The following is a 56,665-nucleotide window of genomic DNA, read 5'->3' as shown; positions in this document are numbered from 1 at the left end:
CAATATCGTCTTCGGTGAAGCGCCAGCCCAGTTCCTGGTTCCAGCTCAGCTCGGGCTTGAGGCTTACCGAGTCGCCCTTGTTGTACAGCACGTAGTTCGGCGGCGTGCGCATGTTGCGGGTGACGTTGTAGAACGCCTGGTTGCTCTCGTCGACCTGGTACTTGGCGCTGAAGTTCGGCAGAAACTGGTGGTAACGGGTGTTACGTTTTTCCGGTTTGTCGTACAGGCTGCCCAGGTTGTTGCCGTCGCGCTCGACGTACTGGTAGGCCACGCCGCCGACAAAACTCAGGTCTGGCGTGGCTTGCCAGCTGTCTTGCACCCAGAGCTTTTGCGACGGTGTGATGGTGTAGTAATGACGGCCTTGAACCGTCGCGCCGTTCTTGTCGACCACCTGGCCGCCACCGTTGTAGTCGCCCCACACATCATCGGGTGCGCCTTCACCGTTGATGCCGATAAACGGCTGGCTCTGGCGCTGGCGTGCGCGCTCATACCAGTAGCCGTAGTCCAGGCTGTGTGCTTCGTTGATGTCCCACTTCATTTTGGCGGTGACGCCCGGGCGCCAGGTTTCGGTCCACGAAGGGCGGTAGTAGTTGAGCGACTTGAGGTTGCTCAGGTCATAGTTGCCGGCCTTGTCGGACTTCGGCCCCAGGTTCGACGCGGTCTGGCCGCTGAAGCTGCCACCGTTGGCCCAGTAGTAATAAGGCGTGACCGTCAGCGCCAGGTTGTCCTGCAGCTGCCAGCGCTGGGTGAGCGTGGCGTTGACGCTTTCGAAGGGGTTGCGGTTGAGCTTGTAGGAAGACGACAGCAAACCGGACTTGTACACCGGGGTTTCCGAGTAATCCTTGCGCCGCCCGTCGGTGTCGAACTGCGACTTGCTCAAGGAGTTGTAGTTGTAGTTTTCCTGGTTGTTGTACTTGATCGTGGCCAGTGTGGAGTTGCCGCTGCCGTCTTCAAACAGGCTGCTCCACTCGACCTTGTCGCTGCGCAGCGTGCCTTTGCCGCGCCACTTGTCGCCTTCCAGGTGCGAGGCCGAGACCCAGGTCTTGAGGCCGCCAAAATCACCGGTATTGACCCGCACGAAAGTCTTGCGCAAGTCGTTGGCGCCGACGATCTGCTTGGCAAACACCCCGGCTTCTTTGGTCGGCCGAAGGGTGATCATGCCGATGTTGCCACCGCTGGAGCCGATGTGCGGGCCGTCGGCTTCCGAAGAGCCTTGGGTGGCAAACACTTCCGCGAGGTTTTCCGGGTCGCCCAATTGGTTGGAATAGACGCTGTAGTTGCCCGAATCGTTGATCGGCACGCCATCGACGGAAACCCCGATCTGGTCGGAGTTCATGCCGCGCATGGTGAAGTTGGTGCCGCTGGTGCCACTGGCGTCATCACTGGAAACGTTGATGCCCGGCGTGTATTTGAGCTTGTCGATGGCGTTGGCGGTCGACGACATCTGGTCCATGGCTTCCTTGGTCACCGTCGACCGCGCCTTGGCACTTTCTTCGCGGATCATGTGGCCGTTGCCCAGGGTCTGTTTGCCGGCGATGTCCACCGAGCCGACGTCCTGCGTGGTGTCTGCCAAAACCAATGGCGCAAAGCTACCTAGGCCCGATGCAAAAAGCAGGGCAGAGAGTGTGTTGATCTTCACAAGTAGATCCCTTACGTGCATCTATCTGTTGTTATGGAGGGCGGTACTGGCTGTCAGAACCGGGTGAACGGCGATGCCAGTCTTCCTGACCATCTGCTCAGGAATCCGAGGATGATCCTTGGCGCGTGTAACGGTTTGGTGACAGGTTTTGGCAATTAGGATGAAGGTTAAGTGAAGGATCTACAGGCAGCGTGATACCTGGCCTGTAACTGCCGGCAGGAAATGATCGCGAGGAAAATAGTTGTAAAAGAAGGTGGCCAGCAAACCGCTCGTGTCTAGCGCAACACAATCATGCGGCCCAAAAGTGAGTGCTGTTCAAACCCCAGCACCGCCTGCAGGGCATTCAAAACCGCCACTGGGTCCTTGCTCGGAAAACTGCCGCTGACACGCTTGGCGCCCATCTCATCGTTCAGCAACAGAATGCGCCCCGGATAGTAACGGCTCAGGTCCTTGACCACGTCAGCCAACGGCGCCTTGTAGTAATTGAGCCAACCGTCACGCCAGGCCAGGCGGGATTCACTGTCGACCGCGTGCATCGCTTCGGCCACACCGTCGGCGTAAGCCACTTGCTGGCCTGCGGTCAGAATTTGCTGTTGGCCCTGCCTGGATGGCGTCACGCCAACCCGACCGGACAACACCGTCACCTGCGCGCCAGCCGGTTGCAGGCGCACTTCGAACTGTGTGCCCAACACCCGTGCTTCGCCGCTGCCGGCCTCGACCACAAAGGACTGGCCGGTGTGGGTCACGCTGAAAAAACCGGCACCGCGACGCAGCCGGATATGCCGCTCACCATGGCGGAAATCCACGGCGATGGCGCTGTCGGCATCCAGGGTCACTTGGGACTGGTCGGCCAGGGTCACGGTCTTCACCTCACCCGGCGCGGTCACGTAATCGGCGCCGAAATCATCCACCCAACGCGACGGCTGCCAACCGGCGCCCATCGACACCATCACCAGCAGGCACGCGGCCATGGCCAAGGCGCCAGACCAGCGCAGGGTGCGCGAACGTTTGGAGCTGTTCATCGCGTTGAGGTAGCCCTGCAAGGCCACGGCGTCTTCGCCCGCCAGTGTGCGCGCCGGTACTTCACTTAACTCCCACAACACCTGGGCCTGGGAATAGGCCTCGACGTGGGCAGGATCTGCCCGCAACCAGCGGCTGAACGTGGCCTGGTCGCCACTGCTGGGCTGGTCGTGCAACAGGCTCAGCCAGTCGAGCGCGGCCTGTTCCTGGGCGGGCGTGGGGGTGACGTTCACGGTGCTTTCCCTGGCGTGCGTGGGGGCAGTGGTTCGCGAAGGCTGGCCTTGCAGGCTTCGAGGGCACGCATCATATGTTTTTCCACGGCGCTTTGGGACAAGCCCATGGCCCTGGCGATTTCTGCGTACTTGCGGCCATGGATGCGGTTAAGCAAAAAAATCTGCCGTGTGCGCTCCGGCAGGCTGCGCAAGGCGGCTTCGACATGGCGCAGATCATTGCCCGCTTCGAGCGCCGCCTGGGGTTCGCAGCCCTGATGGTCGTGCTGCTCCGGCAGCCAGCCTTCGCTGCTGCGCACGCGGGCGCCTTCGCTGCGCAAGTGGTCAATGGCGATGTTGCCGGCGCAGCGCAGCAAGTAAGTGCTGAGCTCTTCGACCTGCACCAGCGGGCGGCGCCAGAAGCGCAGGAATAGATCCTGTACCAAATCAGCCGCCGTGGCGCGACACCCCACTCGGCGACTGACCAGGGCTTCCATTTGCGAACGCTGGGACAAAAACACCTGCAAAAAATGCGCACGCCCACCGGCCGCATCGGTGTGCGGGCTGTCCTGGGATTCGGGTGGCGTGCTGATCATCATCACAGGCTCAAAATAAGGCGAAGGCCGCGACAGGGCTGGCCAGGAGGCCGGCGCCCGCCAGGATCAAGGCCAGCCTTGGCCGATACGGCAACAGCAACACCAGCAGCAGCGCGCTGAGCATCAACACCGCGCACCATTCCACCAACCCTTGGGCCCAGCCTGAAACGGCGACGGCGGGCCAGATCGACACGCTCAGCAACAACCAACCGGCCATGCGCAGGCTTGAACGCCGCGCGGGCGACGGCTTGCTGTGCAGCAACTCGCCGTGATGGCGGTCGGTGGCCAGGCACAACGCGGTAAACCCGGCGTAACACATCAACAGCGCGAGCAGCATTCAGTGCGCCTCCTGCTTTAGCGCCATTGCGCGCACGCGTTCGGCCTTGGGTTGCGTGCGGTGTTGCATTTTCCACGCCGCCCAGGTGAGGAACAGGCCACTGGCCAGGCAGGTCAGGTCGAAGCCGGCCATGGCCCAGTCACCCTTGGCCAATGACGTGCCCAAGTGCTGTGAGGTGGTCAGCGCGTTGAGCAGTGGAATCACCACAAACAGCAGCGCAGCGAAGCTCAGTTGCTCGACCCAAGCCTGGCGACCACGGCGCAATACGGCGTGCAGCAGGCTCAGGCCCCAGACGATAAAGAAGGTTTGTATTTCCCAATCGGAACGTTCGGCGAAGCTCACCGGCAACAGTCGGTTGGCCCAGAAAAACGCCGCGATGGCGATCATCAAGCCAGACATGCTGGCAATGTTGAGCACTTCCACCAGCCGCAGTTCAAACGGCATTAGGCCGGTTTTAGCGTGCTTGAGCTGGCGCTTGCCCAGCCAGATCACCAGGCCGGTGCCGATCATCGCCGTGCCCGCCAGGCCGCAGATAAAGTACAGCCAGCGCAGCACCGGGCCGGCGAAATGGCCCATGTGCAGGCCATAGAAACTGCCGCCAATCGCCGCCGGCAGCGATTGTTCGCCACTGACCCGCAGCAACTCGCCGGTGGTGCCGTTGAATGACACGCTGCTGCCAAAGTCATGCACCACGCGGTCGGAGCCGGCGCGCACCACATTGACCGAGGCGTTCACATCGCCAGGGTTGTTGACCACCAAACGGCCCACATGCCCACCGTCCCATTGCGTGCGCGCCTGCTCATACATCGGCCATAACGCCAGCAACTTGCCCGGCTGGCCGAGCGCCGGTGCATTGTCAGTATTGGGGAACACTTCATTAAAGAACGCGCGGCTGTCGTTGCCGTACGAGGCGAGGATCGGCGCGGGCATCACCATACTCATGAAGATCACCAGGCTGCTGTAGGTGATCATCAGGTGAAACGGCAGCACCAGCACACCCACCGCGTTATGCCCGTCGAGCCAGGAGCGCTGGCCCTTGCGCGGGCGGAAGGTGAAGAAGTCCTTGAAGATTTTCTTGTGGGTGATGATCCCCGTGATCAGCGCGACGAACATCACCATGGCGGCGATGGTCGACAGCCAGCGGCCCCACGGGTAAGGCATTTGCAGCTGGAAGTGGAAGCGGTAGAAAAAATCGCCGCCCATGCTTTCTCGGGCCTGGACGGGCTCAGCAGTGACGGGATCGAGGACTTTCTGGATGAAGTTGCCGCGTTTGCCGGGGTCGATCTTGTCTTGCCACATCACCGACAGGCCAGGGTCACGGCTGTTGGGCAGGGTGATAAACCAGCGCGCGGCGTTGGGCGCCTGTTGCTGCAAATAGGTTTGCGCAGCAGCAAGGCTGCGCGCTTCGTCCAAGGGATATGCCTGCACTTCGGGCTGCATCCAGTGGGTAATTTCGTCCTTGAAATAGGCCAGGGTACCGGTCAGGAATATCGCAAACAGCAGCCAGCCGAAGATCAAGCCGGCCCAGGTGTGCAACCAGGCCATCGCCTGGCGAAAGCCCTCTTTCATGTGCGTGCCATCCAAAAACCTACGCCCGCCAGGGTGGCAAACAACGCGCTGGGCAGCATCACGCCAAACCAGGCGCGCGAGGCTGTGCGGCAAGCGAAGCACCAGATAACGGCCAGCAGATAGAACACAAACGAACTCATCATCCCGGTGATCACCGCATCGGCGCGCGAGGTAGGCATCCACAGCGCCAGGCACACGGCGGCCAGGGACGCCATCAGATAGCCGCCGACCACGGCAGCCAGCGCACGCGAAGTGACGGCGAGGCGGTAGGTGACGGGCAGTGAGGGTTTGCTGTTCATGCGGGAGACGCCAGATTCATCAGCGCGCAATATTAATGATAAATATTCTCATAAGCAAAAGAGAACGGATGAATCACCTGCCCGCATGGATTGCCGAATGCGTATCACGCCCCTTACAATGCGAACAATTCTTGTTCTCTAAAGTACATTGATACTTTCGGAGTGAACGCGTTGCAGCCGTCCAACACCGTCGAAGTCCTGTACCACGACCATCACCTCTGGCTTACCGGCTGGTTGCGACGCAAGCTCGGCTGCCCGCAAAGCGCGGCGGACCTGGCGCAAGACACCTTCATCCGTGTGCTCACCGCCCGCGAAGCCCCCACGCTGATCGAACCGCGTGCCTTCCTCACCACCATAGCCAAGCGCGTGCTGTGCAACTTCTACCGCCGCCAGGACCTGGAACGCGCTTACCTCGACGCCCTAGCGCAGATGCCCGAACACGTGGCGCCCTCGGAAGAAGAGCGCGCCATCATCCTGCAAACCCTGGTGGAGCTGGACCAACTGCTCGACGGCCTGGGCGTGCAGGTCAAGCGCGCCTTCCTGCTGGCCCAGCTCGACGGCCTGACCTACGCACAAATCGGCGCCGAACTGGGCATCTCCATCGCCACGGTCAAGCGCCACCTGAATAAAGCAGCCATGCGCTGCTACTTCGCCCTATGAACTTTTCCACGCAAGTGGCCGAACAGGCCGTGCACTGGCTGATGGAAATGCAGCAAGGCGCGCTTACCCCACGTCAGCAAGCGGCGTGGCAGCACTGGCTGAATGCCCACAGTGAACATCAGCGCGCGTGGGACCATATACAGCGTGTCAACCAGCGCCTGCGGGGCATGCCCTCGCCTCTCGCTCACGCGACGCTGAACGCGCCGCAATCGAGCAGCCGCCGCCAGGCCCTGAAGCTGTTGCTGATTCTGGGCGTGGGTTCGGCGGCCGCCTGGGGTTTGCGCCAACAGCATATTTTGCCGCCACTGAGCGCCGACTACCGCAGCCCTATCGGCGAGCGTCGCAAGGTGCAACTGGCCGATGGCAGCCGGTTGCAGCTCAATACCGGCAGTGCGGTGGATGTGCATTTTGATCGGCAGCAGCGCCTGATTCGCGTGCTCGAAGGCGAGATCCTGTTGACTGCACGCGCAGGCGATACGCCGCTGCGCGTACTCACCGGCCAGGGTTTGCTCAGCAGCCAGGCCGCCCGGCTGAACGTGCGTCAGTTCAACGACCACACCCAACTGGCGGTGTTCGACGGCCACGTCGAGGTGATGCCCAACAGCTACAGCGGTTTGCCGTTGACGGTCGAGGCCGCGCGCCAGGTCAATTTTACCCGCAAAGGTTGGGACACACCGCGCCCGACCGACGCCAACAGCGGCGCGTGGGCCGACGGCATGCTGGTGGCGGCGCATATGCGCCTGGAAGATTTCCTTACCGAGCTGGGCCGTTATCGTCGCGGCCAACTCAACTGCGACCCGCAAGTGGCGAACCTGCTGTTGTCCGGCAGTTATCCGCTGGCCGACAGCGAGCGCATTCTCGACCTGCTGGAAGTCAGCCTGCCGGTCAAAGTGCGGCGTTTTACCCGTTACTGGGTGACGGTCCAGGCACGCGCCTGAAATTTTTTTCGATAACAGTGAGCCGTTTTCCACACCTCGCGTGACAGAAAAGGAAAGCCACCTTGATCCTTCCTTCTCAGGACCGCACGTCATGCCCCAGCAGCCGACCCTTCTCGCCCGCACCTTGCGCCATCTGTTACTCGGCGCCAGCCTCAGTTTCACCGTACTGCCTCAGGTGATGGCGGCCGAGGCCAAGCCGTATCACATCGCACCGGCCTCGCTGGAAGCGGCGCTGAATCAATTTGGTCGCGAAGCCGGCGTGCTGATTTCGTTCGGTTCCCAAGTCACGGCCGGCCTGCAGAGCCGTGGTTTGTCGGGCAATTACAGCGCCGACGAAGGCCTGCAAAAACTGCTGGAAGGCACCGGCCTGCAAGCCCGCGCCGAGGGCGACAAGGCCTACAGCCTGCAACCGGCCGGTGCGCCTGCGACCGTGGAGCTGCAAACCTCCAGCGTGGTCGGCGACTGGCTTGGCGACGCGGCGCAAACCAATGTGTTCGAGCACCCCGGCGCCCGTGACGTGATCCGCCGCGAAGAATTCGAACGCCAAGGCGCCACTCAGGCCCGCGATGTGCTCAACCGCATCCCCGGCGTCAACGCCCCGGAAAACAACGGCACCGGCAGCCATGACATGGCGCTGAACTTTGGTATTCGTGGCCTCAACCCGCGCCTGGCCTCGCGCTCCACCGTGTTGATGGACGGCATTCCGGTGCCTTTCGCGCCCTATGGCCAGCCGCAGCTGTCCTTCGCGCCGATCAGCATGGGCAACATGGACGCAGTCGACGTGGTTCGCGGCGGCGGTGCCGTGCGCTACGGCCCGCAGAACGTCGGCGGCATCGTCAACTTCGTGACCCGCGCAATCCCGGATGCACCGACCGTCAAAGGCGGTTTGCAGACCGAGACCAGCCCGTCCTCCAGCCATGACGGCTTCAAGACCACCGGCAACCTGCTGGCTGGCGGCACTGCCGACAACGGCCTGGGTGGCGCAATCCTGTACTCCGGCACCCGTGGCGGCGACTGGCGCGAAAACAGCAACACGCGCATCGACGACCTGATCCTCAAGGGCAAGTACCAGTTGGACGAGGCCAACAGCTTCAACGCCATGGCGCAGTACTACGAAGGCCAGGCCGATATGCCCGGCGGCTTGAACGTCAAGGACTATAAGGCTGACCCGTACCAGTCCACCCGTCCTTACGACAAGTTCTGGGGCCGCCGCACCATGTTCAACGCCGGCTACCGCTACCAGGAAGATCGCCGCGAATTTACCGCCAACACTTTCTTCACCACCACCTTGCGTAATGGCTACCTGGACCAGGGCAACTTCCTGTCGTTGTCCCCGCGCGAATACTGGGTACGCGGCCTGGAAACACGCTTCGCCCAAGGTTTCGACCTCGGCCCCACCAGCCATGAAGTGGGCGTCGGCTACCGCTATATCAGCGAAGCCGGCCACGAGATGCGCTACCGCACGCCGATCAGCGCCAACCAGCAACTGCCCGACACCAACAGCCGCAACGACCGCGACACCCGTGGCGCCACCGAAGCCAACGCGTTCTTCATCGATGACCGTATTGATATCGGCAAGTGGACCATCACGCCGGGCGTGCGCTACGAGATGATCGAATCCCAGCAGACCAACAACCTGAGCAACGTCAAATACAAAGGCGACTACAACACCGCGCTGCCGGCGTTGAACGTGCTCTATCACCTCACCGAAGACTGGAACCTCTACGCCAACACCGAAGGTTCATTCGGCAGCGTGCAATACAGCCAGATGCCCAACCGCGTGAGCAGCGGCGAAGTGAAACCGGAAAAAGCCCGCACCTGGGAACTCGGCACGCGCTACGACAACGGCAACCTGCGTGCGGAAATCGGCGCGTTCCTGATCAACTTCGACAACCAGTACGACAGCAACCAGACCAACGACACCGTGATCGCCCGTGGCGAAACGCGCCACCAGGGTATCGAGTCGAGCATCAACTACGCCCTCGACGGCTTGAGCCCGGCGCTTGCGGGCTTTGACGTCTACGCCACCTACGCCTATGTGGACGCGACCATCCGCGAAGACGGCCCAAACAAAGGCAACCGTGTGCCCTTCTCGTCCAAGCACAAAGGCACCCTGGGCGTGGGTTACACCGAAGGCCGCTGGAAGCTCAACCTCGACAGCAGCTACCAGAGCAGCCAGTTCGCCGACAACGCCAACACCCAGGCGGAAACCGCCGACGGCGCCAACGGGCGTATCCCAGGCTACATGCTGTTCAGCAGCCGCGCGGCGTATGACTTCGGCCCGCAACTGCAAGACTTGAATGTGGCGGTCGGGGTGAAAAACATCTTCAACAAGCAGTACTTCACCCGCTCGTTCGACGACAACAACAAAGGCAAATACGTGGGGGAACCGCGCACGGTGTACGTGCAGACCTCCATCGCGTTTTAGGTACCGGCGAGGCTGCGAAGGCGGCGGCACAGGCGAGATATAAGTTGCCTGACCCACCGCTTTCGCAGCCTCGCTGGGGCTAGACAGCTCCCACAGGGGATCGGCTTTGTCGTTTAGATCTACGTGGGCCGGCTCTAACTGCCTGCCAGGCAACTCGGGGTGCCGGCCACCAAGGCGTCGATGGCACAGCGCGTCTTGGCCGGCATGTGTGCGGCCGTCGGCCAGATCACGTGGATTGGCGCCGGCTGGTCGCGGTGGTTCGGCAGTACCGCTTCCAGTTGCCCGCGCAGCACGTAATGCGCAATCAACCAACTCGGCAACCAGGCCAGGCCCACGCCCGCAATCGCGGCATCGGCCACGGCCTGGAGGTCGTCGAGCATCAACAGCGAAGGCACACCGGGGCGCTGGGAGGTATTGCAGCGGTAGGCAATGCCTCGGTGGGCGGCGAGGTCGTCGATAGCGTTGATTGGCCCGACCCGCTGCAAATAGGCCGGCGAAGCCGCCAGGCCAACTGCTTGTTCGCCCAGGCGACGTGCACTCAGGCGGTCAGTGTCCGGCAGCGGACCAATACGCACGGCCACGTCGAAGCCTTCCTGTGCGAGATCGATCAATCGGTCAGAGAACGAGATCTCGATCTCCAACGCCGGGTAACGGTCCATCAACCCCCACAATGCTGGCGCCGCGTAATGATGGCCGAAAGCCAAAGGCAAGCTCGCCCTTAAACGCCCGCGTGGCTGTTGCCGGCCGCTCTCCAGCACCGATTCGGCAGCTTCCAGCTCTGCCAGCGCACGCAAACAATGTTCGTAGTACGCCTGCCCATCTTCAGTCAGACGCTGGCGGCGGGTGGAACGCTGCAACAGGCGAGTGCCCAAGCGCGCTTCCAGGCGCGCCAAGCCTTTACCCACGGCCGAACGCGTCAGGTTCAGCCGTTCGGCAGCCTCGGTCAGGTTGCCGCTCTCGACGACTTGCAGAAAGAGCTCAACACCATCAAAACGCGGAGTGGCCATGCTTAATTGTCGCCCTTAATTCCCTTATCAAAGGAAAACTTATCACGAATAAAGAATTCTGCTCCCGCGAGAATAGCGCTCTCCCCCAAACAAAAGGAATATCCCATGCCGCCCGCCGCCGCCGTATCCGCCGTCAGTGCCCCGCGCACCGCCAGAGATGGCCTGGCACTCACCGCCGTGTGCCTTGTGGCATTGATGTTCGGCCTGGAGATCTCCAGTGTGCCGGTCATCCTGCCAACCCTGGAACAGCAACTGGGCACCGGTTTTCAGGATGCGCAATGGATCATGAACGCCTACACCCTGGCCTGCACCAGCGTCTTGATGGCGGCGGGTACGTTGGCCGACCGCTTTGGACGGCGCCGCATGCTGGTGGTGTGCCTGTGGCTGTTTGGATTGGCTTCGCTGGCCTGCGGGCTGGCCAACGATGCCTCCACCTTGATCGCGGCGCGCTTCGTTCAAGGCATAGGCGCCGGGGCGATGATGATCTGCCAGTTCGCCATTCTGTCGCACCAGTTCCGCGAACCGGCTGCTCGGGCGCGGGCCTTTGCGATATGGGGCGTGATCGCAGGCGTGGGCCTGGGCTTCGGGCCGATGGTCGGCGCACTGATTCTGGCGGTCGCAGACTGGCGCTGGGTGTTCCTGGTGCATGTGCCGCTCACGCTGCTGACCTTGCTGCTGCTGCGCATCAGCGTGCAGGAATCCCGCGACCCGGCCGGCCATCGGCTGGATATCGCCGGCATGCTGACCTTGACGCTGTCGGTGTTCGCCTTGGTGTATTTCATTACTCAGGGCAGCGAAAACGGCTTCGGCAGCCCGGCGATGCTAGGCTGGGCCGGTTTGTCGCTGGTCGGGCTGCTGCTGTTCGTCGTGGTTGAGCGACGCAGCCCGCACCCGATGTTCGATTTTTCGGTATTCCGCATCCAGCGCTTCAACGGCGCGCTGATGGGTTCGATCGGCATGAATTTCAGTTTCTGGCCCTTCATGATCTACCTGCCACTCTACTTTCAGGCCGGCCTGGGCTACGACACGCTGACCACCGGCGCGGCCTTGCTGGCTTATACGCTGCCGACCTTGCTGGTGCCGCCGCTGGCGGAACGCCTGGCCCTGCGCTACGGCGCCGAACGTATTATCCCGCTGGGCCTGGGTTTGATGGGTGCAGGGTTTATCAGCATGGCGGCAGTCAATGGCGCGCAGCAGCCGAGTATCGTCTGGGTGCTGTTCAGTTGCGTGTTAGCAGGCGTGGGACTGGCGCTGACCAACTCACCGACCACCAACACCACCACCGGCGCCGTGTCGGCTGACCGTGCGGGCATGGCCTCGGGTATCGATCTCAGCGCGCGACTGATCACCTTGGCCCTCAACATCGCGTTGATGGGGCTGGTGCTGCTGCTAGGCATCGGCCATCACCTCTCCAGCCTGCTGCCTGCCACCACGGCGCTGGATTGGCCGGCTATCAGCCAGAACATTGCGGCGGGCAAACTGGATGCGCTGGTACTGGCGCCTTCAGACGCCCAGGCCGCACTGCGCCACGGCGCCGGCTGGGCCATGCTGTTTGCGGGGTTGGGTGCGTGTGGGCTGGCGATCTTGAGCCGGTACTTTTTCCAGCAGCGACCCTGAACGAAAACGGGCCTGCAGATGCAGGCCCGTTTTATTTGGGGTTGAAAAAACACTCAGCTATCAGCTATTAAGCGCAGCCTGTTCGTTTTCCAGAAATTCCTCTTCCAGCTCGGCCTCGTCAGCCTTGGTATCCGGCAAGCTCTGCCCTGCGGCGCGTGGTTTGCCGCGCAGTTTGCCGTACAGATGTTCCAGCGCATGTTCAAGCTTGGTCGCCGCGCCATCGATCGCCTGTTCCAGCGTATCGGCCTTGTGCAGGACCGACAGCGGTTGATGGCCCTTTGGCCGTGCTTCCAGACGGCAACTCAGATCGTGGGGGCCGGGCTTATCGCCGTTTTCATCCTTCAGGTAGACCTCAACGCGGGTCAGGTCTTCTTCATAACGTTCGAGCGTGCTCTCAATGGTAGTTCGTACCCACTCCTCCAGTCGGATGCTGCTTTCAATATGGTTATCGCTATTGACTTGGATTTGCATAGTTCTTCCCTTATTTCAGCTAGCTCGCGAGAGGTCACAACTGCGACACCGGGGTGGTGAAACCATGACCTCTTGATTACACAATTGGGCACCGCGCAGAACATTTCAACCCCTTTGCAAAGATAAATCCCACATTACAAATTAACCCTGACGACGAGCAAAAACGCTGTTAGGGTGGGGAGTTAGTTACATCTTATTACGCCCAGCCAACCTTATAATTGCCCCTCTCCCAACGGGTGCAATCCGCGAAAAATCCCCGCTTCCTCTACCAGCCAGTCATGCACCGCACGCACACCCGGATGGCTCAACGCGCCCGGCGCATACAGCAACACATAACGTTTGTGGTTGGGCACGGCCAGGCCGAAGGGCACGATCAAGGTGCCGCGCGCCAGTTCATCGTTAAGCAAGGTGCGCCGCGCAATCGCCACGCCCATCCCCGCGATGGCGGCCTCGATGGTCAGGTGGTTGCGGTTGAAGGTGTGGCCGCGGCGCACGTCGGCGTCGTGGTAGCCGATAGCATTCAGATAAAACTCCCACTCGGCGTATTCATAACTCCCACGCCAGGCGGTGATGTCGTGCAACAGCGGGAAATGCACCAGGTCCGCCGGGCCATGCAGCGGCGGCCTCCCGCGCAGCAGGCTCGGCGCGCATACAGGAAAAATCTGTTCATCGAGCAGGGCTGTGGATAACAGGCCGGGGTAGCTGCCGTCGTTCAGGTCGATGGCCAGGTCGAAGTCGCCCTCGTGCAAGGCGATGCTGCTGTCTTCGGCGACCATGCGCAGTTGGATATCCGGAAAGCGCTGCTGCAACCGCGGTAAACGCGGGGTCAGCCACTTGCCGAGAAACGACGGGATCGAGCGCAAGCGCAAAGTGCCGCTGATCATCCCCGCGTCCAGCCGCTGCAATTCCGCGTCGATGCTGCCGTAGGCCTCGCCCACGGTCGCCGCCAGCCTTTGCCCCTCGGCACTCAGCTCCACGCCACGGGCGCGCCGATGAAACAGCCGAAAGCCCAGGCGCTCTTCCAACTGGCGAATTTGCTGGCTCACCGCCCCCGGCGTGATGTGCAGTTCTTCGGCGCAGCGGGTAAACGACAAATGCCGCGCGGCGCAGGAAAACACGTGCAGCCAGACATAGGTCTGGCCATGGAGAGGGCGAGTCATAGCGTTTAGTCCTGCTAAAGGGTGTCTTAGGATAATTCGTTGGTCAGTGCCGATCCAGAGGCTCAGTATCGCGCCAATTCCGCCTGCTCTACAAAACATGGCAGCGATTTCTACTCCATTGCTTGTAAGGCTTTAGCATGGCTATCAGTGTTTTCGATCTATTCAAAGTGGGCATCGGCCCGTCCAGCTCCCATACCGTCGGCCCGATGCGCGCAGCGGCGACCTTCGCCCAAGCCCTGACCGACCAGCAATTGCTGGCCGATACGCGACGTATCGAAGTGCGCCTGTACGGCTCGCTGTCCGCCACTGGTGTGGGCCACGCCACCGACCGCGCCAGCGTGATGGGGCTGATGGGCGAATGGCCAGACACGGTCGACCCCACGTCGATCAATGCACGCATTCAGCAGTTGCGCGAATCCGGCCGATTGCTGCTCGCAGGCTCGCAGGAGATTGCCTTCAACTGGCACACCGACCTCCTGCTGCTGGACGAAAGCCTGCCCTACCACCCCAACGCCATGTCCCTGCACGCCTATGGCGAAAACGGCCTGCTGAGCGAGCAAACCTATTACTCGGTGGGCGGCGGTTTCATCATCGAGGCGGCCGAAGCCGCCTCGGGCATCGCGCCTGCCAGCGACGTCGAATTGCCCTACGACTTTTCCAGCGCCGTCGAACTGCTGGCCTTGTGCAACAAGCACGGCCTGCGGGTTTCCGAGCTGATGATGGCCAATGAACGCGCTTGGCGCTGCGACGAAGAAATCCGCAGCGGCCTGCTGCATATCTGGTCGGTAATGCGCGGGTGCGTGGAGCAAGGCTTGCGCGATGAAGGCATCTTGCCAGGCGGCCTCGACGTGCCACGCCGTGCGGCGAAATTGCACCGCAGCCTGCTGGAAATCGGCAAACCCAACGTGATCACCTCCACCTTGTCGGCGATGGAATGGGTCAACCTGTTCGCCCTCGCCGTCAACGAAGAAAACGCCGCCGGCGGGCGCATGGTCACCGCGCCGACCAATGGCGCAGCAGGGATCATCCCGGCCGTGCTGCATTACTACATGAAGTTCAACGCCGATGCGTCGGATGACGATGTGGTCAATTTCTTCCTGGCGGCTGCTGCCGTGGGCATTCTCTGCAAGAAGAACGCTTCGATCTCCGGCGCCGAAGTCGGCTGCCAGGGCGAAGTGGGCTCGGCCTGCGCCATGGCCGCTGCGGGTTTGGCCGACATCCTCGGCGCCACGCCGGAGCAACTGGAAAACGCTGCTGAAATCGGCCTGGAACACAACCTCGGCCTGACCTGCGACCCGGTCGGCGGCCTGGTGCAAGTGCCGTGTATCGAGCGCAACGCCATCGCGGCGGTCAAGGCGATCAACGCCACGCAAATGGCCCTGCGCGGTGACGGCAAACACTTTATCTCCCTCGACCGGGTGATCCGCACCATGCGCGATACCGGCGCCGACATGCATGACAAATACAAAGAAACTTCACGGGGCGGCCTGGCGGTCAGCTGGGTGGAGTGCTGATCGGAGCACGCCTACCCGCCCCCTACGTGAGCCCGCGCAAAAATAATAACGAGGCAATATCGATGACTGATGTACGTACACCTGCCGCTGAAAACCCTGCTGTTGCTGTAGATAACGCTGTAGACAACACTGTCACCACCGGCTGGACCAAACACGACACCACCTGGATGCTTGGCCTCTACGGCACGGCCATTGGCGCCGGCACCTTGTTCCTGCCGATCAACGCCGGCGTTGGCGGCTTCTGGCCGCTGATCGTGCTGGCGTTGCTGGCCTTCCCCATGACCTTCTTTGCTCACCGTGGGCTGACGCGCTTTGTGCTGTCGGGCAAATCCGGTGACATCACCGAAGTGGTCGAAGAACACTTCGGCGTCGGCGCGGGCAAGCTGATCACGCTGCTGTACTTTTTCGCGATTTTCCCGATCCTGCTGGTCTACAGCGTGGCGCTGACCAACACCCTCAGCAGCTTCATGGAACACCAACTGCACCTGGCCCCGCCGCCCCGGGCGATCCTGTCGCTGGTGCTGATCCTCGGCCTGATGGCCATTGTGCGCTGCGGCCAGGGCGTGATAGTCAAAGCCATGAGCGTGCTGGTGTACCCCTTCGTCGCCGCCCTGCTGTTGCTGGCCGTAAGCCTGATCCCCAACTGGAACGGCGCGTTCTTCGCTTCCGCCAGTGAAGGCATGCCGTTGCCGCTGCTCTTCAAGACCCTGTGGCTGGCGATCCCGGTGATGGTGTTCTCCTTCAACCACTCGCCGATCATTTCCGCCTTTGCCGTCGACCAGAAGCGCGTCTACGGCCCACAGGCCGAGCGCAAAAGCAGCGGTATCCTCGCCACCGCCCACGGCATGATGGTGCTGACGGTGATGTTCTTCTGCTTCAGCTGCGTGCTGGCCCTGTCGCCGGCTGACCTGGCGGCCGCCAAGGCGCAGAACATTTCGATCCTGTCGTACCTCGCCAACCACTTCCAGACGCCCGTGATTGCCTACGCCGCGCCGTTGATCGCGCTGGTGGCCATCACCAAGTCCTTTCTCGGCCATTACATCGGCGCCAGCGAAGGCTTCCAGGGGCTGATCGTCAAATCCTTGCGTGGGCGTAACCGTTCGATGTCATCCAAAGGGTTGGAACGCTGCACCGCGCTGTTCATGGTGCTGACCTGCTGGGCCGTGGCGACCTTCAACCCAAGCATCCTGGGCATGATCGAAACCCTGGGCGGGCCGGTCATCGCGTGCCTGCTGTTCCTGATGCCGATGTACGCGATCCGCCGCGTGCCTTCTCTGCGCCAGTATTCGGGCCAGGTGTCGAATGTGTTTGTGGTGCTGATCGGGTTGATTGCGCTGTCTGCGATCGTTTTTTCGGTTTTGCCCTGAAATCGAACACACCCCATGACAAATGTGGGAGCGGGCTTGCTCGCGAATGCGGTCATTCAGCTAAGTATTTATTGGCTGACACACCGCATTCGCGAGCAAGCCCGCTCCCACATGGGTATTGCAGCGCCTGGTAAAGCGCTATACGGCACGCCCCTTGCTGTACAGCTAACGAGGCAAACGGACCTTGTGAACCCTCAGCGACGGAGTGGCCGGTGGTCAGGCAATGCGAACTTAACCCGACACCGGTCGTCAATGACTGCATGTTCTTATCAGGCGGTAACGCACCATGGACAATCCTTTTCAGATCATCACTGACACCTTCACGCCCACCTACCGCGTCAACCTGAGCATCCAACGGCTCGACGGCAGCATCATGCTCACCCTCTCGGACGAGACGGGGGTGGTGGCCAAACGCATGATCAGCGCCGAACAACGCAACGACCCGGAGCGGCTCAAGCGCCTGGTGCAGAGCATTCAATTCGGCATCGCCATCGAACAGGGCCACAGCGCCATGGAGATTCTGGCGGTGATGACCGACGGCGACAGCCACAAACTCTTGCAGCCACCACCCGCCCGCACCCTGCCCTTCAGCGTCGGGCTTTAAAGCTCGCCCTTCTCGGTTTCCAGGCTCGCCTCGCCTTTGCGACGCGGGCCTTCGACCTTCACCGACGGGAACGCCGACGAAGCGTAGCGCACCACCAGAATCGAGAACGCCAACAGCAGAATGCCGCCGCACAGGTAGATGATGCCGACGTCCGGCGGGTTGTGGTGGGAGACGTTGGAAATCAGCAGGCGCGTCAGCGCCGTGATTGCCACGTAGATCAGGAAGCGTACGGGCATGTGGTTGGTCTTGAAATAAATCCCGACCATTGCGCCCAACTCCAGGTAGATGAACAGCAGCAAGATGTCATCGATCTTGATGTGCCCGTTCTCCAGCATCCCCAAAAACTCCATCACCGCCGCCCAGGCTGTTACGGCACCAATGGCGAACAGCGCCAGGTAGTGGAACGTCTCGACGAACAGATTGCCCAGCGACTCGGCCAGCCCATGGACTTGCTGACGCAGCTTTTCGGCCCAGTTGATTTTCACGATGATGCTTCCTTAGGTCGGCTCGACCGGATAATGCGGGGTGGACGTGACGGTTGTTCTGCATGCAGAAAAAAGGCCAGTGGCAGGTATAAGATGGTGGCGGCGTGACATGAGGCACTCCGAACCTGTATTTACGGGCTACATTAAAAAACTGCTACCCAAACCCCGTGGTTTGGCTTACTCTTTTCACTGTATATGAATACAGTAGTCGCAAAAGACAACTATCGTGAAGGCATGTGAGGTGGTGAATGGCCGTCGAAGTGGTATACCGCAGCAGCCGAGATCTGGAGCGTTTGTTCATGGATAAAGCCGAAGCTGACCGTCATGACAAGATGCTTGAACTCGCTGAGTTGCTGGCAGAAGTGTTGCAAAAAGCCGTGCCGTCCCTGAGCGAGCAGCAGGTGGAGGAAGCCGGGATCTACATGGCGAAGAATCGCGATGTGTTTGCCAAGGCGTTCAAGAGCCAGCCGGACGCATTGTCCGAGTTGCTGAACCCGGCGGCAGAATAAAGCCCGAATTGAACAGGCCCTGAATCATTGATTCAGGGCCTTTTTAATGCCTGGGCTATTTGTAGAGCAGGCGTTCGGCCAACTCGTCCGCCACCCGCGCGGGGGAGCGTTTTTCGGCTTGGGCGTGGGCGAAGATTTCGGTGAGGCGCGTGCCGATGTTCGACAGGTGTGCGGTGATGGCGGGCAACTCGGTGCCGGCGTGTTTGAGGGCGACGTAGATCAGGCCGCCGGAGTTGATCACGTAGTCCGGGGCGTAGAGGATACCGCGCCCTTCCAGTTGGTCGGCAATGTCCAGAGTGGTCAATTGCGCGCTGGCGGAACCGGCCACGGCGGCGCAACGCAGTTGGCCGACCGTATGACGGTTGAACACCGCGCCGACACCGCACGGCGCCAGAATGTCACACGGCGTGCTGAGCAACGCATCATTGGCGATGGGGTGTGCACCCAGCTGCTCCATGGCCAGTTGCACCTTGCCGTGGTCGATGTCGCTGACCAGCAGTTCGGCACCCGCCGCGTGCAGTTGTTCGGCCAAAGCAAAACCGACATTGCCCAGGCCCTGGATCGCGATGCGCAGGCCTTCGAGGTTGTCACTGCCCAGGCGTGCCATAGCGGTGGTGCGGATACCGGTGAACACGCCCATGGCGGCATGGGGCGCCGGGTCGCCTGCGGCCGTGGTGCTGGTGACGAAACGGGTGTGTTGGGCGATGCAGTCCATGTCGGCGACAGATGTACCGCTGTCGATCGAGGTGACAAAACGGCCGTCGAGTTTTTCGATACAACGGCCGAAGGCTTCAAACAGCGCCGCGCGGCTTTCCACGTGCACGGGTCGGATGATCACCGCCGTGCCGCCGCCCACCGGCAAGCCGGCCAGGGCGGCTTTGTAGCTCATGCCTTGGGCCAGGCGTGCGGCATCGGCCACGGCACTTTCATCGTCGGAATAAGCAAGATAACGGCAACCGCCCAAGGCAGGGCCGAGGCGGCTGTTGTGGATGGCGATGACGGCCTTCAACCCGGTCACCGGGTCGACGCTCAGGTGCAGCGATTCAAGGCGGGTGCTGTGCATGAGCGCAAACATCAATGGGCTCCCGAATCACTTCTGGTAGAGGCCCCAGTATAGGCTTGCGGTAGAAAACTGCTGAATCACGCTGGAATAAGCCGCCAGGTTTAATAGGCATCAGGACATAAGCCCGCAGGACATTTCCTAAGTTACTGGACGAAAATTCACAGCAAGGCTAAAACGTGGGCATCCGCCGGAGAATGCAATGAATCCCCGCACAGCCTTTTTCGCCTGCCTGGACCGCTCACCGCCTGCGCTGTTTGAAGCCGCGTTGTGGATGGCGGCTGAACACGATCCGAGCGTGCAACCCCTGCTGATCCTGCAAGACCTGACTTTGCTGCAACAACAGATCAGCGTAGGCATGCCCATGCTGCCGGCGGATGAACTCGGCCAGCCGTTGCTGCGGCGCATGAATGACCTGGGGTTTGCCCAGGATGATTCCACACCGCTACGCCCCGCCGCCGCGCTGCTCGACAAGGTACTGCTGCGCAAACGCGGCCAACCCTTGGCCATGGGCTTGATCGCGCTGGAGATGGCGCGGCGCCTGGATATCCCCATGGCGGGGGTTAATTTCCCCGGCCACTTCCTGCTGCGGGTGCCCGGTGCCGACCACCTGTTGGACCCTTGCGGCGGCCGACGCCTGTACCCCAACGACTGTCGCGAGTTGCTGCACCGCCAGTACGGGCCAAACCTCAAGTTGCAGGCCGAGCACCTGCTCACCGCCGAACCGCGTTCGATCCTGCAACGGCTGTCACGTAACCTGCGCCAACTGCACCTGGCCAATGACCACCCGCTGTCGGCCCTGATCGACGCCGAGCGCGTGCTGGAGTTGGGCAATGCCAGCGCTGCGGATTATCTGGCGCGGGCCAGCCTTTACCAGCGCCTGGACTGCCCGAGTGCCGAGCGCTTTGACCTGGAACATGCCCTGTTGCTCAGCGAAGACCCGATCCAGCGCCTGCGCCTGACCGAGCGGCTGGGGCATTTGCCGCCCAACACCGTGGTGCACTGAAGGGTGGGAGCTGCGTTGAATCAATGATTGGCCGGCGTCTTGAGAATATCGTTGTGTAATGGGCCCGGCAGGGCGTTGGAGCCAGGCGAGCGCACCTGAATGATCAACAGCGCCGCAATTACCGCCGGAATCGCGCAGAAGAAGAAAATCTGCTCCACCGGAATATGCATCGCCAGCAACAGGCTGCCGAACAGCGGCCCCAGGATTGAACCGAAGCGCCCCACACCCAAGGCCCAGCCTGTGCCGGTAGCGCGCACGTGTGCCGGGTAGAAATTACTCGCGAAGGCGTTGAGGGTCAGTTGCCCGCCAATAATGCAGAAGCCGGCCGCGAACACGCAGGCCACCAGATAACGCGGGTTGTCGTGATTCAGCCCCAGCAAGATCGTGCACACCGCAGCCGCCGCCAGCACGCCGGAGAGCAACCGCACCTTGCTTTTCAGGCGGTCGGCAAACCACGCCATACCGATGGCGCCCAAGGTGCCGGCAAACAGGAACATTGAGGTCACCAAATTGGCTTCCTTCAACGCCAGGCCGCTTTCCAGCAGCAGCGTCGGCAGCCAGCTGATCATGAAATACAGCAGGATCAGGCTGACAAAAAAGGTCGCCCAAATCAGCAAGGTCGGACGCGCATAGCCGTTGCGAAACAGCTCCACCACCGTAAGTTTGCTGCTCTGCTCCTGAAGGTTCTCTGCCTCGCTCGCCAGCGGCGGCTGCCAGTCGGGCAGCATGCGCGCCGTGACCTTTTGCAACCGCCTATACGGTGGCGCATCACGCAATAGACGTGGCAGGGATTCCGGTAACAGCCATGCAAGGAAGGGGAACAACAGCAAGGGCGTCACCCCGCCTGCCAGAAAGACCGCCTGCCAGCCGTAGCCTTCGATAAACCCCGCAGCGACAAACCCACCCGCAGCGCCACCAAACGAGAAGCCGCAGGCGGCCAGTGTCACCATCAAGGTGCGCATGCGCGGTGGGGAATATTCCGACATCAACGCCATGGCGCTGGGCATCGCGCCGCCCATGCCGATGCCGCAGATAAACCGCGCAGCCATCAGGGTGGTCAGGGAATTGGCGAACACCATCAGCACGGTGAGGCTCGCGTAGATCAGCACGCAGGCGAGCAGGATGCGGCGCACGCCGAAGCGGTCGGCCAGCGGCGTCACCAATAACGAGCCCAGGGTCAGGCCCAACAGGTTGGCGCTGAACACCGGGCCGAACGCGGCTTTTTCCAGACCCCAATCCTTGGCCAATGCCGGCACCACGTAGCCCAGCACCTGGGCGTCATAGCCGTCGGTTACCAGCAGCAACGCCAGCAACAGGAGAATCAACCACTGGTAGCGCGACACCGCACGGGCGTCGAGTGCCGCGCGAAAGCTGGCAATCTGATTGTGCATCGCAAGGTACCTGTTATTTTTATAAGGATGACGCGGATCAAACGGTGGGAGCTGGCTTGCCTGCGATGACGGTGTGTCAGCCAGTGCATTATCAACTGATAGACCGCTATCGCAGGCAAGCCAGCTCCCACATTGATTTAGGGTGTGTCAGGGGTGTCGGGTTGGTTGGCCGGATGCGCCTGCACAAACGCCGGATGCTGCGCCGCCAGCGCGGCCACTCGCCCGATGCGTGGGTACGCGCCCAACGGCACCTTGAAGCGCTCAGCCGCGTACAGCTGCGGGATCAGAAACGCATCCGCCATCCCCGGTTGCGGCCCAAAGCAAAAACCTTCATCGCCAATCAACTGCTCCACCGCGCCCAGGCCCTGGCTTATCCAATGCCCGATCCACTCGAGCACTTGCGCCTCGTCATGCCCCCATTTGCGCAGCAGGTTTTGCGTGCTGGAGTTGTGCAGCGGATGGATATCGCAGCCAATGATCGACGCCACCGCCCGCTCATGGGCACGGGCTGCCAAGTCCTTGGAGAGCAACGGCGCCTGTGGATAACGCTCTTCCAGGTACTCGATGATTGCCAGTGATTGGATCAACAGCCCTCCCTCATCGGTACGCAGCGCCGGTACACGGCCCTGCGGGTTGATCGCCAGGTAATCGGGCTGGCGATTCGCGCCGCCCGGCGGCACCAGCAAATTAACCGGCACGGCAGTAAAGTCCAGGCCCTTGAGCGCCAGGGCGATACGCACCCGATACGACGCCGTAGAACGGTAGTAGGTATAGAGTTGCATCGCCCTGCCCTCTTAGCGTGCTGCGGTCACGGTGCCACGGCATTCGCCGAAACCGATGGAGGCAAAACCTTCACGGTTGCAACGGGCACGCAGGATGATTTCGTCACCATCTTCAAGGAACTTACGCACTTCGCCGGAGGCCAGTTCAATCGGCTTTTTACCGCCTTCGGTGATTTCCAACAGGCTGCCGTACTGCCCCGGTTGCGGCCCGGACAAGGTGCCCGAACCAAACAAATCACCGGCCTGCAACTGGCAGCCGTTGACGCTGTGGTGTGCAACCAACTGCGCTACGGTCCAGTACATGTGCTGGGTGTTGCTCAGGGCCAGGCGGTGTTCCGGCAGGTTTTGCTCGCGCATCGCAGCGGTGGTCAGCAGCACTTCCAGCTCGATGTCCAGGCCTCCCGTGGCCTGGTCACGCGTATCCAGCAGGTACGGCAGCGGCTGCGGGTCACCTGCGGGACGGGCCGGTTGGGCCTTGCGGAACGGCTCCAGCGCTTCGGCGGTGACCACCCACGGCGAGATGCTGGTGATGAAGCTTTTTGACAGAAACGGGCCGAGCGGCTGGTATTCCCAGGCCTGGATATCCCGTGCCGACCAGTCGTTGAGCAGGCAGAACCCGGCAATATGTTCAGCGGCGTCGCCAATGGCAATCGAGTCGCCCATGGCATTGCCCTGGCCGATCCAGATGCCCAGTTCCAACTCATAATCCAGGCGCGCGCACGGGCCGAAGGTTGGCTCGGCCTGGCCGGCTGGCAGCGTCTGGCCTTTAGGCCGGCGTACGTCCGTGCCCGAGGGGCGAATGGTCGAGGCGCGACCGTGATAGCCAATCGGCACGTACTTGTAGTTGGGCAGCAACGGGTTGTCGGGACGGAACAGTTTGCCGATGTTTTGCGCGTGTTCGATGCCGACGTAGAAGTCGGTGTAATCGTTGATCTTCGCCGGCACATGCATGTGGCAATCCGCCGCGCGGTGCAGTACCTGCGCCTCACGGGTGTGCAGCTTGCTGCCTTCGGCGAGCAGTTCCAGCAGGCGCTCGCGCAAGGCTACGCGTGGGCCACGGCCGAGTTCGAAAAAGCCGTTCAGTTGGCCACCGGCAGTGGCTTCGACCGCACGGCGCGCTTCACCTTCAAACTCGTCCAGCGCAGCGTGCAGGTCGAGAATCGAATCGCCAATCGCCACGCCACTGCGCGGGGCCGAGCCATTGATGCTGAACACGCCCAGCGGCAGGTTCTGCAAGGGGAAATCGCGGTGGCCGTTGGCGGAGGCTACCCAGCTGCGGGCAAGTGTTGGCTGAGTCATGGGTTATCTCCGGTTCGGGTTGAAGGTGGCGGGCAGCGAGGCCCAGCACGCGTCGTAGGAAGGTTGCAGTTGTGGGCACTCAAGGGCGAACTGTGTGGGGCGCAGCACTTGGCTGGTCTCGAACATGAAGGCCATGGTGTTATCGATCTTGTGCGGCGCCAGCGCCACGTTGATGGCTTTGATGCAGGTCTCGCCGTCCGGGCCGTGGGCGCTCATGCAGCTGTGCAGTGACGCGCCGCCCGGCAGGAAACCTTCGGCCTTGGCGTCGTAGGCGCCCTGGATCAGGCCCATGTATTCGTTCATCAGGTTGCGGTGGAACCACGGCGGGCGGAAGGTATTTTCGGCCACCATCCAGCGCGGCGGGAAGATCACGAAGTCGAGGTTGGCCAGCCCATGCACGCTGGTGGGCGAGGTCAGTACGGTGAAAATCGACGGGTCCGGGTGATCGAAACTCACCGTGCCAAGGGTGTTGAAACGGCGCAGGTCATATTTGTACGGCACGTTATTGCCGTGCCAGGCGACCACGTTCAGCGGCGAATGGTCCAGCTCACAGGCCCACAGTTCGCCGAGGAATTTCTGCACCAGCGTGGTCGGCTTTTTGCTGTCTTCATAGTGAGCGACCGGTGTGAGGAAATCACGCGGGTTAGCCAGGCCGTTGCTGCCGATTGGCCCCAGATCCGGCAGGCGCAATGGCGCGCCGTGGTTTTCCGCAACGTAGCCGCGTGCCTGGGCATCCAGCAGTTCGATGCGAAATTTCAGGCCGCGGGGCAGCACCACGATTTCCAGCGGCTCGACGTCCAGCACACCCAACTCGGTGGCGATACGCAGACGGCCCTGCTCGGGGACGATCAACAGTTCGCCATCGGCGTTAAAGAACACCCGTTCCATCGAACGGTTGGCGCAGTAATTGTAAATGCTGATGCCTGAGGGTTTTGCCGACCCGGAGTTGGCGACCATGCCGACCAGGCCGTCGATAAAGTCAGTCGGTTCGCCGGGAATATCCAGCGGGTTCCAGCGCAAGCGGTTCGGCGTCACCGCACCCAAAGGCCCACCGGCCAATTGCCGTTCCAGCTTGATAAACGCCGGGTGGTTGGCCGACGGCTGAATGCGGTACAGCCAGGTGCGGCGGGCTTCGCTGCGCACCATGGTAAAGGCGGTGCCGGAGAACAGCTCGGTGTACAGACCGTAGGGAGCTTTTTGCGGGGAATTCTGGCCGACCGGCAATGCGCCAGGCAACGCTTCGCTGGCGAACTCATTGCCGAAACCCGATTGGTATTCGAGGTTCATGGACCATCCTCTGTGCGGAAGTTGTTTTTATCGTAATCCAGTTACGCATAACGTAATTTGATCACTATCGACCGTCAAGCTATAAAGACGCCCATTCATCTCTCGGATTATCGCCCCTCCATGGAAAAGCCCCGCGACACCGGTAAACAGAAAGTCCGCTCGGCCGAAGTGGGCACCGATATCCTCAAGGCGCTGGCCGAACTGTCCCCCGCCACCTCGCTGTCGCGCCTGGCCGAACATGTGCAGATGCCAGCGAGCAAGGTCCACCGCTACTTGCAGGCGCTGATCGCTTCGGGGTTTGCCGAGCAGAACACCGCTACCAACCATTACGGCCTGGGCCGCGAGGCGTTGCGCGTGGGCTTGGCGGCGCTGGGCAGCATGGACGTGTTGAAAGTCGGCGCGATGCCCCTGGCAGAACTGCGCGATGAATTGAATGAAACCTGCTTTTTGGCGGTGTGGGGCAACCAGGGCGCGACCGTGGTGCAGATAGAACCGGCGGTGCGTGCCGTCACTGTGGTGACGCAGTTGGGTTCAGTGTTGCCGCTGCTCAGCTCGTCCACCGGGCTGGTATTCAGCGCTTACCTGCCATCGCGGGAAACCGTGGAATTGCGCGCACGCGAGATTCAGGCCGGGACTGCCCATGCCCTGGCGGACGACGCGGCCTACGCCGGCGCCTGCGAACAGATCCGCAACCGGGGCCTGCACTTTGTGCATGGTTTACTGATGCCCGGCGTCGATGCGTTGTCGGCGCCGGTGTTCAATGCGGTCGGGCAAGTCGCGGCGGTGATGACCGTGGTCGGCCCCACCTCACTGTTCCATGCCGATGAAGATGGCCCGGCGGCGCAGCGCTTGCTGGCGGCGACCCGGGCCGTGAGTTGGCGCATGGGCTATCAGCCCTGAATCACTCGTCCCAGCGTGACAGGGCCAGCGCCACGCGGTTTTCCACGGCTTTGACCTGTGCGCCGCCCACCACGTAGTTGTTGCTCAGCATCGAGAACACCAGCTTGCGCCCTTTGGTATCGGTGATGTAACCGCTCAAGGACGACACGCCGCCCATGGAGCCGGTTTTGGCATGCAGGTTGTTCTCGGCCGGGGTGCCGCGCAGGCGATAACGCAGGCTGCCGCCGGTCATGCGGTCGGTATTGCCGGCAATCGGCAGCGCGTTGTACCAGGCGTTGAACCACGGCTGCTTGCTCGCGGCCAGCAGCAGGTCGGTGAGGTTTTGTGACGACACCAGGTTACGCCGCGACAGGCCCGAGCCGTCGACCTGGCTCAGCGTCGCCGTGTCCAGCCCCTGGCGCTTGAGAAACCCGGCCACCGCCACCGCGCCCGCCGCCGCCGTGCCGCTGTTGGCCGTCTGGCGGCCCATGGCCTTGAGCAAGGCTTCGGACATGTTGTTGTTCGAGAGTTTGAGCAGCGGCGTAATCAACGCCTGCAAAGGCGCCGATTTATGCTCGGCCAGTACCGTCACCGCCGCCGGGCTTGCGCCGCCCATCACTCGATGGCCAAGCACCGAAATGCCTTGCTGCGCCAGCGCTTGCTCGAACAGGTTGGCCACCAGCTGCGTTGGCTCCCACACACTCACCAGCTGCTCGCTCTGTCGCCCCGGCGCCACGGCGCCACTGAGCTGCAGCAGGTTGGTGCCATGGCGACGGTTGATCCCGTAGGTGTTGCCCGGCCCGCTGACCGCGCGGTTGCTCAGTTGCAGGTAGTTGGTCGGCGGAAAGATGTCGACGCTCACAGGCTGCCCGGCCCGTGCTGGCGCCTTGGCGGTGACCAGCACGCTGCCGGCATCAAAATCGGTATTGGGCGACACGGTCAATGCCGAAATCTGTGCGCCGTAGTAGGTGGTTTCATCATCGTGGGACCAGTCGACACCCAGCCGCTCGGCGTCAAACCAGGTGTCATCAAACACCAGGTCGCCCTGCACCTGACGCACGCCCTGGCTGGCCAACTGCGCCGCCAACGCCTGGTAATCGGCGAACTGAATGGTCGGGTCACCCAGGCCGCGCAGGTACAGGTTGCCGGTCAGACGGTCGCCCTGGCGAATGCCGTTGCTCAACAGTTGCGTGGCGAAACGGTACTGCGGCCCGAGCACATCCATGGCCGCAGCCGTGGTCAGCAGTTTGAGGTTGGAAGCCGGCACCAGCCGCGTGCGCGGGTTGTGCTGATACAGCGTGGCGCCACTGTTGGCGTCCCGCACCATCAGCGAGACCGAAGCGCCATGCAGCGCCGGGTCGGCCAGCAATTGGTCGAGGCTCTGGCCGGTAGCCGTCTTCGAAGGCGTGGCGCAACCACCCAGTAACAAACTCAAGCCCACCAGCATCGCGCTGGTGTGTATCCATCGACCCAACTGCATCAGTACCGTTTTCCCGCAAAATATTCAGTGGCGGCAACGCTACCAGCTCATTGCCGTTGTGGCGAGGGAGCGTGCCTTAAAACTGCAGGGTGCTGGAAACCGACACCTGCCGCGCATCGCCGATGGACACAAACTGGGTGTTCACCGACGAGGTGTAGTAGGTGCGATCAAACAGGTTCTTCACATTGAGCTGGAACTTGACCTTCTGCCCGTCGATTTTGGTGTCGTAGCTGGCAAATGCATCGGCCACGGTGTAGCTCGGCAGTTCGAAGCTGTTGGCCGCGTCCCCGGCCCGCTCGCCCACGTAACGTGCGCCGGCGCCCACACGCAGCTGGTCACCCCCCAAGAGGCTGCCGAAGTCATACACGGCCGACAACGACGCGGTGTTTTTCGCCACGTTTTGCAGACGATTGCCTTTGAGCGTCGGGTCTTCGGTCACCTCGGCATCGGTGTAGGCGTAGCTGCCGATCAGGCTCCAGTTGTCGGTCAACTGGCCGCTGGCGTCCAGCTCAAGGCCACGGGAACGTACCTTGCCCGCCACGCTGTAGACGGCGGCCAAACCGTCGCCGACCTGCACCAGCACGTTGCGTTTTTCGATATTGAACAGCGCCGCACTGGCGGTGATGCGCCCCGGTATGTCGAGCTTGGTGCCCAGTTCCCAGGCCTTGGACTGTTCCGGTTCCAGGCTGCCGTCCAGCACGCTTTTGTTCGCCAACGGCGCGATGGTGGAGTTGGGTTTGAACGACTCGGTGTAACTGCCATAGAACGACAATTGATCGGTGTAGCGATACACCAGACCGGCACGCGGCACCCACTTCTGGCCGTTGCCATCGGTGTTGGCGGTGAACGGCACGCCTTTTCCGGCGTATTGGTCGTACATCTGATAGCGCGCACCGCCGACCAGAATCCACTGGTCATTGAGGTGGATGGCGTCCTGGAAGAACAGCGAATCGCTGCGCAGCAAGTCGGTCTGGTTACTGTCCGGCGCGCTGACTTTGGTGCCCGCGACTTCGTTGCCGTACACCGGATCGTTATAGTTGAAGACGCCACGCGGCGCCTGGCGAATCAGGTCGGCACGGTAGATCTTGCGGTACTCGTCGTCGAGCCCGAACACCAGGTCGTGCTGCATGCCGCCGACATTGACCTTGCCTTCCAGGCTGGTGGTGGCGAAGCGGTCGGTGGTCAGCGCGCCCTGGGTGCCGTCCATGCTGCGGGTGAGGGTGCCGTTGGTGTTGACCTTGACCACGCGCACCTGGCTGGCGTCGTAGGTCTCGCGGTTCCAGCTGTAGCCGAAGTGCGCCTTCCAGTCGTCGTTCAAGTCGTGGTCGACTTCCAGGCGGTACAGGTCGGAGCGGCCTTGCATATTGTTGAACGGCTCATCCAGCCGACGGGTCGCGGGGATGTTCAACGGGTGGTTGGTCTTGGGGTCGATGGCGGTGCCACGGTCGAACGGCGAGAGAAATTCGCGGTGTTCATAGGCGAACACTACTTTCGTGGTGTCGCCGTACCAGGCCAGGGACGGCGCCACCAGCGTTTCGCGGTGGGTGCCGTAATTGCGCCAGTAATCTTCGTCTTCATGGTCCACTATCAGTCGATAGGCCAGGCCGCTGTCACCAATGGGGCCGGTGGTGTCGAGGTTGCCGCCGCTGCCGTTCTTGCCGTCACCGAAGGTCGAGCCGCGCGCGGTCAACGAGGTGGACTGCACCAGCTCGGGCTTTTTGCTGACGATATTGACCACGCCGCCCGGGTCCTGAATGCCATACAGCAAAGACGACGGGCCTTTGAGCACTTCGACGCGCTCGGCGGTGGCGTTCAGCGCCCGGCCCTGCACCACGGGCATACCGTCCTTCATGATCGAGCCGTTACGGTTGTCACCAAAACCGCGCAGCATCACCGCGTCCTGGGTGCTGCCGAGGGTGTTGGCCTGGGTGATGCCACTGATATTGCCCAGGGCGTCATCCAGGTTGCGCGGCTGTTGGTCACGCAGCACCTGGGCCGGCACGACGTTGACGGTTTGCGGGGTTTCCAGCAGCAGGCCGTGGGAGCGCATCACCGAGCTGGTGGGCGGCGGCTGATAGCTGGTGGTGTCCTGGGCTTGGCTCGCGCCGCTGATGGTGGTGGCGCCCAGGTTGACTGCGCCATCGGTGGGCACAGGCTCAAGCGCCAGAGTACGGGCGTCGATCTGGCGAAAGGTAAAGCCTGAGTTGCCGAGCAGCCGTTGCAGGGCCTGGGCGGCACTCATCTGCCCGCTGACCGCCGGGGCATTGAGACCATAGGGCGCTTCGTCGGTGTAGATCACGCTGATGCCGGTCACCCGGCTGAAATCACTCAGCGCCTGGGGCAGCGGTTTGGCTGCCAGGGCAAAGTTGAACTGGGCACTTTGTTGCTCCTGCGCCTGCGCAATCGCCAGGGGCAACAACGCCAGCCCAGATACTGCCAATACCGAGGCTCCCAGCCACTGTTTTACCCAACCGCCCGCCGTCGACTTCATGCTGTGAGAACCCGTGTAGAAAACGCTGTTAATGCGAATAGCTCGCAGTTTCAAACACTACACGGATGGGCGGGCGATTTACCTCACCTTTGTTTGCAAATATTTTTATTTATTGCGCCTGAATGCGAAAACCCATGCGCGGGAAGTGCACGTGCACGGTGCCGGCACGTTCGTCGGTACGGCGCAGGATCAGCTCTTCACGGCCAGCGAACAGCAGTTCACCGGCAACGGGATCAACCCCGTAATCAATGGCCGCAATCGTTACCGACTGACCCGCCTTGAAACCATTCAAGTCCTCGAACTCGTCATCCGGTAATGCCGCAGGCGTGGCATCACGGGCGATCGCCAATGCCTGCTCCGCCGTCATTTGACTCGCACTGCCGTGACCAAAACCCAGCACGCGCGCCAGCCAAGCCAGGACGGCCGGATAAGCATCCACCAATGGAGCCGTCACGGGAGTGGCTTTGAGGAACCACATCGGGTGGGCCAAGGCAAAGTCGGCAATCGACGGTTCACCGAACAGAAAGTCTCCCGGCGCGTGCTGCAACTGGAACTCCAGACGCGCCATGATCGCCGGCCATTGGTGCTTGGCCAGCTCGGCCGGGAGCTTGCTGGCCGTGCCGCCACTGAACAACGCGGCACGGTCAGCCATAAACGCCTTGATCGCGTCCGGCGGCAATTTGCCAAAGCGCACCGCCACTGACTCCGGCTGGAATACCAGGCTGACGGCATGGGCGAACACAACGCTGTCGGCCCAGGTGGCGAACGTCTGCGTGATCATTTCCTGGCCCAGCGGGAACAGCGCCGGCGAGGACGTTTCCTGCTCAAGGCGACGGGCGATCAGGGCCGTGTCGCAATAGATATCGGCGCCGACTTGCAGTACCGGGGTTTTCCGGTAGCCGCCGGTCAAGGCTGTCAAGTCGGGTTTGGGCATGACCGGTGATATGTGTACGGAGTGCCAGGACAACCCCTTGAAACCCAGCAGCAGCCTGGCTTTTTCTGCAAAGGGTGAGGTCGGGTAATGGTGCAGGATCAACTCAGACATGCAGGTCTCCGCTCGATAGATGAACGGCTAGCTTAGCCTGCAAAACCTTGCGTGGGGACGATGGGAACTCATCAATCAAATCAATGAGCCACTCGCCGCCAGGCATTCCTTGGCGCTTTTCTTGAGTTTCTTGATCAAGCGCTCCTGGCGCAGCGCCTCGCCCTTGGAAGCGCATTGTTCGGTGTACACCAGCGCCACGGCCGGGCTGGACAGAAAGAACCGCGCGCCCTTGCCGCTCTGGTGGGAGGCAAAGCGGCGCACCGGGTCATTGCTGATGCCGCAATACAGCGAGCCATTGGCGGCACGTACCAGGTAGACGAACCAGGGTTTGGGTTCAGGAAGATCAGTCACAGTTCATTTCGGCCAACCAGAGGAGCATCCAGCTTATCAACGACCGGCCTGAAATGCCTTCAAGCCTTTAAGCGCCTGGGCGCGCACGGCGTTTTTCAGCGCAGGCGACCAGCCCAGCAGCAAGCCCTTCAAGCCCAGGGCCTGGCGCGACCAGCGCCACAGGTCGAAGTGGTCGTGATGCTCAGAGATCTTGCCATCACGAAACACAAAGCGTGCACCAATGTCGTTGACCACCGTATTGCCCGTGGCGCTGAACAGGTAGGTCGCCACCCAGCGCGCACTGCCGGTGCTGTCATCGCTGCGCACATGGTCGAAGGTCAGGGAAAAGTCCTTGGCCCGCGTGGTGAGCATGCGCCACATGTCCCCGGCGTCGCGCCCGCGCAACTCGCCAAAGGCCGGGTCGCTGAACACCACGTCAGCGGTGTAGCAGGCGGCCATGGCTTCGGCGTCCAGGCGCTGGAAGGCACTGTAGAACTCGGTGATCAGGGCGTTATGGGCATCACTCATGGGCAGGCTCCGCAGGCATCGAAAGAATAGGCGCACGATAAGCTGCCCACGCGGCCCTGGCTACTGACATTCGCCACGCAAATGATAAGCCTAAGGCACCATTCCAACACTGCGGGCATAGGCGAACAGGTCAACATCGGTGGAAATACTCAGCCGCTGCATGGCCGTGCTTTTCTGCTTGCTGATCGTGGAAATACTGCGATTGACCTGTGCCGCGATCTCGCTGACGGTCATGCCGCTGGCCAGCATGCGCACCACCTCGCGCTCCTTGCCGGATAATTGCGGCTCCTGGGACTGATCGCCCGTGCCCGCCTCGACCATTTGCACCCGCAGCGATTCACTGGCGAAGGTCTGGCCGGCACACACGGCCTTGATCGCCAGGGGCAGTTCCTTGGCGGAAGCACTTTTGGCCACCACCGCCTTGGCCCCATGGGCGAAGGAAGCACGCAAGGTGGCGACGCTGGCGAACATGGTCACCAAAATCACCGGCAACTGCGGATACTGGCGGTGCAACAGGCTCAACAGGCCGTAGCCATCGGCCTGTTGGCCGCCCGGCATGGCAAAGTCCGTGACGATCACATCGCACGGCGTGGTACTTAACAGGCAGAGCAGTTGATCGGGGCCATCGGCCTCAGCGACCACTTTGCATCGGCCGTGCGCCTCAATCACGACTTTCTGCCCGATACGAACAATGGGGTGATCGTCAGCAATAATTACTCGAAGCATAAATTCCCACGAATGATGGCAGCTTGAATCCGCGCAAAATACCCCCGCAGGCGCTCATCAACAACCGCTAACAAACAGCCGTTTGCAGCCGCCCCCAATGTTCACTAGTTCACATTTTTTTGCCTACAGAACAACAGGAAAAAACCTACAACCAAAACTAGATCGTCGGATTGCAAACGCCTGAAGCAAATACCGTTCTTCAGACCTCAGTCAGGTACTCGAGATACACCAGCAACCGGGCCAGGAACAATTCCAATTGCACCTTGTGCGCCGCAACGCCCTGGGACCGGACCTGCTCGATCAACTTCACGGCACACGACTCAAGGCCTGTACCGCCCAAAAACACCAGGCTGCCGACCAAACGATGCAGGCGCTCAGCGGTCAGTGGAGCGTTCAACGTCGAGCAGGCGTGGCGCAATACACGATGGTCTTCCCACGCTTCCAGCAACAGGGTTTCCAACAACTGATCGACGATATCCCCGCTGCCAAAGGTTGCGATCAGCGAGGCCCGGGTTGGCCAGCCGGCGCGCGGCGCAACAGTCTCCTGGGCGACGGAGCAGTCATGCACGCCCGGCAACCAACGCGCCAGCACTGCGTGCAATTGTTCCAGCGTCAGTGGTTTGATCAACCAGGCATCCATGCCGGCATCGCGACAACGTTTGGGGCTGTCGTTTCGCAGGTTGGCGGTCAAGGCGATGATAGGCACGCGTCTCATCCCGGTGTCGCACTCATGTTGGCGAATGGCGCGGGCCATGCTGTAGCCGTCCATAAATGGCATCTGGCAATCGCTGATCACCAGATCGAAGGGGCGACTGGTATAGGCCACCAGCCCGAGGTAGCCGTCGGCGGCCACCTCGTGTCCCAGCCCCAGTTTCTGCAATAACCCACCCAGCAACAGGCGATAGGCAGAATGGTCATCCACCACCAGCACGCGCAGGCGCCGCCAATGAAACGCAGGTGTGCCTGGCGGCTTCAGCAGGCGGCTCGCTCTTGCGGTTGAACCTACCAGCGACCCCATCAGTACCTCTATCGCGACTATTGATCCGGCAGCCATCCGCAGCACTGGTGCAATAGCCCGTGAGGCCTGTCATGCAGCAATGGTCGACGCATCCTTTTGAATGCTATCGGCTGCAAACAAATAACCTTTCGAGTTAATTAAAGCCCATACAACTACTACGAAAATCCCCCCTGAATCATTGCCTTTGCGCCGTCCTGCCAATGTCGTATTAGTTGTATTTCCCCTGCGCATCCCCCTCGCTAAATTGTGCTCACCCCAAAGAGGGTCGGCTTGCCACTCCCCGGCTACAGCCAATAAACATCGAGACCGCCGCTTGGCCAACCACCCGTTCATACCGGGTCGGGGGTAGCCCTGCACGCGCCTCTATCTGCCAGTTTGCAATGGAACATTAAAATGAAGACCCCTGTATCCCTGTTGAGCAGTGCCCTGCTACTCGCCATGACTTCCTCGGTATTGGCCGCCAGCAGCGTCGACCTGACCGTCAAGGGTTTGATCACCCCCAGCGCCTGCACCCCCAGCCTGCCGGGTGATGTCGATTTTGGAAAAATCGCGGCAAAAGATCTGAATCAAGACACCGCCACGCGGCTTGAGAACAAGACCGTGCAACTGAGCGTCAACTGCGATGCCGCAACGCTGTTTGCAATCCACCCCCTCGACAATCGCGCCGGGACCGCATTGCACGGCGCCACCTTTGGCCTGGGCCTGATCAACGAAAACCAGAAGCTCGGCAAGTATCAGTTGGTGTTCAGCAACCCCGTCGCCGAAACGGCATCCACCCTGATCGCCATGTACAACTCGGAGGGTCAATGGACTGAGTTGCTGGATGATGAAGCCGTAGCGCCAAACGATCTGGTGGCGCTGGGCAGCCGTGGGGATAGCGGTTGGGCACCGCATCCGATCAAGGATGCGGTCATGGACATGACCCTGTACACCTCGATTGCACCTGCAAGCAGCCTGACATTGACCAGCGAAGTGGCAATCGACGGTTCTGCGACCTTCGAAGTCAGGTACCTGTAAATGGACACTTTCCAAATGAAAACCTGCCTGTCCCTGCTGAGCAGTGCCCTATTGCTCGCCATCAGTTCATCCGCGTTCGCCGCCAGCAGTGTCGACCTGACCGTCAAGGGTTTGATCACCCCCAGCGCCTGTGCACCGAGCCTTTCAAACGGTGGCGTCATCGACCACGGCAAGGTAGCGGCCAAGGATTTGAAGCTCGATACCTGGACCTTGCTTGGCAATCACAGACTGGAAATGGCGATCACCTGCGATGCACCGACCCTGCTGGCCCTTGAGGGCATCGACAATCAAGGGAGCGCCTATGACTCAAGCAACGCGTACGGCCTGGGCTTGGTCAGCGGCAAAAAACTCGGCGGGTACACCCTGGCACTGGATAACCCAATGGCTGATGGCGCGGTGATTTCCGTGATTAAGTCCCGGGACAACGGCCTCAGTTGGCTCGAAATCTTCCCAGGCGACGTCTGGCCAGCCGCCGACCTCGCTTCGTTTGGCGATCGCTCGACCGGCAGTTGGGCGCCCACACCGGTCCAGCAAGTAACTGCGGGGCTTTTGGTGCAAACCCTTATCGCTCCAACTGCCGGGATGGACCTGACCACTGAGGTCCCCATCTATGGCTCCGCCACGATTGAAGTGAAATACCTGTAACCCCATCCCCGTACTAAGGAAGGTTCAAACGATGACTTACTTAAGAGCGGCGCCCCTGGCCGCCCTGTTGTTGGGCACCTCGTCTCTCGCACTGGCCGCCAGCAGTCAGGATCTGACCGTCAAAGGCATCATCACGCCCAGCGCCTGCGACCCTGTGGTCTCCGGCGGCGGTAACGTCGACTTCGGCAAGGTATCGGTCAAGGACCTCAATGCGGACACCTACACTGATCTGCCACGGGAAACCATGCTGTTGAGCGTGCGCTGCGACGGGCCGACGTTCTTCACCCTCAACACCATCGACAACCGCGCAGGCACCACCGCCAACCACTTCAGCTGGCATGGCCTGGGCATGACGCCCAACGATGAAAAAGTCGGTGATGCCGGGCTTGGCCTCTACATGCCGGTAGCCGACGGCGTGCCGGTGCGCACCATCACCTCCAGGGATGGCGGCGTGACCTGGATGCCCTCGGTAATGCTCAGCCACACCCTGCTGACAGCCGTTGCCAACAACGATGGCGTGATGCCGATTGCGATACAGGAACTGGACGCCGAGATCCGCCTGATCACCCACATTGCACCCGCAAACGGCCTGACGCTGACCGACGAAGTGCCTATCGACGGCCACGCCACCGTACAAGTCAATTACCTTTAAGGAGCCGCACCGATGAAAGCACGATTGGCCATTCTGGCCGCCAGTGTATTGCTGCTTAACTCGGCGAACACTTTCGCCGCTTCCAGCGTCGACCTGACGGTAAAGGGCCTGATTGTGCCCAGCGCCTGCACGCCCAGCCTGTCCGGTGGAGGCGTGATCGACCATGGCAAAATTTCCGCCAAAGACCTGAACTCAGACCGTGTCACCGTGATCGGCAACAATACGCTGAGCATGGCGGTCAATTGCGACGCCCCTATCCTGTTTGCCTTGCACTCGATCGATAACCGCGCGGGTTCGGGTCTCGCTACGGACTACGGCCTGGGTTTTATCAACGACACCCAAAAACTGGGCCGGTACTCGCTCACCCTGCGCAACCCGGTCACGGGTGACGGCACAGTGGTGCAAACCATTGGCTCGTATGACCTGGAAACCTGGTACCAGGAAAAGTTCTGGGACCCAGGCATGTACATGTCCGTCGCCGCAATGGATGACGACACCCAACCCGTCCCCGTCCAGGACTTGAACGTTGAGCTGGAGGTGCAGACCATCATCAACCGCGCCGATGGCCTGGACTTGAGCAACGAAGTGAACATCGACGGTTCCGCCACCCTCGAAGTGAAGTACCTCTAACCCATGGCCGCCCATCCCTTGAACACAGTCGGGCATGGGCTGCGCCTACCTGTGCCGGTACTGAACAGGTTCGCCAGTTGCCTCGTCGCCCTGCTGTGCCTGGCCGATGCCCACGCGGCGTCGACTGTCGACCTCACGGTGACCGGCCGCGTCACCCCAGACGCCTGCCTTATCGAGTTGACCAATGACGGCACCGTCGATCACGGCAAGATTCCGTCCCACAGCCTCAATTCCGACGAGTTCACCGTGCTGCCTGTCCAGGTGCTCGACCTGCGCGTGCAGTGCGCCAGGCCGATGCTGTTTGCGCTGGTGGGCATTGATAATCGCGCCGACTCCTCGTCGGCCCCCGATTACTTCTACGGGCTGGGCAGGAACATCCACGTCCCCGAGGAGCGTCTGGGTTCGGTGGCGTTGGCCTATCGCAACGCCGTGGGCGATGCGCAGCCCATGCAGGCCTTGGCTTCCATCGACAACGGCGAAACCTGGTCACAGGAGCCCAACGCCTACCCACGCGTGTTTATGGCCTTTGCGCCAGTCGGGGACCGCCAACCGGACTTCATCGGCCAGTTGACCGTTCAGGTTCAAGTAAGCACCGCCATCAATTTTTCGCAGTACCTGACCCTGGACCAGGAAGTCCCGCTCGACGGCGCGATCGTCCTGGACCTGCGCTATCTCTGAACGATCCTCTTTTGGCCTAATGGAAACCCCGTCATGACGACGATATTCTCAAACACCGCTGTGGGCCTGATTGCCTTGCTGTTGATACTCGGCAATCAAGTAAAAGCCGACGGTATGGTCCCGGACACCTCCGTAGTAATCGTGCATGAAGCCGATGGCGAGGCGGCGGTGTCAGTGACCAACACCGACAGCCAACTCGCGCTGCTGCATGTCACCTTGCAGGATATTCCTGAAGACACCGAGCCACTGCTGGTGGTGACGCCGCCGCTGTCGCGGGTCGAGGCGTCCAAATCCCAGCTGGTGCGTTTCATCCTGCAGAACCAGCAGCCGCTACTCACCCAGCGGCTTAAACGGGCGGTGTTCGAAGGCATGCCCCAAGGCCGCGCGGCCACCGCCGCCGGGCATGCCCGTGTGGGCGTGACCGTGCGCCAGAACCTGCCGGTTATCGTGCATCCCAAGGGCCTGGCGCCCAACCGCACGCCGTGGACCGACCTGACCTGGACCCTGCGCGACGGCCAATTGCAGGTGCGTAATGACACGCCGTATGTGGTGCGCCTGGCGCAGGAACTGCTGCTGTTGCCGAGTCACCGCAAGGCGATGCTGCCGCGCACCTATGTGCTGCCGGGTGAGGCATTGAGTATGCCGGCCGGCAATGACCCGGCCACCACGGTCAGGCTGCAGCCGGCCACGGTGTATGGATTTGCGGTCAAGGCCTACGACGCACCGATCACCCTCTGACTAAAAACCACAGGCGCCGTATACAGACCGCCGCCTGATAACGAAGTGACGGCTCATTGACCGTCACCGGAACGCCTGGGAGCACCGGGCCTGTGCGTTCACTATTCGAGTACCTTGCGTGAAAACAGTATTGAGCTACCGTGACGGCGAAGCCGTGTCTGATACCCCCGCCAACCCGGCCTTGTCGCTGGTGGTGTTGCTCTGTGCACTCGTGCCTGCCAAGGCCTGGGCCGAAGGCGCCAGCCCGTCCGGCTTCGACGCCCAGACCTTGCATCAGCGCGGCATCGACCCGCAATTGGCCAGCCTGCTGCTGGCGGCACCGCGCTTCGCCGCCGGGCGGCACACCGTCAACCTGCGGGTCAACGGCCAGCGGCGTGGCCGACAAGACCTGACCTTCGACCCACAAGGCAACCTGTGCTTCGACCGTGCGTTACTGGACGCCGCCAACCTGGTGGTCCCCAGTGACACGGTGGGCTGTCAGGATTTCCTCGCGCAGTACCCTCAAGCCCTGGTGGAGCCGGACCCGGCGACACTGACGGTGTCGCTGGTGGTGCCCACCGAAGCCCTGCGTCCTGTGCAGCAGGATATTTCGGGCTACGAGACCGGCGGTTTTGCCGGGCTGCTCAACTACGACCTCAGCGGTTTTTACAACCGCTTCGGCGATGACGCCAGCCGCTTTGGCTCAGCCAATACCGAAGTCGGGTTCAACGCCGGCGACTGGATCGTGCGCAGCCGCCAGGTACAGACCTGGCAGGATGGGCTGTCGCGCAGCACTCACCTGGAAGCCTATGCGCAACGCACCTTCGCCAGCCACCAGGCGGTGCTGCAGGCCGGGCAGATCAACCTCTATAACCCGGTACTGTCCGGTGCGCAGATCACCGGCGTGCAAGTGCTCACCGAACATGCGCTGCAAGAACAGGGCGAAGGCGCGTTGATTCAAGGCATCGCCAACAGCCCGGCACAGGTGGAAGTGCGCCAGAACGGCGCGCTGATTCATTCCACCGTGGTGCCTGCCGGGCCCTTTACCCTGAACGATGTACGCCGCTTGAACACGCGCTCGGACGTCGAAGTCACGGTCAAGGAAAGTGTCGGTGGCGAACGGCGTTTTACGGTGCCCGCGGCGATGCTCGGCCTTGGATTACCGGCGCCGGGCTATGCCGTGGCTGCGGGCCGGGTGCGCAATGTGGGTGACGCCAAGGGCGATGATCCGTGGGTAGTGAGCGCCGGCTGGACCGGCGCCCTGCACCCGCAATTGACCCTGGGCACAGGCGTGCTGGCGGCCAGCGAATACCGCTCGGCGGGCGCCAGCCTGGGCTGGTTGCCGTGGCTGGACAGCCAGATCCAGCTGTCGACTCAGCTGTCCAATTCCCAGGCGTGGGAAAAGGTCTCGGGCGTGCAGACCGACCTGTCATGGTCCCAGCGCCTGGGCGAACAGTGGTCGATCAGCGCCGCCAACTCCTGGCGCAGCGTCGGCTATCGCGAACTGGAAGAAAGCACCTACGAGCGCGACGACAGCCCTGGGCGCAACAGCGAACGTCGCAACTCACGTTATCGCGACCAGCAAAGCCTCAACCTGGGCTGGTCACACCCGCTATTGGGCGCGTTCAGCGCCGGGGTTTCGCGCTCGGCCAATTTCGCCGGCGACAGCAGCAGCCGTGCCCTGGCGTCCTGGGGCACGAGCATCGGCGCGGTGGCGTTGTCGGCCAGTGCCGAGTGGCAAATGGGCGGCAACCAGCAACAGGACAACGCAGTCTATTTGAACGTCAGTGTGCCGCTGGGCGAAAGCCGAAGAATGCGCAGTTGGGTGCGTAACTCCGGCGGTGAAAACCGCACCGGCCTGGGCGTTACCGAGCAGATCGACGATCAACTCAGCTATCGCGTCAGTGCCGAACACGACAGCAGCGATCATCAGGTAGAAACCACTCTGGGCGTCTCGGCATTGCCGCGCTATAGCCAGCTCGATTTCAGCTACAGCCGCTCCGATGCCGAGCGTTCCAGTTACCAAGGCGGCGCGCGCGGCGGTGTGGTGCTGCACAGCGACGGCATGACCTTTTCCCCCTACCCGGTGCGTGACACCTTCGCCCTGGTGTCGGTCGGCGACATGAGCGGCATCAAGCTCAGTACGCCCAGCGGCCCGGTGTGGACCGACTGGCAAGGCCAGGCCGTGGTGCCGCAAGTCGCCGCTTATGGCCGCAGCCCGGTGGAAGTGCAGACCCGTTCGCTGCCGCGCAATGCCGATATCAACAACGGCCTGGCGATGATCTCGGCCGGGCGCGGCGCCGTGGACCGGGTTGAGTTCGGCGTCGGTCTCACCCGCCGCATGCTGCTTACCGTCAGCAACGACCAGGGCGCGCCGCTGCCGGCGGGCGCCTCCGTCAGCACTGCCAGTGGCGAGTTCGTCACTTTGGTGCAGGACGGCAGCCAGGTGTTTCTACCCAATGTATTGGAGCAGCCAACGCTCTGGATAACCACGCCGCAAGGCGGGCGTTGCGAGCTGCGCTACGAACTGCCGGCAAAGGCCGACCCGTCGGTGTACTTCGAAACTGCTCCCGCACGTTGCAACGTACCTTGAGGATGTCTGCCATGCCCGTCACACCTTATCTGCGTCAACTGTGCCTGTGGCTGCTGCTCGGCGTCGCCGGCACTGCCCAGGCCCTGGAAGAATGCCAACTGAACGTCAGCGATGCGCTGGTGGATTTCGGCCGGATGAGCCGTCTGGCGCAGAACGACAGCGCGCCGCAACGCCTGCTCGGCGAGCGGCGCCTGAGCGTGACCGTCAACTGCCCGCAAGCCGAAGACCTCAGCCTGTTCTACCGCGCCCTGGCCGCCAACCCGCAGCGCCTGCAATTTACCGAGCACGGCAGTTACGCCATCGAAGCCGGCAATGCCCTGCTTGACGGCCGTGCCGTAGAACTGGGTTTGCTGCCGGCCGCCGGCCAGGCGCCCGTCGCCATTGGCAACGTGCTGGAGTGGCGTCCCGGCCATGGCATCGCGCCGGTCGAGCGCGGCGCGGTACTCACCGGCAACACGCTGTCGCTGCAACTGACTTTACGGGCCTGGGCCGACCTCGCCGCCACCCAAGTGCGCGATGCCACCACCTGGGAAACCACCGCCACGGTGTACGGGGCACAGCACGGGGGCTACCGGGAACTGACACTGCGTGCGCACTTTGCGCCGATTGCCTGCCTGCCCTCGCTGTCGGACCACGGTGTGGTGGACTACGGCACCCTGTATGCCAAGGACTTGAGTGCCACCAACGAATCGCCGCTGCCCACCCGCACCCTGCGCTTGAGTGTGACCTGCGACGCGCCGATCCCCTTCGCTCTGCGCATGAAAGACAACCGCGACGGTTCGGCCACCGGCGGCACCGATGAAACCGCCTATGGCCTGGACCTGGACGCCAGTGGCAACAAGATCGGACGTTTTTACCTGACCATCGACCCGGCGGAGTTCAGCGCCGATACCTTCCCCACGCTGTACCGCACCGACTCCACCAGCAATGGCGTGGCGTGGAGCAGTTCCACCGCACGGCAAATCCCCATGGCCGCCAACAGCATCCTGGGTTTTACCGACAAGACCGGTGTCACCACCGGCCCGGTCGCCATCCAGACCCTGACCGGCACCCTGCGCATCAAGACTTACCTGGCGCCCATGCAAAGCCTGGATCTGCGCGAGGTGGTGCATATCAACGGTTCCGGCACCCTTGAAATCGTCTATCCCTAACCCGTCACTGCAAGGAGTCCGCCCCATGAAAACCCACGTCCTTTACAGCTTGGTGTTACTGGCCTGCGCCCCCTCGTTGCTGGCTGCCTCGGCAGTGGACTTGAGCGTCAAAGGCCTGATCACGCCCGCCGCCTGTTTGCCGCAGTTCCCCGGCGGCGCCGTGATCGACTACGGCAAGATCGCCCAGCAAGACTTGAACCTGACGACCGCCACGCGCCTGCCCGTCCAGACCCTGCGCATCGGCATCGCCTGCAACGGCCCTACCCGCTATGCCCTGCGCATGCGTGACAACCGCGACGGCTCGGCCATGGTCAACAGTGAGATTTACTACGGGCTGGGGTTTGATATCAGCGGCAACCGCCTGGGGGTGTACTCCATGACCTTCGACCCGCGCCAGACCCAAGCCAGCAACACCGCGCAAATCTTCGGCACCGAGTCCACCACCGGCGGCCTGGCGTGGCGCACGTCCAACCTCAACCCTGTCGACATCGGCTCGCGAAGCTACCTGGGCTTTACCGAAGTCGAGGGCAGCGTCAGCGGGCCCACGGCCATCGGTACCCTGACGGGCGCCGTGACGGTGCAAACCGTGATCAACGCCCGGCAGAACCTCGACTTGAGTGTGGAAACCCCACTCGATGGTTCGGCCACCCTGGAGGTGGTGTACCTCTAGAGTTTCTCGCTGGTCACTTGCACGTAGCGCGCACGCCCGGCGCCAAGGCCCGCGACAATCGCGCCCAGGCCGACCACGGCGAAAATCCAGCCGATGGCCGTCCAGCCACCGGTCCAGTCATGCACCAGGCCGACCGCAAAGGGGCCCATCGATGCCAGGGTGTAACCAATGCCCTGGGCCATGCTCGACAGGTTGGCAGCCACATGGGAATCGCGCGAGCGCAGCACGATCAAGGTCAGCGCCAGGCTGAAGGTGCCGCCCTGCCCCAGGCCCAGCAGAATCGCCCAGCCCCACAAACCGTCCAGCGGCGCATACAGGCAACCGAACAGACCGCCGAGGGTCAGCAGCATCACCACCACAATCGCCAGGCGCTGGTCCTTGCCGCGCGTGGCCAGCCAAGGTGCGGCCAGGGAACTGAGCAGTTGCACGATGATCGAGCCTGAGAGCGCCAGGCCCGCTTCGGTGGCACTCAGGCCGCGCCCAATCAGGATCGACGGCAACCAGCCGAACACGATATAGGCCAGGGACGATTGCAGCCCCATGTACAAAGTCACCTGCCAGGCCAGCGGGTCACGCAGCAAGCCCTTGACCCGGTAAGCCACCTGATGGGCGCCGTGCTTTTGCCTCACTTGCGGCAACCAGAACAGGGCCGCCAGCAACGCCGGGACAAACCAGAACCCCAGGCCGATGGCCCAACTGTCGGCGAAGTGCTGACTCAGGGGCACCGTGGCCCCGGCTGCCAATGCGGCGCCCAGACACAACGCCATGGTGTAGACGCCGGTCATGGCGCCCGCCTGCCTGGCAAAATCACGCTTGACGATACCCGGCAGCAATACACCGATAATGCCGATGCTCGCGCCAGCGATCAGGCTGCCCGCGAACAAACCCACTTCACCGAACGCACTGCGCAAAATGATGCCGCAGGCCAGGGTGATCAGAATCCCCAGGACCACGCGCTCGGCGCCAAAACGTCGGGCCAGGATCGGCGCGGTCGGCGCGAACAGACCCAGGCACAACACCGGCAAGGTGGTCAGCAACCCGGCCTTGGCCGCCGATAACCCCAGGCTGCCGGAGACTTCAGCCAGCAACGGCGACATGCTCGACAGCGCCGGCCGCAGGTTCAACGCCACCAGCACCAGGCCCAGCAGCAACAGCCACGGGCGAGCCACCTGCGGTGGGGCCTGCTGGACGGCTTCGTCATCGGCTTCGGCGTCGATCAGCAGTTCTTCGAGTTCAGTCGTACGTTTGGCTTCAAGGTTCATTGATCAACTGCCGGCAGAGGGATTTGGCGCGTTCGGGGTCTTGGTTTTCTACCGCGTCGAGCAACGCGCTATGCAGGTCGAATACCGACTGGCGACGGGGTGAGATGTTCAGGGTCTGACGCAACTGGGCGCCGACGATGCTGGAAAAATACTGATACAGCTCGCTCAACGCCGGGTTGCGCGCGGCATCCACCAGGCGCTTGTGAAACACCAGGTCAGCGCTGATATAGGCTTCCAGATCACCGTGGTACAGCTCGCCGCTGCGCTCAAGGGCTTCACGCAGCCCTTTGAGGTCGTCCTCGGTACGGCGCAATGCCGCCAGGCCGATGGCCTCCACTTCGAGAATCTGCCGCGTCTCCTGCGCCTGCGCCAGTGTGCAGTGGGACAGCGCACGCATTGTGCCCAGCGGGTCGGTCATCGAGCGCAGGTAACTGCCGTCGCCCTGGCGGATTTCGATCAGACCCGAGAACGCCAGGACCCGCATGGCCTCACGCACGGTATTACGGCTGATGCCCAGTTCGGCAGACAACTCCGGCTCGGTGGGCAGGCGTTCACCGATAGCCCATTTGCCTTCGGTAATACGCCAGCGCAGTTGCTCCAACGCTTGATCGACCAGGGAGCGTTTGATCAGAGGGGCGATGTCTGTCATGGATTTTTCACTTTCGTCCAATCATAGGATGAATTTTCCTACAGCCTATTCAGACTTGCCTACAAAGGCAACGCACTAGGGTTCATAGGCAGCAAAAGGAGCAGTATTTTCGATTGGTAAAATTACCCATATAGGGTAATTATTGGACTCAGGTGTCTTATGGAAAAGTACACACCTCACTACGATCTGGCCGTGATCAAGGCGGATGTCAGGCGACGGGGTGCAATAGCATTCACCCGTGCAGCCAAGGAGGCGGGAAAGAATCTCGACCTCGACATCAGCCAGATGCAGGCGGTCGTTTTCAAACTACAGAACAGGATGCTGTACAAGTCGATGACCACCTACGCCGATCACCGCGTCTGGCAAGACGTCTACCACATCCATTCACACGGTCTGGAGATTTACATCAAGGTCACTTACTGCTCCGGCAGTAACCCACCGGTGATCTCCTTCAAAGGGATGAACCTATGAAAACCCAACATTGCTTCATTTGCGGTGCCCCCGACGCCATGGTGCGTTTTGAGGGCCGCAGTGAAACCCTGCGCATCAAAGGCCTGGAGCAGCGCATTGATGATCTTTCGGGCTGGGAATGCGAGGTGTGCGAGGACGGCATGTATGACTCTGAATGCTCCGAGCGCCATGCCAAAGCAGGGGATGAGTTGCTTCACGCCGCTCGGCGGATGGTCGGAGCCGAACTCAAACGTATCCGCCGCAAACTGCAGCTCACGCAAAAAGAAACCGTAGAACGGCTGTCCGGTGGCGGGCACAACGCATTCTCACGTTACGAACGCGGCGAAATAACGCCGCCCAAACCGTTGATGGTGTTGATGCGCCTGCTGGACCGTTACCCGCATTTGCTCGCCGACGCCAAAGAGCTGGCCGAAGGTGCAGACCTGCGCAACGCCTTCACCTGCACCGTCAACCACGAAACACAAGAAGCACTCAAGGCCTCCTGAACAGGCAAAAATAAACCCGGCACCAGGCCGGGTTTATTGTTTCAAGCTTCGATCAATGCAGAATCTGGCTCAAGAACAACTTGGTCCGATCATTCTGCGGGTTGTCGAAGAAGTCATTCGGCGCCGCCTGTTCCACGATCTCGCCCTTGTCCATGAAGATCACGCGGTTGGCCACGGTGCGCGCAAAGCCCATTTCGTGGGTGACGCACAACATGGTCATGCCGTCTTCGGCCAGGCCGATCATGGTGTCGAGTACTTCCTTGACCATTTCCGGGTCGAGTGCCGAGGTCGGCTCATCGAACAGCATGATTTTCGGCTTCATGCACAGGGCACGGGCGATGGCCACACGCTGCTGCTGGCCGCCGGACAGTTGCCCCGGAAACTTGTGCGCCTGCTCCGGAATACGCACACGCTCCAGGTAGTGCATGGCGATTTCTTCGGCCTTGCGCTTGGGCATCTTGCGCACCCACATCGGCGCCAGCGTGCAGTTCTGCAGGATGGTCAGGTGCGGGAACAGGTTGAAGTGCTGGAACACCATGCCGACTTCACGGCGGATCGCTTCGATCTGCTTGAGGTCGTTGGTCAGTTCCACGCCATCGACCACGATGCGGCCCTGCTGGTGCTCTTCCAGGCGGTTGAGGCAGCGGATGGTGGTGGACTTGCCCGAACCCGACGGGCCGCACAGCACGATACGCTCGCCCTGCTTGACGTTGAGGTTGATGTCTTTCAACACGTGGAACTGGCCGTACCACTTGTTGACGCCCTGCATCTGGATAATGCCTTCAGGGCTCACAGGCTGTTTGATCGCTTCGCTCATAACAACAACTCCTAACGCTTGTGGCCTGTGTCGAGCTTGTGTTCCAAATGAATGGAATAGCGCGACATACCAAAACAGAAAATCCAGAACACCAGGGCGGCGAACACGTAGCCTTCAGTGGCCATGCCCAACCATTTAGGGTCGGCGGCGGCTTGCTTGACGCTGTTGAGCAGGTCGAACAGGCCGATGATGATCACAAGGCTGGTGTCCTTGAACAACGCGATAAACGTGTTGACGATGCCGGGGATCACCAGCTTCAGGGCTTGCGGCAGAATCACCAGGCCCATGCTGCGCCAGTAACCCAGGCCCATCGCCGCGGCCGCTTCGTACTGACCTTTGGGAATCGCTTGCAGGCCACCACGCACCACCTCGGCCACGTAGGCCGACTGGAACAGGATCACGCCGATCAATGCACGCAGCAGCTTGTCGATGCCCATGCCTTCGGGCAGGAACAGCGGCAGCATCACCGAGGACATGAACAGCACGGTGATCAACGGCACGCCGCGCCAGAACTCGATGAAGGTCACGCAGACCACGCGAATCGCCGGCATGTTCGAGCGTCGCCCCAGTGCCAACACAATGCCCAGCGGCAAGGCGCCGGCGATGCCGACAGTGGCGATCACCAGGGTCAGCATCAAGCCGCCCCATTGGCTGGTGGGCACGTTGGTCAGGCCCAGAACCCCACCGTGCAGCAGGCAGTAGGCGATGATCGGGTACAGCACCAGGAAACCCAGGCCATACACAGCCTTGCGTTGAAACCGCGAGATGAACAACGGCGCCACGCCCACGATAGCCAGCCACACGGTCAGGTCCACGCGCCAGCGCAGGTCGCCGGGGTAGTAGCCATACATGAACTGCCCGAAGCGCTGTTGGATAAACACCCAGCAGGCGCCCTCTTTGGTGCAATCGGCGCGCGTGGTCCCGACCCAGTTGGCATCCAGGATGGCCCAGTGCAGGATGGGCGGCACGATCAGGTAAATCAGGTAGAACGCCAACAGTGTCAGCAAGGTGTTGAGCCAGCTGGAAAACAGGTTGGCGCGCATCCAGGCCATCGGTCCGAAGACTTTGTTCGGCGGCGGCATATCGGGTTTGAAAGTATGCGAACTCATGTGCGTTTCCTCACCGCTCGATCAGCGCAATGCGCTTGTTGTACCAGTTCATCAGCAGGGAAATGCTGATGCTGATCGCCAGGTACACGCTCATGGTGATGGCGATGACTTCGATGGCCTGGCCGGTCTGGTTGAGCACCGTGCCGGCAAACAGCGAAACCATTTCCGGGTAACCGATACCGGCGGCCAACGACGAGTTTTTCGCCAGGTTCAGGTATTGGCTGGTCAGCGGCGGAATGATCACCCGCAGGGCTTGCGGGATGATGACCTTGCGCAGCGTTGGCCCAGGGCGCAGGCCCAGGGAGCGTGCGGCTTCGGTCTGGCCGTGGCTGACGGACTTGATGCCCGAACGCACGATCTCGGCAATAAACGCCGCCGTGTACACGGTAAGCGCCAGGGTCAGTGCCAGCAGTTCAGGGATCAGTACCCAGCCGCCGACAAAGTTGAAGCCTTGCAACTTGGGCATTTCCCAATGCAGCGGGGCGCCGAAGACCAAGGCACACAAAGCCGGGATCACAATAAACAGCGCCAGGCCCGCCCAGAACTTATGGAACGGTACGCCGGTGGCCTCAAAGCGTTTGTTGGCCCACCGCGCCATCAGCACGATCGCCACAATGGCAACCACCACACTGGCTACAAACGGCCAGAACCCATCGGCAGCCAGCGCCGCCGGCATGTTCAGGCCACGGCTGCTGACAAAAAAGGTGTCACCGAAGTTATGGCTGTTGCGCGGCCCCGGCATGGTCAGGAATACCGCGAAGTACCAGAACAGGATTTGCAGCAACGGCGGGATGTTGCGGAACACTTCCACATACACCGTCGCCAGCTTGTTGATCATCCAGTTGGGCGACAAGCGCGCCACGCCGATGATGAAGCCCAGGATAGTCGCCAGGACCACACCGATCACAGTCACCAGCAAGGTGTTAAGCAGCCCGATTACAAAAACGCGGGCATAGCTGTCCGATTCGGTGTAGTCGATCAGATGCTGAGCGATGCCGAAGCCGGCACTGCGCTCAAGAAAGTCGAAACCCGAGGTAATGCCCCGGTGTTGCAGGTTGGTCTGCGTATTGTTGAAGAGGTACCAGCCCAGCGCGACGACCGCCACAATGGTGATGATCTGGAAGAGCCACGCACGCACTTTAGGGTCGCTGAAGCTGAGCTTCTGCTTGGGTGCGCCGATTTGATTTTGCATGAAGTGCCCCGGAAAGAATGGAACAGAACATCACCCGGTGGTTGGCCCACCGGGTGATAGAACCATCAGCGATCAGCGCACAGGGGGTGCGTATTGAATGCCACCGTTGGTCCACAGTGCGTTCAGGCCACGGTCGATTTCCAGCGGGGTGCTCTTGCCCAGGTTGCGCTCGAACACTTCACCGTAGTTACCGACTTGCTTGACGATCTGTACAACCCAATCTTTTTTCACTTTCAGGTCTTTGCCGTATTCGCCGTCGGAACCGAGCAGACGAGCAACGTCCGGGTTCTTGGTGGACTTGGCTTCAGCTTCAACGTTTTTAGAGGTGATGCCGGCTTCTTCAGCGTTGAGCATGGCGTAGCCAACCCAGCGCACGATGGCCAGCCACTCGTCGTCGCCGTTACGCACGACCGGGCCCAGTGGTTCTTTGGAGATGGTTTCCGGCAGAACCACGTAGTCTTTCGGCGAAGCCAGTTTGCTGCGCTGTGCGTAGAGCTGGGATTTATCCGAGGTCAGCACGTCGCAACGACCGGATTCCAGCGACTTGGCGCTTTCATCGGAGGTGTCGAAGGTGATCGGCGTGTATTTGAGGTTGTTGGCGCGGAAGTAGTCGGAAACGTTCAGCTCGGTGGTGGTACCGGCCTGGATGCAGATGGTTGCACCGTCCAGTTCCTTGGCGCTTTTAACGCCCAGCTTGTTGTTCACCAGGAAGCCAACACCGTCGTAGTAGGTGATGAAGCCTGGGAATTTCAGGCCCATGCCCGCATCGCGCGAACTGGTCATGGTGGTGTTGCGCGACAGTACGTCGACTTCGCCGGACTGCAGCGCGGTGAAACGCTCCTTGGCGTTCAACTGGCTGAATTTGACCTTGGTTGCGTCACCGAACACGGCAGCGGCCACAGCGCGGCACACGTCAGCGTCGATCCCGAGGATCTTGCCGCTGGCATCCGGCACCGAGAAACCCGGCAAGCCGTCACTCACGCCGCATTGCACAAAGCCTTTTTTCTGCACGGCGTCCAGGGTGGCGCCAGCTTGGGCAAAACCACTGACACCCAGTACAGCAGCCGCGGAAACGATGGCCAGGGTGGATTTCAATACCTTCATTCAAACCTCCAGTTGCTCTTGTTGTGTCGGAGCTCGAACCTCAGCGCACCCTTATGAGGCGATATCGACCCGTGTTGGCTTTTTTTGGGGTCAAGCGGCATGAGGTTTTCGCGGTAATTCCAGTTGCTATCCCACAAACGGCAGTCACTGATAGTGTTACCGTCATAAGATAGTTCTGACATCGACCTACACATAGCAAGGCGCGTACCAGAGTGGTGGCTGAGTCGTTTCAGCCCATGGTCAATAGCAAAACATTCAACGTTGCGACATTCTCTTAACAGATCAACCCGTCGCGCACCGTTCCGACGCACCCAATCGGAGCGCACGCACATATATGGAGCAGACATGACCGAACCCTTGATTCTTCAGCCCGCCAAGCCCGCAGACGCTTGCGTTATCTGGTTGCATGGCCTGGGTGCCGATCGCTATGACTTTTTGCCGGTGGCCGAAGCGTTGCAGGAAAACCTGCTGAGCACGCGCTTCGTTTTGCCCCAGGCACCGACACGCCCGGTAACCATAAATGGCGGTTACGAGATGCCGAGTTGGTACGACATTAAGGCCATGAGCCCGGCCCGATCGATCAGCCTGGAAGAGTTGGAAGCATCTTCCAAAATGGTCACCGACTTGATCGAAGCGCAGAAGAGAACCGGAATAGACGCTTCGCGAATTTTCCTCGCGGGTTTCTCCCAGGGCGGCGCCGTGGTTTTCCACACCGCCTTCCTTAACTGGCAGGGACCCTTGGGTGGCGTAATCGCCCTCTCGACTTATGCACCGACCTTTGGCGATGAACTGGAGTTGTCCGCCAGCCAGCAGCGTATTCCAACGCTGTGCCTGCACGGCCAATACGATGACGTGGTGCAGAACGCCATGGGCCGCAGCGCCTACGAGCATTTAAACAGCCGTGGTGTCACCGTGACATGGCAGGAATACCCAATGGGTCACGAAGTGTTACCCGAAGAGATACGCGATATCGGTGCCTGGTTGGCCGCCCGCCTGGGCTGAACACCAGCGTTTATGTAGCTGTATGACAGACGCACTACGCCGCGCCCGTTTCTTGCATTACACTGGCCGGCGTACATTCCTTAACCAATTAATGAGATCACCGTGCTCAAAGCACTTAAGAAGATGTTCGGCAAAAGCGAGGCTGAGCCGCTCGCGCCAGTTCCCAGTGCTCCCGTGCCCTCCTCCGGCAGCCGCAATGACGGCCGACAGCCCGGCCGGACCGCACCTGCCGCACAGCCGCAGAAGCCAAAGGTGGCCGCGCCCGAACAGGCCCAACCTGTCGAGGCAGCCCCCGCACCGGCGCCGAAAGCGCCGCGTCGTGAACGTGCACCAAAGCCGCCCGTGACCCCGTGGAAACTCGAGGACTTCGTGGTCGAGCCTCAGGAAGGCAAGACCCGCTTCCATGACTTCAAACTGGCCCCGGAACTGATGCACGCCATCCAGGACCTGGGCTTCCCGTACTGCACGCCGATCCAGGCGCAGGTGCTGGGCTTCACCCTCGCCGGCAAAGACGCCATCGGCCGCGCGCAGACCGGCACCGGCAAGACCGCCGCGTTCCTGATCTCGATCATCACCCAGCTGCTGCAAACGCCGCCGCCCAAAGAACGCTACATGGGTGAGCCGCGCGCACTGATCATCGCCCCGACCCGCGAGCTGGTGGTGCAGATCGCCAAGGACGCCGCCGACCTGACCAAGTACACCGGCCTCAACGTCATGACGTTCGTAGGCGGCATGGACTTCGACAAGCAGCTCAAGCACCTCGAAGCCCGTCACTGCGACATCCTGGTGGCCACGCCAGGCCGCTTGCTCGACTTCAACCAGCGCGGCGACGTGCATTTGGACATGGTTGAAGTGATGGTGCTGGACGAAGCCGACCGCATGCTCGACATGGGCTTTATCCCGCAGGTACGCCAGATCATTCGCCAGACCCCGCCGAAAAACGAGCGTCAGACCCTGCTGTTCTCCGCGACCTTCACCGAAGACGTGATGAACCTCGCCAAGCAGTGGACCACCGACCCGTCCATCGTCGAAATCGAAGCGCTGAACGTTGCCAGCGAAAACGTTGAGCAACACATCTATGCCGTGGCCGGGGCCGACAAGTACAAGCTGCTCTACAACCTGGTCAACGACAACGGCTGGGAGCGCGTGATGGTGTTCGCCAACCGCAAGGACGAGGTGCGCCGCATCGAAGAACGCCTGGTGCGTGATGGCGTCAATGCCGCGCAACTGTCTGGTGATGTGCCGCAGCACAAGCGTATCAAGACCCTGGAAGGTTTCCGCGAAGGCAAGATCCGCGTGCTGGTGGCCACCGACGTGGCCGGGCGCGGGATTCACATCGACGGCATCAGCCACGTGATCAACTTTACGTTGCCGGAAGTACCGGACGACTACGTGCACCGCATTGGCCGTACGGGTCGTGCCGGGGCGGCAGGGGTGTCGATCAGTTTTGCCGGCGAGGATGATTCATATCAGTTGCCGTCGATCGAGACGTTGCTGGGTCGCAAGATCAGCTGCGAGACGCCGCCGACGCACCTGTTGCGGGCGGTAGAGCGCAAACGTCCTTAAGCTGGAATACAGTAGGAAATGCGGGAGCTGGCTTGTGTGGGAGCTGGCCCAGCTCCCACATTTGGGTCTCCATACACCTTTAGTCAGCGGTTTATTTCCAGCGCTCCGCCGCCGCGTGATCACTGCCCCGCCCTTCCACCCAACGCGGCCCTTGCGGGGTGTTCTCTTTCTTCCAGAACGGCGCCCGCGTCTTCAAGTAATCCATCACAAACGCACAGGCATCAAACGCTGCCTGGCGATGGGCGCTGGCCGCCGCCACAAACACAATCGGCTCGCCCGGTTCCAACGCGCCGATGCGGTGCAGCACTTCCAGCTTGAGCAACGGCCAGCGCTGCTCGGCTTCCACGCTGATCTTGGCCAGGGCTTTTTCGGTCATGCCGGGGTAGTGCTCAAGAAACATCCCGGACACATCGCGGCCATCATTGAAGTCGCGTACATAGCCGACAAAACTCACCACCGCGCCCACGCCGACATTGGCGGCGTGCATGGCGTTGACCTCTGCGCCGGGGTCGAATGCCTCGGCCTGTACGCGAATGGCCATGTTCAGCCTCCGGTCACGGGCGGGAAAAATGCCACTTCATCACCGGCCTGCACCGGCTCGTCGAGGCCGCACAGTTCCTCGTTACGCGCGCACATCAGGCTGCTCTCATTGAGCACCGCAAACTCAGGGTCTGCCGCCAACGCCAGACGCACCGCATCGACGGTAGCAAACTCGCCCTCCATCTCCAGTGAATCGAAGCCTGTCGCTTCGGCATAACGCGCAAAAAACAATACGTTGATGCTCATGCCTGGTCCGCCTTGAAATGCCCGCTTTTGCCGCCAAGCTTTTCCAGCAGGCGAATACTTTCGATGGTCATGCCGCGGTCCACGGCCTTGCACATGTCGTAGATGGTCAGGGCTGCGACGCTGGCGGCGGTGAGCGCTTCCATTTCCACGCCGGTCTGGCCGCTGAGTTTGCAGCGCGCGAGGATATGCACAGCGTCCACACCGTCGGCGCGCAGTTCAACCTTGACGCCGGTCAGCATCAGCGGATGGCACAACGGGATCAGGTCACTGGTTTTTTTCGCCGCCTGGATCCCGGCGATGCGGGCCACGGCAAACACGTCACCCTTGGGGTGGGCGCCGTCGACAATCATTTTCAAGGTGTCGGGCAGCATGCGCACCCGCGCTTCGGCCACAGCTTCACGGAACGTCACGGCTTTGTCAGTGACGTCGACCATATGGGCGCGACCTTGGGAATCGAGATGAGTCAGCACAGGGATACTCCTGATCAGGAGCGGCAATTGTAAACCTGTGAGTCAATTTTGCGCAGGGCTGTTTATCCCATGAAAAAAGGGGCGCAAAGCGCCCCTTCCAAAACCAACACTTGCGTTAGAACCGGAAAGTAAACCCGGCATTGATCCCGTTGTTGTTACCCCGGTTGGACAGCAAACCGCTGTAGTTCAACGACACCAGTGTGTCCTTGGTCAGGGCCATTTCCGCACTGGCCTTGATGACCGCGCCATCGCGGGCCACCGGCACGCTGTTGACCGCAAACGCATTGTCGCTGCCGGCAAACTTCAGCGAGGCATCGCGATCGGTATCGCCAAACTGATGCTCCCAGCCCAGCTCACCGCGCAACGTCACCGCCGAGGTGGAACTGACCGGCAGTTGGGTATGCGCGCGCAAGCCCAGGGTGGACAGCGTGGCGTCCTGGCTTTGCTTGCCGGCATGCAAGGCTGCGGCGCCGCCTTTTTCCTTGAACGAATCACTCTGGTAGTTCAGGTAGGTCAGGTTGGCGAAGGGTTCGAACTGGTTCCACTGGGTGTAACCGATCTCGGCAAACACCTGGTCGGTGCGCGCGTTGTAGTCGGCTTTGTCGTAGTCCGACTGGTTGGCGTAAGCCACGCGGCGCGAGCTGTCGATACGGTGCCAGGTGGTGGCGCCGCCCATGCGCAGAGCGATCGCGTCGAAGCGTTTGCCGCCGTAGACCGACAGGTGATAGTTGTCACTGTCCGCCGACGCCGATTCGCCATTGAGATGGCTTTGGGTGTAGCCGGTGGCGGCGCCCACACGCCAGCCGTCGCCGACCTCGGTGTCGAGGCCCAGTAGCACGCCACTGGTAGACGAGGAGTAACCGCTGGCGTTGTTGTCACCGCTGACGTTATTGCGCCCGCCCAGCAGCTGGACCCAGCCGCCGTTGTCATGGGTGTCGATCTGCGCGCTGGAATCCAGCGCCTGAGCCTGTTGCAGGCGGCCGTTCACCGCCTCACGAATGTAACGGCTGTCGGCCATTTGCGCTGCGGCCACGTCCGAGTGCAGTTGCCCCGAGAGTTGCTTGAATGCCGCTTGCGCCTGCGCCGCCGAGTCCGAGGCCAGCAGGCTTTCATACACCGGGCTGCCCGCGCCCAAGGCTTCGGCCGCCGTCGCCACGGCGCGTTCATTGCGGGTTTGCGCGATGCTGGCAAAGGTCGTCTGGTTACGCGCCACGGCCAAGCTGAGTTGGTTCGGCTGATAGCTCAGCTGAGTGCCGATAAACAGGTAGTTGGGCGTGATCGCTGCAAACTGGCCATTGATGCTCTGGCTGGCGGTGAGGATGTTGAACTGCTGGCCCACCAGGCTACGGGCCTCAGTGGCCGACAGCAGGTTCGGGCTGTTTTCCAGGGACACGGTCACCACACCACCGTTAAGGGTGGCGACGCCGCTGCTCTGGATCTGGTCGCTTCGCCCGTTCGGGCCGACCTCCACGGCGTATACCGAACCAGGGTTGAAGGTCACGTCGCCGGTGCGCAGCGTACCGATCGAATGGCCCGGTGCCACGCGCCCGCCGGTGTTCACGGTCAAGGCGCCCACCGTGCCGTTACCGGCCAGGGTGCCGCCCAACGTGGTCAGCACGCCGTTATCCGCATTGCGGGTGCCCACCGCGCTGCCATCCACGGTCACGGCGGAGGTCAACGAGCCGTCTACCGACAGCTTGCCGCCACGCACCCAGGTGCTGCCCGAATAGGTGTTCCGGCCCTCGAGCACCAGTTCGCCGTCGCCCGACTTGGCCAGGCTGCCGACGTAAGTCGCGCCGGTGAGCAGATCCTTGCCGCGTGCCAGCGTCGCCTGTTCCCGGGCGTGGCCGATTTCGTAGGCAAACTGGTCATCGTCAGAGGCATTGGCGGGCAAGCCGTTGAGCCAGCCCTTCTGTTGCTTGGTGGCGGCCCAGCTAGCTTGTTCGGCGGTGTCTTCGACCCGGCGGGCGCGGATCGCCTCATCGGAAATCGGATTAGCCCAGATATCCCGCGTGCCGGTGGGCAACGCCACTGCCATCGAACCGAGGAACTGCCCCGGCCCCTGCATGGCTTTTTGCAGGTTGGGCAAGCCCCAGCCGCTGACCACGCCCGGCACTTGCGGCGTGCCCGGCGCGGCGTCGTGCACAGGTTGCAGGTTGTCGTAGGTGCGGCCGCCGGTCAGGTCGCCCACCGGCGTATCGGGCCCATCCGGCGCCTGCAGGCTGGAGGTGGTCAGCAACACATCCCGAGCCTGGCTGGCGGTCATGTAGGGGAAGCGCTGAATCACCAGCGCCAGCGCCCCGGAGACGCTCGGCGCAGCGGCAGAGGTGCCGTTGGCATTGGGGATGATTTCCCCTTCAGGCCCGGTGGACGGAATGCCCGAAACACCCATCACACACCACCACTTCGACGTGCCGCAGCGGTTGTAGACCTGGGCGCTGGTCTCGTCATAGCCGGTGATCGAGAGGAATTTGCTCTCGATATCCGGCTTGAAAAACGGCAGGTTGGCGTTGGTGTCCGGGTTGGCACCGTGGCTGTCGTTGCCCGCCGAGATAATCTGGATAAAGGTGTTTTGCCGCGCGGCGTCAGCCATCGCGTCCATCCAGGTCTTTTGCCCGGCGTGGGCCTTGTCCCAGAACGGGCGATAGGCAGCGGTCATGTCGCGCAAATTATCAGCCGCGCTGTCGCCTACGTTGCCGAAGTGGTTTTCCACATCATTGCGCGAATTCTGGCCCCAGCTCTGGTTGACGATCGACACGTTCTTCGCCGCCAGCGCGTTGTAGCTGGCCATGAACGCGTTGTAGTCCAGGTCATTGGAGCCCTGGAAACGGTTGTCGTCAGTGCCGCCGGTATTGGCGACAAAGATATTCGCGTCAAACGCAATGCCATGCATGCCGGTGCCGTTGCGGCTGGCGCCCAGCACGCCAGACATCTCGGTGCCGTGACCGTCATTGATGGTCGGGTCGTACTCACCGGAAATACTGAAGTGCTCGCCCTTCTGAAACTCGCCATCGGGCGTGTCATGAATGTAACGCGGGTGGGTGGCGTAGTACTCGCCGGTGGAGGTTACGGCCTGCACGCGGTCCTGGCCCTGGGCATTCTTGCCCTGGAACTCGAAGTGTTCAGTGAGGATGCCCGAGTCGAGCACGCCGACGTTCACACCCTTGCCGGTCATGCCCAAGGCATAGGCGTAATACGCGTTGGTGCGATCCAGGCCGGAGTTGACCTGGGCTTCGGGGGTTTTCCAG

The 56,665-nt window shown here is 61.6% G+C and carries 55 protein-coding genes (2 of these 55 cut by a window edge); 23 read left to right on the top strand and 32 right to left on the bottom strand.

The features are described 5' to 3' along the window. The 6 genes from BLV67_RS02515 to BLV67_RS02490 form a co-directional block, all read right to left on the bottom strand. Window positions 1-1,639, bottom strand: the 5' portion of a protein-coding gene (locus BLV67_RS02515) for a TonB-dependent receptor (protein ID WP_065912654.1). 602 nt of this gene lie to the left of the window's left edge; only the first 1,639 of its 2,241 coding nucleotides appear in the window; it begins with the start codon at window positions 1,637-1,639; its stop codon lies off the left edge, out of view. Between the two features lie 275 nt (window positions 1,640-1,914). After that, complete coding sequence (locus tag BLV67_RS02510) at window positions 1,915-2,892, bottom strand: FecR family protein (protein WP_069786148.1); 978 nt, start codon at window positions 2,890-2,892, stop codon at window positions 1,915-1,917. Then, window positions 2,889-3,467 carry an RNA polymerase sigma factor gene (locus BLV67_RS02505; RefSeq protein WP_069786147.1) on the bottom strand — a complete coding sequence of 193 codons (579 nt, stop codon included), beginning with the start codon at window positions 3,465-3,467 and terminating at the stop codon, window positions 2,889-2,891. Before BLV67_RS02505 ends, BLV67_RS02510 begins: the two co-directional genes overlap by 4 nt. A gap of 7 nt (window positions 3,468-3,474) precedes the next feature. Then, complete coding sequence (locus BLV67_RS02500) at window positions 3,475-3,801, bottom strand: DUF3325 domain-containing protein (protein ID WP_069786146.1); 327 nt, start codon at window positions 3,799-3,801, stop codon at window positions 3,475-3,477. Continuing rightward, entirely contained in the window at window positions 3,802-5,370 is a 1,569-nt protein-coding gene (locus BLV67_RS02495) for a PepSY-associated TM helix domain-containing protein (RefSeq protein WP_069786145.1), read from the bottom strand. Further along, window positions 5,367-5,669, bottom strand: a complete 303-nt coding sequence (locus BLV67_RS02490; RefSeq protein ID WP_065912644.1) for a DUF3649 domain-containing protein — start codon at window positions 5,667-5,669, stop codon at window positions 5,367-5,369. Before BLV67_RS02490 ends, BLV67_RS02495 begins: the two co-directional genes overlap by 4 nt. 171 nt (window positions 5,670-5,840) lie before the next feature. Between BLV67_RS02490 and BLV67_RS02485 the strand changes: the two genes are divergently transcribed. From BLV67_RS02485 to fecA, 3 genes are all read left to right on the top strand, one after another. Further along, window positions 5,841-6,329, top strand: coding sequence for a sigma-70 family RNA polymerase sigma factor (locus BLV67_RS02485; RefSeq protein WP_065929279.1), 489 nt, complete (start codon window positions 5,841-5,843; stop codon window positions 6,327-6,329). Then, complete coding sequence (locus BLV67_RS02480) at window positions 6,326-7,267, top strand: FecR domain-containing protein (protein ID WP_069786144.1); 942 nt, start codon at window positions 6,326-6,328, stop codon at window positions 7,265-7,267. Before BLV67_RS02485 ends, BLV67_RS02480 begins: the two co-directional genes overlap by 4 nt. A gap of 91 nt (window positions 7,268-7,358) precedes the next feature. Beyond that, window positions 7,359-9,695, top strand: a complete 2,337-nt coding sequence (gene fecA / locus BLV67_RS02475) for a TonB-dependent Fe(3+) dicitrate receptor FecA (protein WP_069786143.1) — start codon at window positions 7,359-7,361, stop codon at window positions 9,693-9,695. 134 nt (window positions 9,696-9,829) lie between these two features. On the opposite strand, the gene BLV67_RS02470 is transcribed toward fecA, so the two are convergent. After that, window positions 9,830-10,702, bottom strand: coding sequence for a LysR family transcriptional regulator (locus BLV67_RS02470; protein WP_069786142.1), 873 nt, complete (start codon window positions 10,700-10,702; stop codon window positions 9,830-9,832). A 105-nt stretch (window positions 10,703-10,807) separates the two neighbouring features. On the opposite strand from BLV67_RS02470, the gene BLV67_RS02465 reads away from it, so the two are divergent. Then, window positions 10,808-12,319, top strand: a complete 1,512-nt coding sequence (locus BLV67_RS02465) for an MFS transporter (protein ID WP_069786141.1) — start codon at window positions 10,808-10,810, stop codon at window positions 12,317-12,319. A gap of 60 nt (window positions 12,320-12,379) precedes the next feature. On the opposite strand, the gene BLV67_RS02460 is transcribed toward BLV67_RS02465, so the two are convergent. Next, window positions 12,380-12,790 carry an HPF/RaiA family ribosome-associated protein gene (locus tag BLV67_RS02460; protein ID WP_017135168.1) on the bottom strand — a complete coding sequence of 137 codons (411 nt, stop codon included), beginning with the start codon at window positions 12,788-12,790 and terminating at the stop codon, window positions 12,380-12,382. Window positions 12,791-13,002: 212 nt separating this feature from the next. Beyond that, window positions 13,003-13,950 (bottom strand): LysR substrate-binding domain-containing protein, encoded by a 948-nt coding sequence (locus tag BLV67_RS02455; RefSeq protein ID WP_069786140.1) that lies wholly within the window; start codon window positions 13,948-13,950, stop codon window positions 13,003-13,005. A 137-nt stretch (window positions 13,951-14,087) separates the two neighbouring features. Here BLV67_RS02455 and BLV67_RS02450 point away from each other — a divergent pair, with 137 nt between their 5' ends. The 3 genes from BLV67_RS02450 to BLV67_RS02440 all read left to right on the top strand — a co-directional run bounded on the left by BLV67_RS02450 (window position 14,088) and on the right by BLV67_RS02440 (window position 17,435). Next, window positions 14,088-15,464, top strand: coding sequence for an L-serine ammonia-lyase (locus tag BLV67_RS02450; protein WP_069786139.1), 1,377 nt, complete (start codon window positions 14,088-14,090; stop codon window positions 15,462-15,464). Window positions 15,465-15,526: 62 nt separating this feature from the next. Continuing rightward, entirely contained in the window at window positions 15,527-16,831 is a 1,305-nt protein-coding gene (locus BLV67_RS02445; RefSeq protein WP_069786138.1) for a serine/threonine transporter, read from the top strand. 286 nt (window positions 16,832-17,117) lie between these two features. Continuing rightward, the gene (locus tag BLV67_RS02440) at window positions 17,118-17,435 is read left to right on the top strand and encodes a DUF3509 domain-containing protein (protein ID WP_058419385.1); all 318 of its coding nucleotides are present in this window, start codon (window positions 17,118-17,120) and stop codon (window positions 17,433-17,435) included. On the opposite strand, the gene BLV67_RS02435 is transcribed toward BLV67_RS02440, so the two are convergent. Continuing rightward, the gene (locus tag BLV67_RS02435) at window positions 17,432-17,920 is read right to left on the bottom strand and encodes a phosphate-starvation-inducible protein PsiE (RefSeq protein ID WP_056858911.1); all 489 of its coding nucleotides are present in this window, start codon (window positions 17,918-17,920) and stop codon (window positions 17,432-17,434) included. The genes BLV67_RS02440 and BLV67_RS02435 overlap by 4 nt on opposite strands. Before the next feature lie 248 nt (window positions 17,921-18,168). Here BLV67_RS02435 and BLV67_RS02430 point away from each other — a divergent pair, with 248 nt between their 5' ends. Then, complete coding sequence (locus tag BLV67_RS02430) at window positions 18,169-18,429, top strand: YebG family protein (protein ID WP_003188807.1); 261 nt, start codon at window positions 18,169-18,171, stop codon at window positions 18,427-18,429. 55 nt (window positions 18,430-18,484) lie between these two features. Here BLV67_RS02430 and BLV67_RS02425 read toward each other — a convergent pair whose 3' ends face one another. Next, window positions 18,485-19,504: a Glu/Leu/Phe/Val dehydrogenase family protein gene (locus BLV67_RS02425; protein ID WP_069786137.1), complete on the bottom strand. Its 1,020-nt coding sequence runs from the start codon at window positions 19,502-19,504 to the stop codon at window positions 18,485-18,487. Between the two features lie 187 nt (window positions 19,505-19,691). Between BLV67_RS02425 and BLV67_RS02420 the strand changes: the two genes are divergently transcribed. After that, complete coding sequence (locus BLV67_RS02420) at window positions 19,692-20,495, top strand: SirB1 family protein (protein WP_069786136.1); 804 nt, start codon at window positions 19,692-19,694, stop codon at window positions 20,493-20,495. 20 nt (window positions 20,496-20,515) lie between these two features. Here BLV67_RS02420 and BLV67_RS02415 read toward each other — a convergent pair whose 3' ends face one another. From BLV67_RS02415 to hmgA, 4 genes are all read right to left on the bottom strand, one after another. Further along, a complete protein-coding gene (locus tag BLV67_RS02415) occupies window positions 20,516-21,886 on the bottom strand; it encodes an MFS transporter (protein WP_069786135.1) in 1,371 nt (456 codons plus the stop codon). Between the two features lie 137 nt (window positions 21,887-22,023). Further along, window positions 22,024-22,668 (bottom strand): maleylacetoacetate isomerase, encoded by a 645-nt coding sequence (gene maiA / locus BLV67_RS02410; RefSeq protein WP_069786134.1) that lies wholly within the window; start codon window positions 22,666-22,668, stop codon window positions 22,024-22,026. 12 nt (window positions 22,669-22,680) lie between these two features. Next, window positions 22,681-23,967, bottom strand: coding sequence for a fumarylacetoacetase (gene fahA / locus BLV67_RS02405; protein WP_065912627.1), 1,287 nt, complete (start codon window positions 23,965-23,967; stop codon window positions 22,681-22,683). Between the two features lie 3 nt (window positions 23,968-23,970). Continuing rightward, window positions 23,971-25,254, bottom strand: coding sequence for a homogentisate 1,2-dioxygenase (hmgA, locus tag BLV67_RS02400; protein ID WP_065912625.1), 1,284 nt, complete (start codon window positions 25,252-25,254; stop codon window positions 23,971-23,973). A 120-nt stretch (window positions 25,255-25,374) separates the two neighbouring features. Here hmgA and BLV67_RS02395 point away from each other — a divergent pair, with 120 nt between their 5' ends. Then, on the top strand, window positions 25,375-26,154 hold the full coding sequence (locus BLV67_RS02395) for an IclR family transcriptional regulator (protein WP_065912620.1): 780 nt from the start codon (window positions 25,375-25,377) through the stop codon (window positions 26,152-26,154). Between the two features lies 1 nt (window position 26,155). Here BLV67_RS02395 and dacB read toward each other — a convergent pair whose 3' ends face one another. The 7 genes from dacB to BLV67_RS02360 form a co-directional block, all read right to left on the bottom strand. After that, a complete protein-coding gene (dacB, locus tag BLV67_RS02390; protein ID WP_069786133.1) occupies window positions 26,156-27,613 on the bottom strand; it encodes a D-alanyl-D-alanine carboxypeptidase/D-alanyl-D-alanine endopeptidase in 1,458 nt (485 codons plus the stop codon). A 76-nt stretch (window positions 27,614-27,689) separates the two neighbouring features. Continuing rightward, window positions 27,690-30,104, bottom strand: coding sequence for a TonB-dependent siderophore receptor (locus tag BLV67_RS02385; RefSeq protein WP_069786132.1), 2,415 nt, complete (start codon window positions 30,102-30,104; stop codon window positions 27,690-27,692). A gap of 109 nt (window positions 30,105-30,213) precedes the next feature. Continuing rightward, window positions 30,214-31,149, bottom strand: a complete 936-nt coding sequence (locus BLV67_RS02380; protein ID WP_065912612.1) for a glutathione S-transferase family protein — start codon at window positions 31,147-31,149, stop codon at window positions 30,214-30,216. 75 nt (window positions 31,150-31,224) lie between these two features. Beyond that, window positions 31,225-31,500 (bottom strand): GIY-YIG nuclease family protein, encoded by a 276-nt coding sequence (locus tag BLV67_RS02375; protein WP_025855645.1) that lies wholly within the window; start codon window positions 31,498-31,500, stop codon window positions 31,225-31,227. Between the two features lie 36 nt (window positions 31,501-31,536). Continuing rightward, entirely contained in the window at window positions 31,537-32,007 is a 471-nt protein-coding gene (locus BLV67_RS02370; protein WP_069786131.1) for a nuclear transport factor 2 family protein, read from the bottom strand. A gap of 90 nt (window positions 32,008-32,097) precedes the next feature. After that, window positions 32,098-32,733 (bottom strand): response regulator, encoded by a 636-nt coding sequence (locus BLV67_RS02365; RefSeq protein WP_056858923.1) that lies wholly within the window; start codon window positions 32,731-32,733, stop codon window positions 32,098-32,100. Window positions 32,734-32,932: 199 nt separating this feature from the next. Then, window positions 32,933-33,751 (bottom strand): response regulator, encoded by an 819-nt coding sequence (locus tag BLV67_RS02360; RefSeq protein WP_065912610.1) that lies wholly within the window; start codon window positions 33,749-33,751, stop codon window positions 32,933-32,935. Window positions 33,752-34,144: 393 nt separating this feature from the next. Between BLV67_RS02360 and BLV67_RS02355 the strand changes: the two genes are divergently transcribed. From BLV67_RS02355 to BLV67_RS02315, 9 genes are all read left to right on the top strand, one after another. Continuing rightward, entirely contained in the window at window positions 34,145-34,768 is a 624-nt protein-coding gene (locus BLV67_RS02355) for a DUF1120 domain-containing protein (RefSeq protein WP_069786130.1), read from the top strand. After that, complete coding sequence (locus BLV67_RS02350) at window positions 34,769-35,413, top strand: DUF1120 domain-containing protein (RefSeq protein ID WP_240034980.1); 645 nt, start codon at window positions 34,769-34,771, stop codon at window positions 35,411-35,413. 31 nt (window positions 35,414-35,444) lie between these two features. Further along, window positions 35,445-36,065 carry a DUF1120 domain-containing protein gene (locus BLV67_RS02345; protein ID WP_065912606.1) on the top strand — a complete coding sequence of 207 codons (621 nt, stop codon included), beginning with the start codon at window positions 35,445-35,447 and terminating at the stop codon, window positions 36,063-36,065. A 12-nt stretch (window positions 36,066-36,077) separates the two neighbouring features. Continuing rightward, window positions 36,078-36,695, top strand: coding sequence for a DUF1120 domain-containing protein (locus BLV67_RS02340; RefSeq protein WP_069786129.1), 618 nt, complete (start codon window positions 36,078-36,080; stop codon window positions 36,693-36,695). A 3-nt stretch (window positions 36,696-36,698) separates the two neighbouring features. Then, window positions 36,699-37,373 (top strand): DUF1120 domain-containing protein, encoded by a 675-nt coding sequence (locus tag BLV67_RS02335; protein WP_069786128.1) that lies wholly within the window; start codon window positions 36,699-36,701, stop codon window positions 37,371-37,373. Between the two features lie 33 nt (window positions 37,374-37,406). Beyond that, the gene (locus BLV67_RS02330; protein ID WP_065912600.1) at window positions 37,407-38,111 is read left to right on the top strand and encodes a fimbria/pilus chaperone family protein; all 705 of its coding nucleotides are present in this window, start codon (window positions 37,407-37,409) and stop codon (window positions 38,109-38,111) included. A gap of 118 nt (window positions 38,112-38,229) precedes the next feature. Beyond that, a complete protein-coding gene (locus BLV67_RS02325; protein WP_176727910.1) occupies window positions 38,230-40,683 on the top strand; it encodes a fimbria/pilus outer membrane usher protein in 2,454 nt (817 codons plus the stop codon). Between the two features lie 11 nt (window positions 40,684-40,694). Continuing rightward, the gene (locus tag BLV67_RS02320; RefSeq protein WP_069786126.1) at window positions 40,695-41,834 is read left to right on the top strand and encodes a DUF1120 domain-containing protein; all 1,140 of its coding nucleotides are present in this window, start codon (window positions 40,695-40,697) and stop codon (window positions 41,832-41,834) included. A 25-nt stretch (window positions 41,835-41,859) separates the two neighbouring features. Beyond that, the gene (locus tag BLV67_RS02315; RefSeq protein WP_069786125.1) at window positions 41,860-42,504 is read left to right on the top strand and encodes a DUF1120 domain-containing protein; all 645 of its coding nucleotides are present in this window, start codon (window positions 41,860-41,862) and stop codon (window positions 42,502-42,504) included. Here BLV67_RS02315 and BLV67_RS02310 read toward each other — a convergent pair. Together BLV67_RS02310 and BLV67_RS02305 are read right to left on the bottom strand one after the other, a co-directional pair. After that, a complete protein-coding gene (locus tag BLV67_RS02310) occupies window positions 42,501-43,766 on the bottom strand; it encodes a CynX/NimT family MFS transporter (RefSeq protein WP_069786124.1) in 1,266 nt (421 codons plus the stop codon). The genes BLV67_RS02315 and BLV67_RS02310 overlap by 4 nt on opposite strands. Next, window positions 43,756-44,415: a FadR/GntR family transcriptional regulator gene (locus BLV67_RS02305; protein WP_069786123.1), complete on the bottom strand. Its 660-nt coding sequence runs from the start codon at window positions 44,413-44,415 to the stop codon at window positions 43,756-43,758. The genes BLV67_RS02310 and BLV67_RS02305 overlap by 11 nt, the downstream gene beginning before the upstream one ends. Window positions 44,416-44,574: 159 nt before the next feature. Here BLV67_RS02305 and BLV67_RS02300 point away from each other — a divergent pair, with 159 nt between their 5' ends. Beyond that, complete coding sequence (locus BLV67_RS02300) at window positions 44,575-44,886, top strand: type II toxin-antitoxin system MqsR family toxin (protein WP_069786122.1); 312 nt, start codon at window positions 44,575-44,577, stop codon at window positions 44,884-44,886. Next, the gene (locus BLV67_RS02295) at window positions 44,883-45,371 is read left to right on the top strand and encodes a type II toxin-antitoxin system MqsA family antitoxin (RefSeq protein ID WP_065912587.1); all 489 of its coding nucleotides are present in this window, start codon (window positions 44,883-44,885) and stop codon (window positions 45,369-45,371) included. The genes BLV67_RS02300 and BLV67_RS02295 overlap by 4 nt, the downstream gene beginning before the upstream one ends. 52 nt (window positions 45,372-45,423) lie before the next feature. On the opposite strand, the gene BLV67_RS02290 is transcribed toward BLV67_RS02295, so the two are convergent. The 4 genes from BLV67_RS02290 to BLV67_RS02275 form a co-directional block, all read right to left on the bottom strand. After that, entirely contained in the window at window positions 45,424-46,188 is a 765-nt protein-coding gene (locus BLV67_RS02290) for an amino acid ABC transporter ATP-binding protein (RefSeq protein WP_003171943.1), read from the bottom strand. A gap of 11 nt (window positions 46,189-46,199) precedes the next feature. Beyond that, window positions 46,200-47,297, bottom strand: coding sequence for an amino acid ABC transporter permease (locus BLV67_RS02285; RefSeq protein ID WP_056858936.1), 1,098 nt, complete (start codon window positions 47,295-47,297; stop codon window positions 46,200-46,202). Between the two features lie 10 nt (window positions 47,298-47,307). Then, window positions 47,308-48,489 carry an amino acid ABC transporter permease gene (locus BLV67_RS02280; RefSeq protein WP_065912585.1) on the bottom strand — a complete coding sequence of 394 codons (1,182 nt, stop codon included), beginning with the start codon at window positions 48,487-48,489 and terminating at the stop codon, window positions 47,308-47,310. Between the two features lie 72 nt (window positions 48,490-48,561). Then, window positions 48,562-49,593, bottom strand: coding sequence for an amino acid ABC transporter substrate-binding protein (locus BLV67_RS02275; protein ID WP_017135202.1), 1,032 nt, complete (start codon window positions 49,591-49,593; stop codon window positions 48,562-48,564). Between the two features lie 345 nt (window positions 49,594-49,938). On the opposite strand from BLV67_RS02275, the gene BLV67_RS02270 reads away from it, so the two are divergent. Both BLV67_RS02270 and rhlB read left to right on the top strand, forming a co-directional pair. Beyond that, on the top strand, window positions 49,939-50,595 hold the full coding sequence (locus tag BLV67_RS02270) for an alpha/beta hydrolase (RefSeq protein WP_065912583.1): 657 nt from the start codon (window positions 49,939-49,941) through the stop codon (window positions 50,593-50,595). A 102-nt stretch (window positions 50,596-50,697) separates the two neighbouring features. Continuing rightward, a complete protein-coding gene (rhlB, locus tag BLV67_RS02265) occupies window positions 50,698-52,161 on the top strand; it encodes an ATP-dependent RNA helicase RhlB (protein ID WP_069786121.1) in 1,464 nt (487 codons plus the stop codon). A gap of 91 nt (window positions 52,162-52,252) precedes the next feature. Here the strand turns inward: rhlB and moaE are convergent, their stop codons facing one another. The 4 genes from moaE to BLV67_RS02245 all read right to left on the bottom strand — a co-directional run. Next, window positions 52,253-52,702 carry a molybdopterin synthase catalytic subunit MoaE gene (gene moaE / locus BLV67_RS02260; protein ID WP_069786120.1) on the bottom strand — a complete coding sequence of 150 codons (450 nt, stop codon included), beginning with the start codon at window positions 52,700-52,702 and terminating at the stop codon, window positions 52,253-52,255. Window positions 52,703-52,704: 2 nt separating this feature from the next. After that, window positions 52,705-52,947, bottom strand: a complete 243-nt coding sequence (gene moaD, locus BLV67_RS02255) for a molybdopterin converting factor subunit 1 (protein ID WP_065912578.1) — start codon at window positions 52,945-52,947, stop codon at window positions 52,705-52,707. Further along, the gene (gene moaC, locus BLV67_RS02250) at window positions 52,944-53,417 is read right to left on the bottom strand and encodes a cyclic pyranopterin monophosphate synthase MoaC (RefSeq protein ID WP_056858942.1); all 474 of its coding nucleotides are present in this window, start codon (window positions 53,415-53,417) and stop codon (window positions 52,944-52,946) included. Before moaC ends, moaD begins: the two co-directional genes overlap by 4 nt. 115 nt (window positions 53,418-53,532) lie before the next feature. Then, on the bottom strand, window positions 53,533-56,665 hold the 3' portion of the coding sequence (locus tag BLV67_RS02245) for an autotransporter domain-containing protein (RefSeq protein WP_069786119.1). Its footprint extends 602 nt past the window's final position; only the last 3,133 of its 3,735 coding nucleotides appear in the window; its start codon lies off the right edge, out of view — the gene reads right to left on this strand; its stop codon occupies window positions 53,533-53,535.

It is taken from the genome of Pseudomonas salomonii, assembly GCF_900107155.1.
GTDB lineage: Bacteria > Pseudomonadota > Gammaproteobacteria > Pseudomonadales > Pseudomonadaceae > Aquipseudomonas > Aquipseudomonas salomonii.
The sequence above is the reverse complement of the archived record's forward strand: the minus strand, read 5'-3'. Positions and strand labels throughout refer to the sequence as shown.

Bases quoted from the DNA above. Each gene is read 5' to 3' on its own strand.
- BLV67_RS02445 (WP_069786138.1), top strand. From the start codon at position 15,527: ATGACTGATGTACGTACACCTGCCGCTGAAAACCCTGCTGTTGCTGTA.
- BLV67_RS02490 (WP_065912644.1), bottom strand. From the start codon at position 5,669: ATGAACAGCAAACCCTCACTGCCCGTCACCTACCGCCTCGCCGTCACT.
- BLV67_RS02360 (WP_065912610.1), bottom strand. From the start codon at position 33,751: ATGGGGTCGCTGGTAGGTTCAACCGCAAGAGCGAGCCGCCTGCTGAAG.
- BLV67_RS02275 (WP_017135202.1), bottom strand. From the start codon at position 49,593: ATGAAGGTATTGAAATCCACCCTGGCCATCGTTTCCGCGGCTGCTGTA.
- BLV67_RS02450 (WP_069786139.1), top strand. From the start codon at position 14,088: ATGGCTATCAGTGTTTTCGATCTATTCAAAGTGGGCATCGGCCCGTCC.
- moaE (WP_069786120.1), bottom strand. From the start codon at position 52,702: ATGGCCATTCGCGTACAGGCCGAGGCATTCGACCCCGGCGCAGAGGTC.
- maiA (WP_069786134.1), bottom strand. From the start codon at position 22,668: ATGCAACTCTATACCTACTACCGTTCTACGGCGTCGTATCGGGTGCGT.
- BLV67_RS02480 (WP_069786144.1), top strand. From the start codon at position 6,326: ATGAACTTTTCCACGCAAGTGGCCGAACAGGCCGTGCACTGGCTGATG.
- BLV67_RS02350 (WP_240034980.1), top strand. From the start codon at position 34,769: ATGGACACTTTCCAAATGAAAACCTGCCTGTCCCTGCTGAGCAGTGCC.
- BLV67_RS02495 (WP_069786145.1), bottom strand. From the start codon at position 5,370: ATGAAAGAGGGCTTTCGCCAGGCGATGGCCTGGTTGCACACCTGGGCC.
- BLV67_RS02415 (WP_069786135.1), bottom strand. From the start codon at position 21,886: ATGCACAATCAGATTGCCAGCTTTCGCGCGGCACTCGACGCCCGTGCG.
- BLV67_RS02420 (WP_069786136.1), top strand. From the start codon at position 19,692: ATGAATCCCCGCACAGCCTTTTTCGCCTGCCTGGACCGCTCACCGCCT.
- BLV67_RS02355 (WP_069786130.1), top strand. From the start codon at position 34,145: ATGAAGACCCCTGTATCCCTGTTGAGCAGTGCCCTGCTACTCGCCATG.
- BLV67_RS02460 (WP_017135168.1), bottom strand. From the start codon at position 12,790: ATGCAAATCCAAGTCAATAGCGATAACCATATTGAAAGCAGCATCCGA.
- BLV67_RS02425 (WP_069786137.1), bottom strand. From the start codon at position 19,504: ATGTTTGCGCTCATGCACAGCACCCGCCTTGAATCGCTGCACCTGAGC.
- BLV67_RS02385 (WP_069786132.1), bottom strand. From the start codon at position 30,104: ATGAAGTCGACGGCGGGCGGTTGGGTAAAACAGTGGCTGGGAGCCTCG.
- BLV67_RS02465 (WP_069786141.1), top strand. From the start codon at position 10,808: ATGCCGCCCGCCGCCGCCGTATCCGCCGTCAGTGCCCCGCGCACCGCC.
- BLV67_RS02305 (WP_069786123.1), bottom strand. From the start codon at position 44,415: ATGACAGACATCGCCCCTCTGATCAAACGCTCCCTGGTCGATCAAGCG.
- BLV67_RS02470 (WP_069786142.1), bottom strand. From the start codon at position 10,702: ATGGCCACTCCGCGTTTTGATGGTGTTGAGCTCTTTCTGCAAGTCGTC.
- BLV67_RS02280 (WP_065912585.1), bottom strand. From the start codon at position 48,489: ATGCAAAATCAAATCGGCGCACCCAAGCAGAAGCTCAGCTTCAGCGAC.
- hmgA (WP_065912625.1), bottom strand. From the start codon at position 25,254: ATGAACCTCGAATACCAATCGGGTTTCGGCAATGAGTTCGCCAGCGAA.
- fahA (WP_065912627.1), bottom strand. From the start codon at position 23,967: ATGACTCAGCCAACACTTGCCCGCAGCTGGGTAGCCTCCGCCAACGGC.
- BLV67_RS02295 (WP_065912587.1), top strand. From the start codon at position 44,883: ATGAAAACCCAACATTGCTTCATTTGCGGTGCCCCCGACGCCATGGTG.
- BLV67_RS02340 (WP_069786129.1), top strand. From the start codon at position 36,078: ATGAAAGCACGATTGGCCATTCTGGCCGCCAGTGTATTGCTGCTTAAC.
- BLV67_RS02505 (WP_069786147.1), bottom strand. From the start codon at position 3,467: ATGATGATCAGCACGCCACCCGAATCCCAGGACAGCCCGCACACCGAT.
- BLV67_RS02440 (WP_058419385.1), top strand. From the start codon at position 17,118: ATGGACAATCCTTTTCAGATCATCACTGACACCTTCACGCCCACCTAC.
- BLV67_RS02380 (WP_065912612.1), bottom strand. From the start codon at position 31,149: ATGTCTGAGTTGATCCTGCACCATTACCCGACCTCACCCTTTGCAGAA.
- BLV67_RS02270 (WP_065912583.1), top strand. From the start codon at position 49,939: ATGACCGAACCCTTGATTCTTCAGCCCGCCAAGCCCGCAGACGCTTGC.
- BLV67_RS02345 (WP_065912606.1), top strand. From the start codon at position 35,445: ATGACTTACTTAAGAGCGGCGCCCCTGGCCGCCCTGTTGTTGGGCACC.
- BLV67_RS02290 (WP_003171943.1), bottom strand. From the start codon at position 46,188: ATGAGCGAAGCGATCAAACAGCCTGTGAGCCCTGAAGGCATTATCCAG.
- BLV67_RS02335 (WP_069786128.1), top strand. From the start codon at position 36,699: ATGGCCGCCCATCCCTTGAACACAGTCGGGCATGGGCTGCGCCTACCT.
- BLV67_RS02285 (WP_056858936.1), bottom strand. From the start codon at position 47,297: ATGAGTTCGCATACTTTCAAACCCGATATGCCGCCGCCGAACAAAGTC.
- BLV67_RS02395 (WP_065912620.1), top strand. From the start codon at position 25,375: ATGGAAAAGCCCCGCGACACCGGTAAACAGAAAGTCCGCTCGGCCGAA.
- BLV67_RS02500 (WP_069786146.1), bottom strand. From the start codon at position 3,801: ATGCTGCTCGCGCTGTTGATGTGTTACGCCGGGTTTACCGCGTTGTGC.
- BLV67_RS02430 (WP_003188807.1), top strand. From the start codon at position 18,169: ATGGCCGTCGAAGTGGTATACCGCAGCAGCCGAGATCTGGAGCGTTTG.
- BLV67_RS02365 (WP_056858923.1), bottom strand. From the start codon at position 32,733: ATGCTTCGAGTAATTATTGCTGACGATCACCCCATTGTTCGTATCGGG.
- BLV67_RS02300 (WP_069786122.1), top strand. From the start codon at position 44,575: ATGGAAAAGTACACACCTCACTACGATCTGGCCGTGATCAAGGCGGAT.
- BLV67_RS02455 (WP_069786140.1), bottom strand. From the start codon at position 13,950: ATGACTCGCCCTCTCCATGGCCAGACCTATGTCTGGCTGCACGTGTTT.
- moaD (WP_065912578.1), bottom strand. From the start codon at position 52,947: ATGAGCATCAACGTATTGTTTTTTGCGCGTTATGCCGAAGCGACAGGC.
- BLV67_RS02370 (WP_069786131.1), bottom strand. From the start codon at position 32,007: ATGAGTGATGCCCATAACGCCCTGATCACCGAGTTCTACAGTGCCTTC.
- BLV67_RS02315 (WP_069786125.1), top strand. From the start codon at position 41,860: ATGAAAACCCACGTCCTTTACAGCTTGGTGTTACTGGCCTGCGCCCCC.
- BLV67_RS02320 (WP_069786126.1), top strand. From the start codon at position 40,695: ATGCCCGTCACACCTTATCTGCGTCAACTGTGCCTGTGGCTGCTGCTC.
- BLV67_RS02310 (WP_069786124.1), bottom strand. From the start codon at position 43,766: ATGAACCTTGAAGCCAAACGTACGACTGAACTCGAAGAACTGCTGATC.
- BLV67_RS02330 (WP_065912600.1), top strand. From the start codon at position 37,407: ATGACGACGATATTCTCAAACACCGCTGTGGGCCTGATTGCCTTGCTG.
- dacB (WP_069786133.1), bottom strand. From the start codon at position 27,613: ATGCAGTTGGGTCGATGGATACACACCAGCGCGATGCTGGTGGGCTTG.
- fecA (WP_069786143.1), top strand. From the start codon at position 7,359: ATGCCCCAGCAGCCGACCCTTCTCGCCCGCACCTTGCGCCATCTGTTA.